At 41.5% G+C, this 57,671-nt stretch carries 57 protein-coding genes, 1 tRNA gene, 2 pseudogenes and 1 other annotated feature (1 of these 61 only partly in view); of the genes and pseudogenes, 52 read left to right on the forward strand and 8 right to left on the reverse strand.

The genetic code is table 11. The features are described from left to right. Positions 1–170: 170 nt before the first annotated feature. The 20 genes from IGJ28_RS05635 (at position 171) to IGJ28_RS05730 (ending at position 12,884) form a co-directional block, all read left to right on the forward strand. A complete protein-coding gene (locus IGJ28_RS05635; RefSeq protein ID WP_438845268.1) occupies positions 171–923 on the forward strand; it encodes a Cas9 inhibitor AcrIIA9 family protein in 753 nt (250 codons plus the stop codon). Further along, on the forward strand, positions 920–2,248 hold the full coding sequence (locus IGJ28_RS05640) for a PcfJ domain-containing protein (RefSeq protein ID WP_438845269.1): 1,329 nt from the start codon (positions 920–922) through the stop codon (positions 2,246–2,248). Before IGJ28_RS05635 ends, IGJ28_RS05640 begins: the two co-directional genes overlap by 4 nt. Then, a complete protein-coding gene (locus tag IGJ28_RS05645; RefSeq protein ID WP_438845270.1) occupies positions 2,241–2,702 on the forward strand; it encodes a hypothetical protein in 462 nt (153 codons plus the stop codon). Before IGJ28_RS05640 ends, IGJ28_RS05645 begins: the two co-directional genes overlap by 8 nt. A gap of 332 nt (positions 2,703–3,034) precedes the next feature. Next, the gene (locus tag IGJ28_RS05650) at positions 3,035–3,769 is read left to right on the forward strand and encodes a hypothetical protein (RefSeq protein ID WP_438845271.1); all 735 of its coding nucleotides are present in this window, start codon (positions 3,035–3,037) and stop codon (positions 3,767–3,769) included. Positions 3,770–3,838: 69 nt separating this feature from the next. Then, positions 3,839–4,162, forward strand: a complete 324-nt coding sequence (locus IGJ28_RS05655; RefSeq protein WP_438845272.1) for a hypothetical protein — start codon at positions 3,839–3,841, stop codon at positions 4,160–4,162. A gap of 167 nt (positions 4,163–4,329) precedes the next feature. Beyond that, on the forward strand, positions 4,330–4,758 hold the full coding sequence (ssb, locus tag IGJ28_RS05660) for a single-stranded DNA-binding protein (protein ID WP_413139213.1): 429 nt from the start codon (positions 4,330–4,332) through the stop codon (positions 4,756–4,758). A gap of 809 nt (positions 4,759–5,567) precedes the next feature. Further along, positions 5,568–5,852 (forward strand): hypothetical protein, encoded by a 285-nt coding sequence (locus tag IGJ28_RS05665; protein ID WP_438845273.1) that lies wholly within the window; start codon positions 5,568–5,570, stop codon positions 5,850–5,852. Between the two features lie 283 nt (positions 5,853–6,135). Next, complete coding sequence (locus IGJ28_RS05670) at positions 6,136–6,375, forward strand: hypothetical protein (RefSeq protein WP_438845274.1); 240 nt, start codon at positions 6,136–6,138, stop codon at positions 6,373–6,375. Between the two features lie 24 nt (positions 6,376–6,399). Beyond that, on the forward strand, positions 6,400–6,933 hold the full coding sequence (locus IGJ28_RS05675; protein ID WP_438845275.1) for a hypothetical protein: 534 nt from the start codon (positions 6,400–6,402) through the stop codon (positions 6,931–6,933). A 19-nt stretch (positions 6,934–6,952) separates the two neighbouring features. Continuing rightward, on the forward strand, positions 6,953–7,147 hold the full coding sequence (locus IGJ28_RS05680; protein ID WP_438845276.1) for a hypothetical protein: 195 nt from the start codon (positions 6,953–6,955) through the stop codon (positions 7,145–7,147). A gap of 103 nt (positions 7,148–7,250) precedes the next feature. Next, positions 7,251–7,421 (forward strand): hypothetical protein, encoded by a 171-nt coding sequence (locus IGJ28_RS05685; RefSeq protein WP_438845277.1) that lies wholly within the window; start codon positions 7,251–7,253, stop codon positions 7,419–7,421. After that, the gene (locus IGJ28_RS05690; protein WP_438845278.1) at positions 7,418–7,657 is read left to right on the forward strand and encodes a hypothetical protein; all 240 of its coding nucleotides are present in this window, start codon (positions 7,418–7,420) and stop codon (positions 7,655–7,657) included. Before IGJ28_RS05685 ends, IGJ28_RS05690 begins: the two co-directional genes overlap by 4 nt. Next, positions 7,654–8,322 carry a DUF2786 domain-containing protein gene (locus tag IGJ28_RS05695; RefSeq protein ID WP_438845279.1) on the forward strand — a complete coding sequence of 223 codons (669 nt, stop codon included), beginning with the start codon at positions 7,654–7,656 and terminating at the stop codon, positions 8,320–8,322. Before IGJ28_RS05690 ends, IGJ28_RS05695 begins: the two co-directional genes overlap by 4 nt. Positions 8,323–8,337: 15 nt before the next feature. Beyond that, a complete protein-coding gene (locus IGJ28_RS05700) occupies positions 8,338–9,132 on the forward strand; it encodes a ParA family protein (RefSeq protein WP_438845280.1) in 795 nt (264 codons plus the stop codon). Between the two features lie 204 nt (positions 9,133–9,336). Continuing rightward, positions 9,337–9,591 carry a hypothetical protein gene (locus IGJ28_RS05705; RefSeq protein WP_438845281.1) on the forward strand — a complete coding sequence of 85 codons (255 nt, stop codon included), beginning with the start codon at positions 9,337–9,339 and terminating at the stop codon, positions 9,589–9,591. A gap of 12 nt (positions 9,592–9,603) precedes the next feature. Continuing rightward, positions 9,604–9,903: a BRCT domain-containing protein gene (locus tag IGJ28_RS05710; protein WP_438845282.1), complete on the forward strand. Its 300-nt coding sequence runs from the start codon at positions 9,604–9,606 to the stop codon at positions 9,901–9,903. Further along, positions 9,893–10,078, forward strand: coding sequence for a hypothetical protein (locus tag IGJ28_RS05715; protein ID WP_438845283.1), 186 nt, complete (start codon positions 9,893–9,895; stop codon positions 10,076–10,078). Before IGJ28_RS05710 ends, IGJ28_RS05715 begins: the two co-directional genes overlap by 11 nt. A 67-nt stretch (positions 10,079–10,145) precedes the next feature. After that, positions 10,146–11,516 carry an ISLre2 family transposase gene (locus IGJ28_RS05720; RefSeq protein ID WP_438845284.1) on the forward strand — a complete coding sequence of 457 codons (1,371 nt, stop codon included), beginning with the start codon at positions 10,146–10,148 and terminating at the stop codon, positions 11,514–11,516. A 410-nt stretch (positions 11,517–11,926) separates the two neighbouring features. Next, a tRNA-Asn gene (locus IGJ28_RS05725) sits at positions 11,927–12,000 on the forward strand. Positions 12,001–12,323: 323 nt separating this feature from the next. After that, positions 12,324–12,884 (forward strand): YdeI/OmpD-associated family protein, encoded by a 561-nt coding sequence (locus tag IGJ28_RS05730; protein ID WP_003127314.1) that lies wholly within the window; start codon positions 12,324–12,326, stop codon positions 12,882–12,884. Between the two features lie 277 nt (positions 12,885–13,161). Here the strand turns inward: IGJ28_RS05730 and IGJ28_RS05735 are convergent, their stop codons facing one another. Next, complete coding sequence (locus tag IGJ28_RS05735) at positions 13,162–14,532, reverse strand: PH domain-containing protein (protein WP_252712076.1); 1,371 nt, start codon at positions 14,530–14,532, stop codon at positions 13,162–13,164. Then, positions 14,529–14,918 carry a GntR family transcriptional regulator gene (locus tag IGJ28_RS05740; RefSeq protein WP_003127317.1) on the reverse strand — a complete coding sequence of 130 codons (390 nt, stop codon included), beginning with the start codon at positions 14,916–14,918 and terminating at the stop codon, positions 14,529–14,531. Before IGJ28_RS05740 ends, IGJ28_RS05735 begins: the two co-directional genes overlap by 4 nt. Positions 14,919–15,123: 205 nt before the next feature. Here IGJ28_RS05740 and IGJ28_RS05745 point away from each other — a divergent pair, with 205 nt between their 5' ends. From IGJ28_RS05745 to IGJ28_RS05770, 6 genes are all read left to right on the forward strand, one after another. Next, positions 15,124–16,140, forward strand: a complete 1,017-nt coding sequence (locus IGJ28_RS05745) for an acyltransferase family protein (RefSeq protein WP_005471584.1) — start codon at positions 15,124–15,126, stop codon at positions 16,138–16,140. Between the two features lie 117 nt (positions 16,141–16,257). Beyond that, positions 16,258–17,586 carry an aminopeptidase C gene (locus IGJ28_RS05750; RefSeq protein ID WP_005471586.1) on the forward strand — a complete coding sequence of 443 codons (1,329 nt, stop codon included), beginning with the start codon at positions 16,258–16,260 and terminating at the stop codon, positions 17,584–17,586. A gap of 338 nt (positions 17,587–17,924) precedes the next feature. Beyond that, the gene (locus IGJ28_RS05755) at positions 17,925–19,313 is read left to right on the forward strand and encodes an L-cystine transporter (RefSeq protein WP_195957451.1); all 1,389 of its coding nucleotides are present in this window, start codon (positions 17,925–17,927) and stop codon (positions 19,311–19,313) included. Between the two features lie 236 nt (positions 19,314–19,549). Beyond that, entirely contained in the window at positions 19,550–20,326 is a 777-nt protein-coding gene (locus IGJ28_RS05760) for a tyrosine-protein phosphatase (RefSeq protein ID WP_005471589.1), read from the forward strand. A gap of 14 nt (positions 20,327–20,340) precedes the next feature. Further along, positions 20,341–21,171: a fructosamine kinase family protein gene (locus IGJ28_RS05765; RefSeq protein WP_103300551.1), complete on the forward strand. Its 831-nt coding sequence runs from the start codon at positions 20,341–20,343 to the stop codon at positions 21,169–21,171. A gap of 15 nt (positions 21,172–21,186) precedes the next feature. Beyond that, a complete protein-coding gene (locus tag IGJ28_RS05770; protein ID WP_003127324.1) occupies positions 21,187–21,945 on the forward strand; it encodes an acyl-ACP thioesterase domain-containing protein in 759 nt (252 codons plus the stop codon). A gap of 119 nt (positions 21,946–22,064) precedes the next feature. Here IGJ28_RS05770 and IGJ28_RS05775 read toward each other — a convergent pair whose 3' ends face one another. Then, complete coding sequence (locus tag IGJ28_RS05775; RefSeq protein ID WP_438845285.1) at positions 22,065–23,033, reverse strand: asparaginase; 969 nt, start codon at positions 23,031–23,033, stop codon at positions 22,065–22,067. A gap of 85 nt (positions 23,034–23,118) precedes the next feature. On the opposite strand from IGJ28_RS05775, the pseudogene IGJ28_RS05780 reads away from it, so the two are divergent. From IGJ28_RS05780 to IGJ28_RS05790, 3 genes and pseudogenes are all read left to right on the forward strand, one after another. Continuing rightward, positions 23,119–23,949: pseudogene (locus tag IGJ28_RS05780) on the forward strand (DUF72 domain-containing protein). An 8-nt stretch (positions 23,950–23,957) separates the two neighbouring features. Further along, positions 23,958–24,797: a Cof-type HAD-IIB family hydrolase gene (locus IGJ28_RS05785; protein ID WP_138371545.1), complete on the forward strand. Its 840-nt coding sequence runs from the start codon at positions 23,958–23,960 to the stop codon at positions 24,795–24,797. Between the two features lie 67 nt (positions 24,798–24,864). Then, positions 24,865–25,377, forward strand: a complete 513-nt coding sequence (locus IGJ28_RS05790) for an HAD family hydrolase (protein ID WP_252712078.1) — start codon at positions 24,865–24,867, stop codon at positions 25,375–25,377. A gap of 120 nt (positions 25,378–25,497) precedes the next feature. On the opposite strand, the gene IGJ28_RS05795 is transcribed toward IGJ28_RS05790, so the two are convergent. Next, positions 25,498–26,847 (reverse strand): aspartate kinase, encoded by a 1,350-nt coding sequence (locus IGJ28_RS05795; protein WP_103300554.1) that lies wholly within the window; start codon positions 26,845–26,847, stop codon positions 25,498–25,500. Positions 26,848–27,215: 368 nt separating this feature from the next. On the opposite strand from IGJ28_RS05795, the gene ezrA reads away from it, so the two are divergent. The 10 genes and pseudogenes from ezrA to IGJ28_RS05845 all read left to right on the forward strand — a co-directional run bounded on the left by ezrA (position 27,216) and on the right by IGJ28_RS05845 (position 39,274). Further along, entirely contained in the window at positions 27,216–28,937 is a 1,722-nt protein-coding gene (gene ezrA, locus IGJ28_RS05800; RefSeq protein ID WP_438845286.1) for a septation ring formation regulator EzrA, read from the forward strand. A gap of 150 nt (positions 28,938–29,087) precedes the next feature. Further along, positions 29,088–30,233, forward strand: a complete 1,146-nt coding sequence (locus IGJ28_RS05805; protein ID WP_081132094.1) for a cysteine desulfurase family protein — start codon at positions 29,088–29,090, stop codon at positions 30,231–30,233. Between the two features lie 45 nt (positions 30,234–30,278). Beyond that, a complete protein-coding gene (gene thiI / locus IGJ28_RS05810) occupies positions 30,279–31,478 on the forward strand; it encodes a tRNA uracil 4-sulfurtransferase ThiI (protein WP_195957454.1) in 1,200 nt (399 codons plus the stop codon). A gap of 257 nt (positions 31,479–31,735) precedes the next feature. After that, complete coding sequence (locus IGJ28_RS05815; RefSeq protein WP_003127334.1) at positions 31,736–32,383, forward strand: redox-sensing transcriptional repressor Rex; 648 nt, start codon at positions 31,736–31,738, stop codon at positions 32,381–32,383. A gap of 72 nt (positions 32,384–32,455) precedes the next feature. After that, on the forward strand, positions 32,456–32,950 hold the full coding sequence (gene tpx, locus IGJ28_RS05820) for a thiol peroxidase (protein ID WP_003127335.1): 495 nt from the start codon (positions 32,456–32,458) through the stop codon (positions 32,948–32,950). A gap of 41 nt (positions 32,951–32,991) precedes the next feature. Further along, positions 32,992–33,218: a binding site (T-box leader), on the forward strand. 84 nt (positions 33,219–33,302) lie between these two features. Further along, the gene (locus IGJ28_RS05825) at positions 33,303–35,942 is read left to right on the forward strand and encodes a valine--tRNA ligase (RefSeq protein WP_003127336.1); all 2,640 of its coding nucleotides are present in this window, start codon (positions 33,303–33,305) and stop codon (positions 35,940–35,942) included. A 255-nt stretch (positions 35,943–36,197) separates the two neighbouring features. Beyond that, positions 36,198–37,511: a bifunctional folylpolyglutamate synthase/dihydrofolate synthase gene (locus tag IGJ28_RS05830; protein ID WP_005471605.1), complete on the forward strand. Its 1,314-nt coding sequence runs from the start codon at positions 36,198–36,200 to the stop codon at positions 37,509–37,511. Continuing rightward, on the forward strand, positions 37,504–38,178 hold the full coding sequence (locus IGJ28_RS05835) for an HAD family hydrolase (protein ID WP_171917586.1): 675 nt from the start codon (positions 37,504–37,506) through the stop codon (positions 38,176–38,178). The genes IGJ28_RS05830 and IGJ28_RS05835 overlap by 8 nt, the downstream gene beginning before the upstream one ends. 65 nt (positions 38,179–38,243) lie before the next feature. Then, positions 38,244–38,924, forward strand: a pseudogene (radC, locus tag IGJ28_RS05840) (RadC family protein). A gap of 149 nt (positions 38,925–39,073) precedes the next feature. After that, on the forward strand, positions 39,074–39,274 hold the full coding sequence (locus tag IGJ28_RS05845; RefSeq protein WP_003127340.1) for a cold-shock protein: 201 nt from the start codon (positions 39,074–39,076) through the stop codon (positions 39,272–39,274). Positions 39,275–39,330: 56 nt separating this feature from the next. Here the strand turns inward: IGJ28_RS05845 and IGJ28_RS05850 are convergent, their stop codons facing one another. Beyond that, a complete protein-coding gene (locus tag IGJ28_RS05850) occupies positions 39,331–39,669 on the reverse strand; it encodes a helix-turn-helix domain-containing protein (protein WP_103300561.1) in 339 nt (112 codons plus the stop codon). A 158-nt stretch (positions 39,670–39,827) separates the two neighbouring features. Here IGJ28_RS05850 and IGJ28_RS05855 point away from each other — a divergent pair, with 158 nt between their 5' ends. The 6 genes from IGJ28_RS05855 to IGJ28_RS05880 all read left to right on the forward strand — a co-directional run bounded on the left by IGJ28_RS05855 (position 39,828) and on the right by IGJ28_RS05880 (position 47,251). Continuing rightward, a complete protein-coding gene (locus IGJ28_RS05855; RefSeq protein WP_003127343.1) occupies positions 39,828–40,052 on the forward strand; it encodes a helix-turn-helix transcriptional regulator in 225 nt (74 codons plus the stop codon). A 19-nt stretch (positions 40,053–40,071) separates the two neighbouring features. Next, entirely contained in the window at positions 40,072–41,034 is a 963-nt protein-coding gene (locus IGJ28_RS05860) for an ABC transporter permease (RefSeq protein ID WP_252712080.1), read from the forward strand. A gap of 11 nt (positions 41,035–41,045) precedes the next feature. Next, positions 41,046–41,939: a carbohydrate ABC transporter permease gene (locus IGJ28_RS05865; protein ID WP_003127345.1), complete on the forward strand. Its 894-nt coding sequence runs from the start codon at positions 41,046–41,048 to the stop codon at positions 41,937–41,939. Positions 41,940–41,951: 12 nt separating this feature from the next. Next, the gene (locus IGJ28_RS05870; RefSeq protein WP_252712081.1) at positions 41,952–42,554 is read left to right on the forward strand and encodes a DUF624 domain-containing protein; all 603 of its coding nucleotides are present in this window, start codon (positions 41,952–41,954) and stop codon (positions 42,552–42,554) included. Between the two features lie 63 nt (positions 42,555–42,617). After that, the gene (locus tag IGJ28_RS05875; protein ID WP_438845287.1) at positions 42,618–44,132 is read left to right on the forward strand and encodes an extracellular solute-binding protein; all 1,515 of its coding nucleotides are present in this window, start codon (positions 42,618–42,620) and stop codon (positions 44,130–44,132) included. A 56-nt stretch (positions 44,133–44,188) separates the two neighbouring features. After that, positions 44,189–47,251 carry an alpha-mannosidase gene (locus tag IGJ28_RS05880; protein WP_252712083.1) on the forward strand — a complete coding sequence of 1,021 codons (3,063 nt, stop codon included), beginning with the start codon at positions 44,189–44,191 and terminating at the stop codon, positions 47,249–47,251. Positions 47,252–47,492: 241 nt separating this feature from the next. Here the strand turns inward: IGJ28_RS05880 and rnjA are convergent, their stop codons facing one another. Next, positions 47,493–49,172 carry a ribonuclease J1 gene (gene rnjA, locus IGJ28_RS05885; RefSeq protein WP_195957462.1) on the reverse strand — a complete coding sequence of 560 codons (1,680 nt, stop codon included), beginning with the start codon at positions 49,170–49,172 and terminating at the stop codon, positions 47,493–47,495. A gap of 2 nt (positions 49,173–49,174) precedes the next feature. Further along, positions 49,175–49,387, reverse strand: coding sequence for a DNA-directed RNA polymerase subunit epsilon (locus tag IGJ28_RS05890; RefSeq protein ID WP_003127351.1), 213 nt, complete (start codon positions 49,385–49,387; stop codon positions 49,175–49,177). Between the two features lie 407 nt (positions 49,388–49,794). On the opposite strand from IGJ28_RS05890, the gene IGJ28_RS05895 reads away from it, so the two are divergent. The 3 genes from IGJ28_RS05895 to IGJ28_RS05905 all read left to right on the forward strand — a co-directional run bounded on the left by IGJ28_RS05895 (position 49,795) and on the right by IGJ28_RS05905 (position 54,091). After that, on the forward strand, positions 49,795–51,528 hold the full coding sequence (locus IGJ28_RS05895; RefSeq protein WP_103300569.1) for an ABC transporter ATP-binding protein: 1,734 nt from the start codon (positions 49,795–49,797) through the stop codon (positions 51,526–51,528). Then, a complete protein-coding gene (locus IGJ28_RS05900; protein WP_438845288.1) occupies positions 51,525–53,282 on the forward strand; it encodes an ABC transporter ATP-binding protein in 1,758 nt (585 codons plus the stop codon). The genes IGJ28_RS05895 and IGJ28_RS05900 overlap by 4 nt, the downstream gene beginning before the upstream one ends. A 266-nt stretch (positions 53,283–53,548) precedes the next feature. Next, positions 53,549–54,091 carry a gamma carbonic anhydrase family protein gene (locus IGJ28_RS05905; RefSeq protein ID WP_003127358.1) on the forward strand — a complete coding sequence of 181 codons (543 nt, stop codon included), beginning with the start codon at positions 53,549–53,551 and terminating at the stop codon, positions 54,089–54,091. Between the two features lie 83 nt (positions 54,092–54,174). On the opposite strand, the gene clpP is transcribed toward IGJ28_RS05905, so the two are convergent. After that, positions 54,175–54,765, reverse strand: coding sequence for an ATP-dependent Clp endopeptidase proteolytic subunit ClpP (gene clpP / locus IGJ28_RS05910; protein ID WP_003127359.1), 591 nt, complete (start codon positions 54,763–54,765; stop codon positions 54,175–54,177). Positions 54,766–54,944: 179 nt separating this feature from the next. Here clpP and IGJ28_RS05915 point away from each other — a divergent pair, with 179 nt between their 5' ends. The 4 genes from IGJ28_RS05915 to hflX form a co-directional block, all read left to right on the forward strand. After that, positions 54,945–55,463, forward strand: a complete 519-nt coding sequence (locus IGJ28_RS05915; protein ID WP_003127360.1) for a hypothetical protein — start codon at positions 54,945–54,947, stop codon at positions 55,461–55,463. 318 nt (positions 55,464–55,781) lie between these two features. Further along, on the forward strand, positions 55,782–56,525 hold the full coding sequence (locus IGJ28_RS05920) for a glycerophosphodiester phosphodiesterase (protein WP_081132083.1): 744 nt from the start codon (positions 55,782–55,784) through the stop codon (positions 56,523–56,525). After that, positions 56,525–57,445 carry a tRNA (adenosine(37)-N6)-dimethylallyltransferase MiaA gene (miaA, locus tag IGJ28_RS05925; RefSeq protein ID WP_081132082.1) on the forward strand — a complete coding sequence of 307 codons (921 nt, stop codon included), beginning with the start codon at positions 56,525–56,527 and terminating at the stop codon, positions 57,443–57,445. The genes IGJ28_RS05920 and miaA overlap by 1 nt, the downstream gene beginning before the upstream one ends. Further along, positions 57,442–57,671 carry the beginning of a GTPase HflX gene (gene hflX / locus IGJ28_RS05930; protein ID WP_081132081.1) on the forward strand. 1,009 nt of this gene lie beyond the right edge of the window, so 230 of the gene's 1,239 nt are visible here — the first part of the coding sequence; it begins with the start codon at positions 57,442–57,444; the stop codon falls past the right edge of the window. Before miaA ends, hflX begins: the two co-directional genes overlap by 4 nt.

The raw sequence follows: 57,671 nt of genomic DNA on the forward strand, positions 1-57,671 counted from the left end.
TCTCGTAAGAAGCTTCAAAAAAGGACAAGGGCAAGGCAAGTCGCTACGCGCCCCTTGTCCTTTTTTTGAGGAAATGGTAAAAGCTCCGCAACAAAACGCAAAAAATTCAGCCTTTTGGCTCACGTTAGGCGTAGCGTAAAACCAAAAAAAGAGAGAAAAGAGGGGCACGAATGTCGAAAGAAATAAAAACATTGAAAGATTTACAATCGCAACTAAAGAAGTATGATTCTCATTTGATGCTTTCTATTTTTGATGAAGAAAATGGCTATTCGGATATTGAATGGGTCAAAGAAAAAGGAACAAAACAAAGTGTCTGGTATCAATGGGTCAAACTAGGTGCCAATCATTCTGTACACTTAAATACGATTGAAACATTCATTCAAAAGATTGCACAATATCCAGAACAAATGATTGTCACGATGAGAAATCAAAAAGGACGTTACTCACGTTTGTTTTTAGTATTGGAAGAGCTCGAAGGGCAAGAATGGGTCATGATTGTCGATGATTTGACGTATCAAAACTATTATCAAAAAAGCGAAATCAATTGGAAACATCAAGCGCTAGAAAAAATGTTAGAAGAAATGAAGCAAAAACATTCAGATACGGAAGATTGTATCCATTCATGGTTGTGTCAACAACAAGAAGATGAATTGTTTCAAGGTGTTCTTAAGAAAGATCGAACAATCAAAGGAGCAGTGGCTTACTGTTTGTCGCAAGCTAGAAAGCAGGCAGGTAAAAACCATTCGGCAATGGTTTCTGATGAGGTAGTTTTTTCTTGGATAAGGGAATACTTTTTATTAGAAAAGGTAGAAGTGACACCTATTCAGGGCACAGTTAATACGAATAAACCTAAAGAGAGAAAGTCGAAAAGCAAAGAAGAAAAGGTGGTGGACGGGCAAGTTAGCTTGTTCGAGGAAGAATGAAAAACGATTTTACGAAAAAAATTGGAAAACCGTTAACACCACCAAAAGCTTTTTTCAATTGGTGTCACGCTCAACTACCTATTTATGAATGGAAGAACAAGCAAGAAACACTTCGTTCGTCGAATCGAACGAATGGTTTCTTGATAAAAAAACGATTGACGAAACGTTCTAGGTTGACGTTTCCAACTAGTTTTTACTCGTTTGCGATTATTTTAGTTTCCTCTACCAGAATAGAAATACAGTCTCATGACTTTTGGCTAGAAATTGTCAATGGGAAAGAAGAACTACATTATGAAATGACTAATTTTGAACGGTTTTCTAAAGGAGAACATGTGAAGGCGCATTGCTTAGAAGGAATATGGTATGAAGGACTTTTAAACAATTATGGCATGATGAGTGGAGCGTATACCAACACCATTTTTTATCCAAACAATTGGAATGAGAAACTACAAAAAAAGTCTGAATTACGCTATTTAAAATTGCCATTATTAAATTTTAGAGAAATTGCCAATGTTTATAAATATCGGTTACAAATTGAATTTTGTCAAAAAATCAATGCACCTGTACTAGCACGAGAAATCATGTTTCCCTCGTATCGATTTATTGGTGGTAACTATAGAAAAAGCGTGGATATGCGTTTATTGACAGTGAAGTGGCTAAAACAAAATAAATGGAGAATTAAAAATACAAGGAAGACTTTTGCACAATTAAAAATGGAAGAAGAGGCACAAAAAAGAAGGAGTGAGATTGTATCAGGTATAGAAGACTATCTTGATTATCGAGATTTTGCAAAAATTCCTTTAGAAGTTGGATTCAAGAAATTTCAACGATGGATAATCGAAAATAAAATTAATTTCAATTATTATTTAGACTACCTTTCTATATTGAAAAAGTTAAATACTCCTTTATCGAATAGTCTAGTTACTATGCCGAGAGATTTAGAAAAAAAGCATGATGAAGCGGTAGTCACTTTTAATCAGCTGAAAATTGAACTAGAAGAAAAAACTTATAAAGAACGATTAGAAAAAATCAAGAAATTGGAACAAGAGATTGAGGAATATGCGTTTCTTGTTCCCAAAAAACTCGAAGATATAGTGGAGGAAGGTAAAAACTTAAATCATTGTGTAGGTAGTTATGTAGAAACCCATTTGAAAGGAGAAACAACGATACTCTTTATGCGGAAAAAAGAGGAAAAAGAACAATCTCTTTATACCATTGAATATAAAAATAAGCGAATTATACAAATTCAAGGATATGGGAATCAAGAAGTCATTCCTCAACATGTACGAAAAGTTACAGAAAAGTGGTTGAAGAAGATTGGTTAAAAAGATATTTCTAAAAGACGGTCAATGGATCGTCTTTTTTTGTAGTCAGAAAGAACAAAAGAGGTATTTCACAGGCGGTGCAGTTGCCCTTGGTTCAGCCCATACCTCTTTTTCGTTTGATGGGGTAATGTCCATTAAATTCTTGATGACTCCGTTCCTTCGTCAGTCGAATTTGCCTTTATTTGCGCCGTTCCTCTGCAAAGTCGGCATATGGACATTTCCCCATTTTTGTGTAAAAACACAAAAAAACAAACGAGGGATTGAAAGTCGTTCGCTAAAGCTCACTCACAAAAAAAGGAAGAGAATAAATGTGCCATTTATTCTGATTGGTTTCGTCGTCGAGGACGACGAGGATTTTGGCCGCCCAAGCGTCCAAAAAATGGTTTTTCACGCACACAACGCCTTTCGTAAGAAATCTGTTTTTCAAGGAACAAGAAAGCCAAACATTTCCTAATCGCCTAGCAGTCATTCGGCGAGTATAACCTAAAACATAACCTGCCAATTGCCAAGGGTAAAATGCACGCTTCGCGCCCTTGGCAACCGTCAGAACATGTTTTCGAGACGGTTATGCCGAACGACCGCTAGACGAAAAGGAAATGTAACCTGCATTTCTTAATGATCCTTGAAAACTGAATCGATTTCTCAAGAAAGGAAAGGAGTTGTGTAAAAACCACTCATTTTTAAGACCTTAGGGGCTGCCGCCCCAAACCCCCGCGCCACCGACGCACTACCGAAAAGGTGGTAGGGAAAATACCAATCAAGAAAATTTTGTAGGAGCTGAGTAAGATGTCAAAAAATAAATCTATGGAAAGAACAATAGAAATTGCTAAAGGTAAACTTGAACGAATCCGCAATGAGCAGGAAGCTGTACAAAAAGAAATTCGATTTCAACATGACCATATACCATTTGGACAGCCGAATATCATTGGACGTCCCGATATTTACAAAAAAGTAAAAGGTCATTATGAAAAATCGAGACGATTGCTTAAAGAAGAGGAAAAGCAAGAAAAGCGTATTGAAATGCTTGAAAAGGTTGCGTCCTTCAAAGAAAAAAATAAATTACTTAAAGATGTTCATGTTGTTGGAAAAAGTGGTTATGCAACGGTAGGAGCCAAAACAAGCGTTAACAATCTTGAGTTTTTTAGAGAACAGTTAAAAGAGCTAGAAAGATTAAACGAGGAAGCTAAAGCTTATAACAAAACGAAACCTGCTATTAAGCATCGAACTTATGGAGATAAGATAACTAAACTTAAACGAAAAATCGTCCAACTCGAATTGATGCAAGAAAGAGACCGAACCAAAATAGTTTCCGAAAAAACACAGAAGTTGATTGATAGTGGAGCAGTGATTCAATGGAAGAAAAAACCAATTTTCTATTTTGTAAAGGGATTGAAGAAAGTAGCTCTTGAAATTGATCAAAATGGAGAATTTTACATTTCATCATTTTATCCAGCGTACACCGAAAGTGATAAACAATTTGTTCACGAACTTTTAAATGATGACATGGCAACACTAAAATAAAACAATAGCTTTCATAGAAGGGGGATTTTCCCCCTTTCAGAAATAAAAAGGGAACGGAGAACATAACATATGATAATGACAGAGGAACAAGCAATCACATGGGATATTCGAGCAATCTATACTCCTGAAATTTTTGAACAATGGTTAAATGCAATCACAAAAAGGAAGGCAGTTTTTGTGGAACTCATGCACATAAAAGAATATGACGGAAAAAGCAATTTAGTATTAAGCGTTTATTGTGCAGAAACGCAAGAGGAACTAGAAGAAAGTGATCCAGAATTTTGGTTTAGTCATAACGTACTTGAAAATGAATTTTGGAGTTTTGTTTCCGCTGCGGCAAGCAGTCAGGCTGCGTTTGATACAGAGTTCTTTTTTGAACAACTTTATCATTAAGAGGCGAGCGAAGCAACGCCTCTTAAAAGACCTATGTAAAAGACCTATGTAAAAGACCTATGTAAAAGACCTATGTAAAAGACCTATGTAAAAGACCTATGTAAAAGACCTATGTAAAAGACCTATGTAAATAAAAATAATGGAAATAGTAGTAGGAGGAAAAAATTATGTTAAACACAGTACATTTAATTGGAAGGCTAACAGAAACAGTAGATTTGAGTTATACACCGTCAGGAAATGCGGTAGGAAAATTCTTACTTGCGGTAAATCGCAACTACAAAAAGCAAAATGGTGAACGTGAAGCCGATTTTCTTCGTTGTGTCATATGGAAAAAAGGCGCTGAATTATTAGCAGATATGGCGGTTAAAGGAAGTCTAGTGCGAATAAGCGGACGGTTACAAACACGAAACTACGAAAATAAAGAAGGGCAAAAAGTATACGTGACTGAAATTCTTGTCACAGAATTTGAGTTATTGGAATCAAAAGAAGCAACCGAGAATCGGAAAAAGAATCAAGAAAACGGTGTGAAAGAAGAACCGTCAATCAATTATCCAGATAGAAAAGAAGATGAAGGAGAAGAAGATTTGCCATTCTAAATCAAACAAAGAAGTAGCGAAACAAAAAATTAGCTACTTCTTTACAAGGTGAAATGGAACAAAAGAGGGATTTCACCGGCGGTGCAGTTGCCCTTGGTTCAGCCCATCCCTCTTTTTCGTTTGTTGGGGCAGTGTCCATTAAATTCTTGGTGACTCCGTTCCTCCGTCAGTCGAATTTACCTTTGTTTGCGCCGTTCCTCTGCAAAGTCGGCACATGGACACTGCCCCATTTTTGTGTAAAACACAAAAACCCAAACGAGGGATTGAATGCCGTTCGCTAACGCTCACGCTCGAAAAGGAACCACTGTTCTATTTCTGTGTAGAACACAAAAATAGAACAGTGATCGATTTCGTCGTCGAAACGACGAACATTTTGGACGCCCAAGCGTCCGGATTGGCGGGACGTTCCAGCCGTGAACAAATCAAGAGATTCTGTTGTCAAAGAAGCGAAAAATCAGAAGATTTTCTAATTCATGCATCAGTCATTTGGCTAGTATAACCTAAAACATAACCTGACAATTGCCAAGGGTAAAATGCACGCTTCGCGCCCTTGGCAACTGCCAGAACATGTTTTCGAGACGGTTATGCCAAACGACCGATGCACGAAAAGAAAATCTAATCTAAATTTTCACTTTTGTTCTTTGACAACTGAATCCAGTTTCTTGATTTTACGGCTAACTATGAACGTCCCGCCAATCAAGACCTTGGGGGTTGCACCCCCAAAACCCCTGCGCCCCGACGCAATACCGAAAAGGTGAGGGGGGCAGGTCCAATCCCAAAAAATCAAAACATTTTCAGGAGGAAAAAAGATGAAGGTAATAGATATTTATCACGAATTTACTTATATTGGTTCTTTTGAGAAAACAGATGAAAATATTATCAATTATGTTGCAAGTATTCCACCTTACAAAAATATTTTACTTGTTGATTTTGCAACAGATGACACAGTGCTTACAACGATCGGCAATTTCCTAGATTATGTGCCGGATCAAGAATGGTTAAAAACAATCTTGCCCCAACTGATCGAAAAACAAACTGGAAACCTGCCGATTGAAAAAGTCAGCATTTTCAATCGCTATGAAGAAATGAGGTAGACAACCAATGAAGAAACTAAAAAGAGGTTTATGGGCGTTTTCGCCTTGATAGGCTTGGTCGTGGTTGGTTCTGAATGGAACCACTCACCAGCAGACCTAAGCGCAGATTTAAGCCAAACATTTCATGATGTAACACAGTTTTTTGGCCGATAAGCCAAACCAATAACAAGAAGCTACAGTCAACTATGAACAAGGACAAGTTGTATATCCACAATATGCAAGAAGGCTCTACTATCGATTATTTGACCGGTTCGTCAAGAGTAAGTAACAAGGAGTGAAGAGCATGTATCAATTTTCAAACCATGAATGCTTTGACGGAAGATATTTGATTCCAGTCAATCAGTTCAATCAGCACCATCATTGGCCACCAAGCCATATAAAATGTGATTGTTCCGAGTTAGCAGAACACCAAATAAAACGAAACCAAGGGCATTTCTATCCGACCTATATTTGGGAATGTCCTAGCTGTAAAAGTAAGTATCGATTAATACGAGGCACAAGGCAGTTTGAACGCCTTTCTTAGAAAAAGTCTTTATTTAGAGGTGAAATGATGGAATTGCAGGAGTACGTTGATCGTTATATTGAAATCATTAAAACAGGTGTGACTCGTCTATATCCTGAATGTGATTTAACGAGTCAACGCTCTTTGGATCTCTTACACAATGAGTATTTGCTTGCGATACAAGAATACGAGTGCTATGTCTCTACTTATAAGCGCAAACCCGATTATACTGTTTTGATGGACCGCTTCGAGGAATGGGGAATCAACCGTTCTGATTTATTTCAGGAAAATGAGCGCTGGATCTCAGAAGATGATTTTGTCAATCACTACTTAGCGTTTGTAAATAGCGGAAAAGCGTTGAAAGCAACCGAGTACATGAAAGAAGATTATCGATTCATTTTACAGCGCGAAGCATATTTAGCACGCAAAATGTTTCAACAAAATTGTTCGGGCATAGTTGGCTACCACGACTTAAATATTCGTCAGTCGAAAAAAAGACAAGAATATTGTCTGAAGGTGTTAAAAAGACGATTTGAGATAGACTGTGCTGGTTTTTATGCTGGAATGAAGGCGAAATAATCAAAGGAGGGGAAAATTAATGGAAAAGAAATATCGAGCGAAATTATCGCCGCGTTTGTCGAAACGAAAAGATGACCGCTATGTCATGGTAGACACAGAAACAGGTGAAATTGTCGATGACTGCCGAGGATTCGGGTTTAAAAGTAAGCAAGCGGCTTATGCGTGTTTTGGCTATAAATACACACGCATGAAACGAGGAGAAGTTTTTTCATAAGCAATTTTTAGAAAAAAAGACAGTCCTTGCTAAAAAACAAGAACTGAAAGAGAAAAATTTTACTGGTAAGTTCATTTTAAACAAAAAGGAGCGGAATTTTAAGATGAATAAGCGACTAATTGTTGCACTGATTTTGGTAGGTATGATTACAGGATTATTGCCTGGCATGATTCAACTAGGACTATTTTCAAGTTTATTCATTTATTTGTTTATGTCCTGGGACGAATATATGTATCAACAAAGTATGGAAAAAAGAAGGGAGTTATTTAAATGAAAAAAGATTGTTCAAGTCCACATGTGAATCCAATAGTTCCACATGTGGAGCTAAAAACAAGAATCGACTGTCTTGTATCACAGGAAGTCAGGGAAATGTGGGAGGAGATTGTCGCAAGAGATCGAGCAGAAAGCAACGTTCGGTATTTTCCAGCTCATACGCTTGAACGAATGATTCGAGCGGAGTATCAGATAATGAAAACTTTTGGTGTTTCAGGAAGAAGGAAAAAGAAGTGAAAGAAAAACGTTTTATGAAGATCCAGAAATTGTTAGCTTTAGCGAATGATGCGAATGACGAAGAATCGATGAGTGCATTAGCGAAGGCTCAAGAATTAATGTTGAGTTATGGAATCTCTGAAGAGGAAGTCTTTGAATACAAGCAAGCTTCTTTTGAAGAAAAAGTGGTTGATTTTGTAGTTTATCAGGGAAAGCCACAAAAATGGTTATATCGATTAGCAGGAGTTATTTCTTGGAATTTTCGAGTGAAATACTATTATGTAGCAGGTACCCCCGTTGAGTTGCATTTTTTAGGAACAAAATCAGATGTAGAAATTGCGGATATTACGTTTCATTATGCAAAGGGAAGCATTGCGTATTGTGCAAGGAGATTCATGCAGCAGCCAGAAATCAAGCGAAAAAGAAAGCGGAAATGGCAGTTAAAACAAGATTATATTCAAGGATATCTTGTTGGATTGCGGGAACAATTTTGGGAGCAAGTAACAACAAACGGATACGAACTGGCATTACAAGTACCAGGGCACGTGCAAAAAGAGTTTGATCGATTATCGCTAGTACCAGGGAAAGACACGTCTCACAAAACAAAAAATATTGAAGCATTTCAGGAAGGCGTACGAGAAGGGAAACAATTTAGAAAAAAAGAAAGCCTAGAATACCAACAATAAAGAGAGGGAAAAACGATGACAAAATTTATTACAGTAAATAACAAAAAAGGCGGCACAGGGAAAACAAGCGTATCTTGTATGTTAGCAGTGTATCTCTCACGATTTGGTCGGACATGCTTGATTGATTCCGATGAAAGTGGGAATGCGACAAAACGATTTACAGAAGAAATCAAGGAACAAGCAGAATTGACCCGATTATTTCGGCGGCAAGAAGTCGTACCAATGTCAGTGAGAGAGCAGTTAGATTTGGTTGCAGGTACATCAGAATTAGAGCTAGTGAATACGGAATTGGTCCAGCGAATAAATAATACATTGATTTTTAGTAGCTATTTACGCCAATTTGATACATTCAAGAAGTATAAGTATGTTGTGATTGATACGCGAAACGATAGCAATATTATCACGAATAATATGTTAGCAGCTTCTGATCTCGTTTTAGGTGTATCCGATCCAAGTGCAGACGGCTTTGAAGCACTCCTAAACTTAAATGGACATATCGAGTATCTAGCGAACGAATTAACAGATGTGTTTACTGGAAAAAGCTATGTCCATGCGAAGGTACGTTATGTAGGAAATCAAATTGCGCATAATACCGACGTTTCTCGACAATTCAAACAAATCATTGCAGGAAATGATACGTTTTTAGGTTATTTTCAGGATCGCACCGCATTCAATGAAGCTAGTTTACAGCGTATTTCTTTGTTAGACTTGTTTGAACAAGAAAAGTATCAACAAAAACAATACCAGGATTTCAAGAAGCAAACGTATGAACTATTAGAGAAGATCAAAGCTTGCATTGATCGTGATTAGGAGGCGAGCGAAGCAACGCCTCCTAAATACCTATGGAAAATACCTATGGAAAATACCTATGGAAAATACCTATGGAAAATACCTATGGAAAATACCTATGGAAAATACCTATGGAAAATACCTATGGAAAATACCTATGTAAAATACCTATGTAAAAAAATGACCATATAGATTAAAATTATTATAAAAAAAGGAGTATGGATAATGAATCATTTTGAGGCGATACAGCGAAAGGTTTCCAAACAAGAACAAGTTAAAACAAAAAACATTCTTCAACCATCAAAGGCGATTCAAAAAATGGCTAAGCGAGAAAAAGAGCGGAAAGAGGATTATATATTTACGCTTTATCCAAGTGATCGAGAAAAATTAAATGACTTAGCAAAACAAGCAGGCTATGTGACCCCAAAAGGGCGTCCAAATGCTTCCGGATTTTTAACTGCATTGATTCGGCAATTGTAAGAGGTAGGAGAAATGCATGAGGTTTTTGTGTTTACCGGAACGTTGGACTGTTTTACACGCAAACAAGCACAACACCTAGTAATTGCCTTAGGTGGTCGTGTTCAGCAGTCGGTCACGAAAGAAACGACTTACTTAGTTGCTGGCAAACATCCAGTAACGCTGTTTGATTCTGGCGAATCATTGAAAAGAAAACAAGCTCTCGAAAAACATGTGAAAATCATATCAGAAGAGACGTTTTTGCGTTTATGTATCGAACAGTTGGCGAAGTATCAAAAAACGAAGCAGAAGGGAAAAACGAGTTATGACAAATGAAACTTTTTTAGCACATATCAACGAAGCATTGGCACAGTCTGAATTATCACAAATAGAACGTAAACAACTAAAAGACTTACTAAAAAGTTTGCTTGAGAATCATACGCCGGAAGAACTCTCGCAATTACTGCTTGAAATGATTGAACCAGTGCACAAAACAACCTACCAGGTCTAAGTTTTACCTGGTACATACATAATCATGGATACAGAAAGGACACGAAATAGACATGTTTGCCGCTTTTTTGACAGACTTGCATGAAATTTTACGCACCGACAACGATGGGTTAGAGAAAGAGAAACAATTAATGAATTATTCTTCGAATCTAATGAATCGTGTTTTCCAATCATGGATCAATTGGCAAGAGCCGCAATTGATTCAAAGTTATCAAGTGAAAGGATATACCGTTGGAAAAGCTGTCGAGCGTAGTGTGCAGTTCTTATTTGGCGTGCTTACGTATACAAGAAAATCTGTCGAAAGAAACGGACACATCATTTATCCAATCGATGAATTGCTTGGTTTAGAGAGATATGATCGTTATTCCTTACGAACAAAATACGCATTGGCAGAATTAAGCATGGTGACTTCCTACCGGAAAGCGTCAGAATTGATTGAGGTGGTTGGTAATGTTCAAGCCTCAAAAGATACTGTCATGAAAGTCGTTCATGAATACGGAGAGAAATACAAAGAGCATGAAGCCTATCTTGAAGAATATGGTACAGAAGGCGAGCGTACAGTGGACTATCTCTATATCGAAGGGGATGGTGTATTTGTGGGTGGCAAAGATGGAAAAAGCAAGGAATTGGCCCATTTTATCGTTCACGAAGGAATAGAAACCAACGGTCAACGGAAAATGACGAAAAATCTCAAACAATTTGTCGGTTTAGGGCATAAGAAAACGTTGGATCATGTAGAAAACTATTTGTATCGTACCTATGACTTAAAAAACACCGTGATTGTGACCAATTCAGATGGTGGAAAAGGGTATAGCCAAAAGACGTTTAAAAGTCTTTTGCCAGTAGTAAAAGGACATGAACACTTTTTAGATCGTTACCATATCACATTGAAACTAGAGCAGCGTGTCTTTGTACCAGAACTGATCCCTGTCTTTCAGAAGGCGATCAATAATTATTCTACTAAAGACCTACAATGTGCTTTAGATACATTAGAATCACATGCAGAAACCAAAGAACAAGAAACTCATGTCAAAAAGTTACGGGCGTATTTGCGGCGAAATTGGAAAATTATCAAGCCGTATTACTTACGCAAGTTATCTGGTGAAAAGCAAGGAATTGGTATTATGGAAAGTCTGCACCGAATCTTGACTTTCCGTATGAAACGCAATAGTAAGTATTGGGGAAGAGGTTTAGAGGCAATGGCTTGGTTATTGACCACGAAACGCAACGGTACACTAAAGGAAATCTTTTTAGAGAAGTGGAAAGAATCCTTTGCGTTAGATGATCGCATAGTGTCGGAATTAGGAGATTATCCAAATCATTTTTTCGATGATGAGCGACAAAAAGTAGACAGCGTAAAAACCTATGCAATCAACTATCAAAATCCGTCACAACGAACTCGAGAGCGAATAGATTGGTACAAAGGCAACAAAAATTAAAAAAAGACCCTTTGCGAGAAAGCAAAGAGCCATTTAGATTGGTTATGCACTGTGACCAATCTAAATCAATCTCTAATTTTTACAGCTTAAATTCTACCTTGTTTTTGTGTTATTTACAAGAACAAATATCAATTATTTTGTTCATAAAATAAATCGTTTAGAGAATTTTTTCTAACTTCTCTCTTGCAAAAAGAGTAAAATATGTTAAAGTGAAAGGGAAGAAAGCAACAAGAAATAAATAGAAAAGCAAATAAAATAACGATAAACACAAAATGCGTATGCGGTAGTGTTTTAATCGTTCTCTAATTTTTACAGGAGAAAAGAGCTTCTGGGAAAATTACAGACACATACAAATTTCTTTTTTCACTTGCCAACTTATCTGAATATTTGCTATATTACAGGTAGATTCTTCCGGCATAGCTCAGTTGGTAGTAGCGCATGACTGTTAATCATGATGTCGTAGGTTCGAGTCCTACTGCCGGAGTCATAAATAAAACGTCCCCATTGATGAAAAGATGATGGATGGGTAAAGCAAACCCCCCTGAATTTCAGGGGGGTTTGCTTTATAGATAGATTCAACAGTTTATCTCCTTGCGGCTACTTGTTTTTTGGATAAGCAAAGCAGTCGACATAGGGAAGTCACTTTATTTCAGAGACTCGATAGTTGTCTGCTGCTTTACGATGCTTATATGTTGACCTACCCCACAGTGATTTATTGGAAAATGACTCATTCGACTATTGCGCAAGTCAAGACCCAGTTTCCTTAAAAAGGTGTCCAAAGTGGATAAAGAAGATGAGAGGGATTCTATGGACAATAGCATCACATTTACAAATAGAAATGAATTTCGTGACTGGCTTCAAGAGTATGGTGTATCAAGTGAAGGGGTTTGGCTTTTGATCGGAAAAGCTGGCGGTCCTAAGACGATAAAGGCTCACGAGGCACTTGAAGAAGCGCTTTGTTTTGGCTGGATCGATGGCGTCATGCAAAAGATTGATGATAAAACATACAAGAAATACTTTGCGAGGCGCAGAAAGAACAGCAAGTGGTCAGAAAAAAACAAAGCACTAGCTGAAACATTGGAAAGCCAAGGACTAATGACTGATTATGGTCGAAGAAAAATAGAAGAGGCCAAGAAAAACGGTCAATGGGATGCGGTTCAGTCTCCAAAGATTTCGGAGGAACAAATCTATACCGTAGCAAGCTTATTAAAGAAACATGAGGCAGCTTATACAAATTTCCAAGCAATGTCTCTCTCTGTCAAAAAGACCTACACGCGGGCATACTATGATGCAAAAACCGACACTGGACGCGAAAAGCGTTTGTCTTGGATGATTGAACGGCTAGCGAAGAATCTGAAACCAATGTAGCGATTTTTGGGACTGTGCCATAAGTCTCCTACAAGTAACACTATCCGAGCATTAATGATTATTGCTCCTGCGGTGCAGGGACTCCTCGTCGCAAAAGTCAGAGGAATCTATCCTAGCAACAGACTATTATTCGGTTTAACTTGTTGGATGATGACTTATGGCACAGTCCTGATAGCTAAGAAGCATGAAAAATCAAGCGAAGCGACTCGGGCAATTTTTACTAATTGCAGGGGTCGCTTCGCTTGTTTGTCTTGCTTGCTAAATATCTTCTTATTGCCTACTGAAGCTTTTGCTCCAGAGTCTCATACAGTTTGACGGTCTCAGAGGCGTCTTTGTTCGTGTAGTAGATCGTGATATCGGCTGTCGAGAGCCGGAGAATGGGTTGCGATCGTTTGTCCATGAATAGTTTCGCAGATTGACCAGCAACATTAAAGTTGCCTGTCAGGTAATGATCTGTCGCCATCCCCATTGTGCGAACCGTTGGCTCTGGAAGTGTATCAACAAGCGTGACTGTTCTGATTTCATCCAACGGAATCGTTTTTCGGCTAGCTAATGGGGCATCAAACTGTACGGATTGATCTGTCATCTCTCCACTTATTGCATCAGGATTAAAATCTAATTGATACAAAGGAACGATAGTGACAACCATGATCGCGATCATCAGAATGCCGGTGCCGATTGCGAAACCTTTTCCGGTCTTTTTGCCTAAATTGATACCGATATTCAACCCCACGCGGTCAGGGACAAATAATCGAGGATCTGTTGGATTAATGTACACGCCATAACGCCAATAACGGTCTTCATCATAATACCGTTGTTCCGTAGAAGCCAACAATTGATCTTGTTTTTTTCGTAATCGCAGCAATAGCCCAAAAGGAACGACCATCAAGAAGACCAGTAACAAGACGAAAAGAACAGCGGATAACTCTCCAACTACCCCCGTCAACTGGGTCGAGAGCAGTGGAACAAAAAACAATAGCAGTGTGCCCGTGCTCATTAAGACGACCAGAAGGGACCAATAGAATTTCGTTAAATCATTGAACTGTTGATTGATTTGAAAATCCTTCGTCAATGGACGTACCGGTAAGCGGCGAATCACTTGCCATAAATAGAGGAAAAGCAAAAAGATCAAGCAGTTGATGAGGCTGAATAGCCAATCGGGTCCGTTCTCCACGGTAGGGAAATAAATTACACCAGCAATGACTAATAACAATGATGGAAGAAAACTGACTAATGGCAACAGTTTTCTATTTTTTTGCTGGATCAATTTGGTGTCTACTAAAACAGGATCGATAGGGAGTCCCCAGTTCTTATGCTCAATTAGTTCGTGCATTTTTCCAATATAATGAATTTGTAAGACGTAGCTTGCCCCCAGAAGCAAAAACAAGAGCAGCCAGAAAAAGGTCATGAGGATAGAGTCATATAAATTGAACAAAAAAATCAGACTTGCTACACTTAAGATACCGACAAACTGCATAATACGGCGGCGGTATTCAGCAACTAACGCCAAAACGTCCGGATGCTGCAAGTGATCAGGAGATAATGTATTTTCCAATAATACGTTTTTGTGGGGCTTACTGAGCAGATTCATTGTAAAAGCGATAGAAAAAATGACGATCAGATTTATGCCAAAGAAAATGTAATTCATTTCAATTCGGTCCTTTCAGAAAACTGTTCTAAACATTGCTGAATATCGGCAATGATCGCTGCTTCGCTTTTTCCGTGAATCAATGCAGAGGCTACTTGCAGCTGCAGCTGTTGTTGATAATATTCCTCTTCGGAGAAGGTAAAGCTGCGAGGCGCTGCGACAGCAGTTCCTTTGCGCCGATCGGTAATCAGCAGCCCGTCTTCTTTCAGTGAATTATAGGCTTTAGAAATAGTCATCGTGTTGATGCCAATCTCTTCTGCAAGTTGACGGACAGAGGGAAGTAGTTCGCCGACAGCTAATTCGCCTGTTGCGATCCCAAGAATGATTTGATCGCGTAATTGTTGATAGATGGGTGTATTGCTTTGAGGTTTAATTTCGAATTGCACTGGCGCTCTCTCCTTTGTATTATCTATATTAATACAAATAGATGGAACATGCAATCAATAATCATCCTCTCTATAAGGAACTCACTTCGCAGCATTAGGAGTAATAAACTGAAATTTTTCGTTGCTGTTTTGCAATCACTTTGTTATCGCAGTGACTGAATTTTACGGTATGCTTTTAGTTAGAAAAAATAAAGGAGGAGACATTATGAGCCATTCCCCGAGGACGGCTTACTTCGATAATGCAAAATTTTTATTAATGATTTTAGTGGTTTTCAGCCACTTATTGCAACCATTCATTGGTGATCACAAGTTTTATCATGATCTGTACTATTTTATTTTTACCTTTCATATGCCAGCCTTTGTTTTTTTAGCAGGTTATTTTGCCAAACCGCTCACAAAAGGTTCAAAAGTTCGAGATCTGGTCAAAAAGTTTCTACTTCCTTATGTGTTTTTTCAACTTTTTTATACAGTTTATTACTGGGTGATTGGACTTGACGCGTCGTTGAATATTCAGCTGCTCAACCCTCAATGGGCATTGTGGTTCTTACTCAGCATGTTCTTTTGGCAGCTTTCCCTCGTCTTTTTTCAGAAAATGACTGCCAGAAAAGCCATCTTGCTTAGTGTGCTGCTGAGCATTTTTGCTGGTTACCTCCCTTTTATTAATCAAGTTCTGACACTGCAGCGGACATTTGTCTTTCTACCATTTTTTATCATCGGTTTTTATTTTCCTAAAAATGAGATGCAGTTTTTACAAGGAACACGAATAAAAAAAATCAGTCTGGTTTTCTTGCCGATTATCTACTTGTTTATTGCGCTTTTCCATGGGATGAATAAGTACATGGTCTTTGGCTCGAAACCTTATGAAGACTATCTGAGCTATCCATTGTTCGGAGGACCATTACGTGGGGTGTTCTTTGTGATTGGATTGCTGGGGATCATTGGTTTTCTGCGACTCGTCCCACGGCAACAGCTGTTTTTTACCAAATGGGGCAAGAACACACTGTTAGTCTATTTGCTGCAAGGGATCTTTATTAAAGGATTGAGAGCACTGGCAATCACTGAACTAAACTTGTCACTGCTCGGGTTTATGGCGTTGATCGTCGTCAGTGTTTTACTGACGATCTTATTAGCCAGCAGACCTGTTCGGCAGTTCTACGCCCGTTTTGAAGAAGGGATTTCTTTTGTCCTATTGGGCTTGGGTATCTTCATGATTGCGAACTGAATCTAAATGGAAACACCGCCTTCGCAAGTTTGGATCTGCCAGACTTTTGCTCAGGCGGTTGTTATTTGATTTGGACAAGAGTAAAATGAAGAGAATAAAGTGAAAGGATGGAGAAATATGTCAGAAATTTCCAAAAATACTACTGAAAAATTTGCTGAAGCGTATCAGCAAAATAACAAGCAAAATGCACTGCAAAGAGGCGTGGTCAAAAACGGGATCACTGCTTCAGCAGAAACGATTCAAGGTCATGTCAACAATGTACCAGTCTTTTCAGTTGATGTGACGACTGGCAAAGTGTCAAACCAAAAACAATCAGGTCGCTGCTGGATGTTTGCAGCATTGAACACATTCCGTCACAAAATGTTGAATGCCTTTAATTTGAAGGACTTTGAATTGTCACAGAACCATACTTTTTTCTGGGATAAATATGAAAAAGCCAACTATTTTTATGAAAATGTCTTGGCAACAGCACAAGAGCCTTTATCTAGCCGCAAGGTTGCTTTCTTGCTGCAAACACCCCAACAAGATGGCGGACAATGGGATATGATCGTGTCGATCTTTCAAAAATATGGTGTCGTGCCAAAAGCAGTGATGCCAGAAAGCAGTAATTCATCGAATTCCCGTGACTTGAACAACTACTTGAACAAAAAATTGCGCAAAGATGCTGGGACATTGCGCCAATTAGTGGCGGATGGACAATCCGAAGCAGCTATTCAAGAAGCAAAAGAAGGGATGCTACAAGAAATCTACAATTTCTTAGCGACTTCTTTGGGGACTCCACCAGAAACGTTTGACTTTGAATACCGTGATGAAGAGAAAAATTATCATATTGATCGCGGACTGACGCCGCAAACATTTTATGACAAATATGTAGGGGTAGATCTGGATGATTATGTAAGCATCATCAACGCCCCTACTGCTGACAAACCTTATAACAAGTCCTATACAGTGGAAATGTTGGGGAACGTTGTTGGAGGTAAAGAAGTGAAATATTTGAATGTGGATATGGAAACATTCAAAAAATTGGCGATTGCCCAATTAGAACAAGGAGAATCTGTCTGGTTTGGCTGTGATGTTGGGCAATCTTCTACCCGTGATTCTGGAATCATGGCATTGGATGCGTATGATATGAACGACTTATTCGATATCGATTTCACGATGACGAAAGCTCAACGTTTAGATTATGGTGAAAGTCTGATGACCCATGCGATGGTCTTGACTGGTGTGGACATCGTTGATGGCAAATCAACAAAATGGAAAGTCGAAAACAGCTGGGGAGAAAAAGTCGGTACCAATGGATTTTTTGTAATGAGTGATGAATGGATGGATGAGTACACCTATCAAATCGTTGTTCGCAAGGAATTTTTGACGGCCGAACAACTCGCTGCTTTTGAAGCAGAGCCGCAAGTCTTAGCTCCTTGGGACCCTATGGGAGCTTTAGCATAATGAAGAAATGAAAAGCTGTGGGCGTATGTTAAGAGACGATCGAACAAATTTTACGAGAACTGAGATAGAAACGGTTCATTTTCTATCAGGTAGACCAATTTGTTTGATGGACCGTTTATTAGCTGCGCTGTCACAGCTTTTTTTGTCCATTTTTATGATCTTTAGCAGAAAAATGTGAAACTTATTAATTGTAAGATCGCTATTCTTTCTATAAAATAGAACAGTCACTAATGATGCCACACGTCTCATTAGAGTGAACTGTTGAAGAATGGTCACTGGGAACCTTTACTTCCACTGACAGACTTTGTCATTTTACTTAATGTTAAAGGAGGAGACTAATGACAAATCTGTTTATAGTTATTGTTGTACTTATTTTTGCTGCCCTTATTTATGGGTTCTACCTGATGCAAAAGCGTCATCTGAAATTCTCTACACGAGTGTTTACAGCGTTGTTTGTCGGGATACTTTTTGGTGGTATCTTACAGGCGATCTTTGGAACTGGCTCGGAAGTGATCACCCAAGCACTAGAGTGGATCACAATGGTGGGGAACGGCTATGTAGCACTGCTGCAAATGTTGATCATGCCATTGGTTTTTGTTTCGATCGTCGGGGCATTTACCAAGATGAAAGAAAGCGAAAAAATCAAAAAAATCAGCTTTACTGTGTTGGCTACTTTGTTGGGCACGACAGCAATCGCTGCACTGATCGGAATCGTGATGGTTATGTTGTTTGGTTTAGACGGTGCGAGTTTTACTGAAGGCGCAGCGGAGACCGCACGGATCGCTGAGTTGGCAGAACGTTCTACCCAAGTCCAAGACTTGTCAATTCCTCAACAGATCGTATCCTTTATTCCGAATAATGTTTTTGCCGATCTAGCTGGGACACGTTCAACGAGTACGATTGGAGTGGTGATTTTTTCTGCTTTTGTAGGGATTGCCTACTTAGGGGTGAAGAAAAAAGCCCCGAAAGAGGCGCAAACGTTTGCTGATCTAATGGACAGCTTGTACAAGATCGTGATGCGAATCGTCACACTTGTGTTACGGTTGACTCCTTATGGTGTATTAGCGTTGATGACAAATGTTCTAGCATCAAGTGATTTCGAAGCGATCCTAAATCTTGGGAAATTTATTTTAGCTTCTTATGCAGCATTGATCATTGTCTTGCTCGTTCATTCCTTGTTGTTAGCGAGTGTAAAAGTCAATCCAATTACTTATTTCAAGAAAGCTTTTCCAGTGTTAAGTTTTGCCTTTACTTCACGCTCAAGTGCCGGTGCGTTGCCATTGAATATCGAAACGCAAACAAAAGCGCTAGGTGTCGACGAAGCAACCGCCAATTTTGCTGGCAGCTTTGGCTTGTCAATTGGACAAAATGGCTGTGCTGGTGTGTATCCGGCGATGTTAGCCACGATCGTAGCGCCTACGGTAGGAATCAATGTCTTTGATTGGCAGTTTATCCTGCTTTTGGTGGCGGTCGTAACCATCAGTTCTTTTGGTGTTGCTGGTGTCGGTGGTGGGGCAACCTTTGCTTCATTGATCGTTTTAGGATCAATGAACTTGCCGATCGCAATCGTTGGTCTAGTCATTTCTGTTGAACCACTGATCGATATGGCTCGAACACTGGTTAATGTCAGTGACAGCATGGTTGCCGGTGTGGTGACTAGCAGTCGTATCCATGAACTAGATCGTGCAACACTTGAAAGTCAAACAGCTGTGATTGATGCCGATTGATTCAAGTAGAAGCCGCTACTAAATCAAGTGATAACAAAAGAGTGTTTATTAAGAAAGACTGCGTGTGGTCTTTCTTTTTTTGTGACCAAAAATCAGAGTCACTATTGTTATTATGTGTCATTATGGCCTACTCTGACCGCTATCTTTAGTAGATGAGAGAATAATAAAGAAATATTCACCGCTTTTTTTATGGGTTTCTGCTATACTTTTTGTATACAGGCGCAGGAGGGATCAAGATGACACAACTGATTCAGTTAGAAAATGCAGCAAATGTCAGAGAATTAGGCGGTTATAAAACGACATCAGGGAAGACCATTAAGCGGAAAAAACTGATTCGTAGTGCCGCGATCAATGAGCTGTCTGAGACAGATCAAGCAACATTGAGCAACTATGGCATCAATCAAATCATTGATTTTCGTTCCTATGAAGAAGCCAAAGCACAGCCAGATCAGCCAATCCGTTATGCCCAGCAGTTCTTTTTGCCGATTTTTAGCGAAGATGAAACGATGGTTTCCTTATCACCAGAGACATTGAAGCAAAAGCTGGCAGATGGGGATGATGCAGAAGATCAGATGAAGAAGGTATATCGCCACTTTGTCGAAAGTCCGCATGCTCGAAAGCAATACCGTCATTTTTTTGACTTGGTATTAGAAAATGCGGAAGCAGGAGCAACCTTATTTCATTGTACAGCAGGGAAAGATCGAACAGGCTTCGGGGCATTTCTGCTCTTATCTTTATTAGAGGTGGATCAATCAACTATCAAACAAGACTATCTGGCAACGAATCGCTATCTGGGGCCTTTTTTAAAAGAAAAATTTGCTCCTATGGCGCAGCAAATGCCGCCTGAAGTTCTTGAAGCCATCACCACATTGATGAGTGCAAAAGAAAGTTTTCTTGATGAAAGTTTAGCAGCGATCAAAAAAGAATTTGGCACGGTGGATCAGTATTTAAAAGAAGGACTGGCAATCACAAAAGACGAAAAAGAGTATTTTCACGCCCACTTTACCGAGTAAAGGATGTGTCCAACATGAATCAGGAATTGCTTGCCCAGTTTGGGTTATCCGGAACATTAACGCCGATCAGCGGGGGTGACGTGAATCAGACGTTCCGGTTGCGGTCAGAAGAAAGACAGTATTTCTTGAAGTATCATCCAGGAGTATCCCAGCAGTTTTTTCAAGCAGAAGCAGCAGGACTGGCACAATTACGTCCCTATGTTCGCGTACCCGCCGTTTATCAATATGGAGATAACGAACATGGCGCCTACCTTTTGCTAGAATGGATCGATGTTGGTGAAGGTGATCAAGAGTCGATCGCCACTGCTTTAGCTGAGATCCATCGGCAAACAAGCCCAACGTTTGGATTTGAACAGGACAACTTTATTGGCTTATTGCCGCAGGTGAATCCCGCGGCAGAGGATTGGGTGAGTTTTTATACCACGTGCCGCTTAGACGTTCAGGTGGAATTGGCCAAGTTAGGAAATCATTGGAATCCTCGCCGAGAAGATAAGTACCTAAATCTGAAAGAAACGCTGTATCAAGAGTGGTCAGGTCGACAGGTTCAACCGTCTTTACTGCATGGTGACTTTTGGCGCGGCAATGTGCTGTTTGATCAGAAGGGTGATCCAGTTTTCATTGATCCGGCTGTATCCTTTGGTGATCGCGAACTTGATCTGGCGATGGCGCAATTATTCGGCGGATTTCGTCCGGAATTTTTCCAACGCTATCAGCAAGTCTTCCCGCTGGAAAAAGATTGGCAAGAGCGGGTTCCTGTGTATCAGTTGTACTATTTATTGGTTCATTTGAATCTATTCGGTGAAAGTTACGGCAATAATGTAGATGAGATTTTGAGTAGATATTAGGAGGCATTTGGCAAGATGGTAGCAAAGTATCAAAAAGAACATGAAGTCGCTTATTATGAGTGCGATATCAATCAGACAATGACGTTTCCAGCAATGTTGGGAGTGGCAATCAAAGTATCCGAAGAGCAAAGTGCAGTATTGGAGCGTGGGCCAGAATACATTCGCTCTTTTGGACTGACATGGATCATTACTACTTACCATATCACGGTCAATCGGTTGCCGATGGTCGGGGAACAGATCATGGTCTCAACACAAGCAAAAGAATACAATAAATATTTTTGCTACCGCTATTTCTGGCTGCACGACGCCCAAGGAAATGAATTAGTGAAGATCGAGTCGGTTTTTGCATTGATGGATTTGGCAACACGCAAAGTCAGCAGTGTTCCAGATGAGATCGTCGCTCCTTTTGAAAGTGAGAAAATCAAGCGCATCAAGCGCTATCCTAAAATCAATTCCCCAGAAAAAGGACATTTTTTACCTTATCGGGTTCGGTTTTATGATATCGACAGCAATCAGCACGTCAACAATGCAATGTATTTTAATTGGTTGCTGGATGTTTTAGGCTATGAATTTTTGACGACGCATCAGGTGAAGGAAATAACGATTCGTTTTGACCGAGAAGTTGAGTACGGGAACTTGGTAGAAAGTCATTTTGAAACGATTCGGGACGAGAACCATTTGGAAACATTACATGAGATCAGAATCGGAGAGACGACGTACTGCGAAGCCGCAATGAAGTGGCATGAACGAACAAAAAATAATGAAAACAACTAACCGCACTGACAATCGTCTGTTCTTAGCGATTGACCTTCTCTTAAAAAAGAAAAGGTCAGTTGCTAAGAACAAGCGAAGGTGCGGTTTTTTGTCAGTTTAGTTTCTAAAAAAGTCAACAATCAGTTTTCCATAAAGTCGTGTAATTCAACTAATGGCAGCCGACGATTTTTGGCGATCAGCAATTTGATTCGGGCTTTTTGACTGTTGATGCTATTGCAAAAGATGACTCCCATCTCCTGCAGTTCTTTTCCGCCTCCAGAATAACCATAGACAGGTTCGGCAATACCGTTGAAACAGCGGGAGACTAGTACGACTGGGATTTGTTTCGCCAGTAATTTTTTTAGCGGCGGTAATGTTTGGGGTGGTAGATTGCCAGCTCCGAGGGCTTCAATGACCAATCCATCGATATTGGATTCTGCTAAGGCCTCAAAAAGTTCTCCATGCATGCCGGCATAGGCTTTAACGATCGGAATCAAGCCATCGACCCGATCAACATCCAATTGGCGACTCTCTAATAGTTCCTGCATGAATAATATTCGATTTTTTGTGACCAGCCCAATGGGACCTAGTGTTGGCGTGCGAAAAGTTGCAACATTCGTTGTATGCGTCTTTGTGACATAACGAGCAGAGTGGATTTCGTCATTCATAACGACTAGAACACCCTTTTTTTGAGCATCATCACATTTTGCTACGCGAATGGCACTTTCAAAATTATATAAACCGTCACTACCGACTTCATTACTGGAGCGCATGGCACCTGTAATGACGATAGGCAGCCGATTGCCGATCGTTGTATCTAGAAAAAAGGCAGTTTCTTCTAATGTATCTGTTCCGTGAGTGACAACTACGCCATCGATTCCACTTAAATGAGCCAACTGGATGCGTTCTTTGATTTGCAGCATTTGCTCAGGTGCAATGTGAGGACTAGGTAGATTAAAGATATCTTCAACGATCAGTTCAACATCGTCATCGATATGGATAGGGGCGTCCATCAATGGGTTTGTGACGTCTGGACTGACACCACCGGTCAACACATCTTCTTTCATGGCAATGGTGCCACCTGTATGCAAAACGAGGATTTTTTTCATTTTTGTCACCTCAAAGATTATTTTACTCATAACTCCAAAACTATTGTATACTAATCAAATAAGAAAACAAGCAAGGTGAGGAAAAATGATTCGAATTGGTTGTACGACATTTAGTGAACATGGTTCTCTTGTTCAGAGAAAAACATCAAAACTTTTTTAATATGCCAGTGTCTTTCCTGTGGTTGAACTGGATACGTCTTATCATTATTTACCCAAAGAGAAGGATGTGCGGAATTGGTTGACGCAGGTACCGGATAATTTCCGTTTTATTCTTAAAGTGCATCAAAGCGTAACGACACAAGGTGATTTGCCGGAAGGTATGTCTATGGCAGAAGCACTAACAGCTTTCAAGCAGGCGATTCAACCTATGGTGGATGCTGGCCGGCTTTATTGTTTGCTGGCACAATTTCCCAACCGGTTTAAGTGTACGAAAGAAAGTGTGGCGTATTTAGATGAAGTACGTCAGTGGTTTGCAGCGTATCCGGTAGCAATCGAGCTGCGGGACAATAGTTGGTATCAGCCAGAGTTCCGCTCTTCGATGCAAGCCTATATGCGCAAGCAAAAGTTCTCGTTGGTTATTGTTGATGAGCCCAAGAAACTCTCCACTACGGTTCCTTTAGAACCGCTAGTGACTAACCCGGCATTTGCCGTATGTCGTTTTCATGGCAGAAATGATGTTGGTTGGACAGCTACCGGACCTGACGCCAAAAAGAATCGGACGCTCTATCGCTACAATGAGAAAGAATTAAGTGAACTACGTCAAGCAGTCGAAGAAACAGCGGCTCACGCACAAGAAGTTGCTGTTATTTTTAACAATAATGCTGGCGGTGATGCGGCGGACAATGCCCGCGCGTTGATCGAAGCCATGCAAATCGATTACCAACAACTGAATCCTAGCCAATTGGAGCTATTTTGAGGAGTTATATGATTAAAGCAATTTTTTTTGACATCGATGGTACATTGATCGCAGATAACGGGAAAGCGATGGCAAGTACCCGAGCAGCGATCAAAGAAGCCAGAAAACAAGGTGTTTTATGTGGCGTGGCGACAGGCCGCGGACCTGTAGAATTAGAGAAAGTCATCGATTATTTAGATTTGGATATGTTCATCACCTATAATGGGCAGTTTGTCTACACCAAACAAAATTTGATTTATGCCAAACCTTTCTCGAAGAACATCCTTGAAGAAATTGTTGCATATGCAGATGAAAATTATCGGCAGGTAATGTTTGGCGGAGAAACCAAAGTGGCTGGCAGTTTGACGATTCGCTTGAGTCAATCACCAGTGATGCAACGTTATTTACGATTCGTCCCAAAGAAGTTTCCCGTTGGGGTGCTAAAAAAATTGCTGCAGCGATTCAGTCCAAATCGAAATGCCAAACGGTATCAGTCTCTGGATATTTTGCGGGAACCAATTTATCAGTGCATTATGCTGAGTCCCGAATCAGAGAAAGAAAAGCTAAAGCAAAAACTGCCTTCCTGTGATTTCAAACGCTCCAATGCCTATTCAGTGGATATCGTCCCCAAGAAAGGCTCGAAAATGAAGGGAATCCATGAGTTTTTGGCTTATGAAGGGATCGCGATCGAGGAAGCCATGGCTTTTGGGGATCACGAAAATGATATCGAGATGTTGAAAGGTGTTGGTATTGGGGTGGCTATGGGGAATGCGCAGCAAGCGGCAAAGACAGCGGCCAAATATGTAACAGCATCTAATAATGAAGATGGTATCGCTCAGGCTCTGAGACACTATGGCATCATCGAATAACACATAACTAGAGGAATAAATGGAATACACGAATTGATTGAGTGAGATCAACGGAGGAGGAAAGAAGATGAGTCCTTTTGAAATGACAGAAGAATTTCATCAAACCTTTGACCCGACACGTCCGGAGCAACCACGGCCATTCACACCAGAAAAGGCCAGTTTCCGTGCAGGGTTCAAAGTAGAAGAATTAGTTGAGTTTTTGTATGCAGCGGCCAACAATGATCCCGAGCAGTTCGCACAGTCAGTGGCGGATCTGCATCAGGGAATCGAGCAAGCAAAAGAAAAGATCACTAGCAAACAAAAACCAGTGACGGATACGTTAGTCGAGCAAGTCGATGCCTTATGCGATCTTTTGTATTTCACCTATGGCTCTTTTTCACTATTGGGTGTCGATCCGGCACCAATTTTGAAAATCGTTCATGAAGCCAATATGGGCAAACTTTTTCCAGATGGCATGCCCCATTACCATCCTGTGACTCATAAAGTCATGAAACCTGCAGATTGGGAAGAACGTTTTGCTCCAGAGCCCCGCATCAAAGCTGAAATTGAACATCAGATCGCAGCAAAAATGAAGAGTTGACTTGAAACGAGTGAACAACCATAAAAATAAGATGACCTTTGCAAAATCATTCGCAAGGGTCATCTTTTTTTGTTCTAAGTGTATTTGAGGAGCGGCTTTGTTGGGAAAGGCCACTGACTATCAATCAAAAAAGGTATAATACAAAGTTCGAACAGCGGCTTTCTCTTGTTCTTTATGGATACCAAACATAATACTGACCTCGGAAGAACCTTGGTTGATCATTTCCAAGTTGATGTTCTTGCGGGCCAATGCAGCTGTGCTGTCTGCAGTGATCCCCACTCGTTGGCGCATCCCTTCTCCAACGACTACGACCATGGATAAGTCGTGGGTCATTCGTAATTCATCTGGATCGATCTCATAAGCAATCTTGCGCAGCAATTCTTCTTCCAACACCGGATTTAATTGATTGGCTCTCATAATGATCGAGATATCATCGATTCCGGACGGCATATGCTCATAGTTTAAATCAAATTCTTTGAAAATCTCAAGGACGCGTAAAGTAAAACCAACTTCTCGGTTCATCAAGTATTTACGGATGTAGATCATACAGAAGCCTTCATCACTAGCAACACCGACAACTGGTTGTGTCAAGTTGTTCCGTTGGTTGGTAATCATGGTTCCTGGATGTGTGGGATTATTCGTATTTTTGATAACGACGGGAATCTTTGCCCGATAAGAAGGCATCAACGCTTCATCGTGCAGCACCGTGAATCCGGCATACGAAAGTTCCCGCATTTCTCGATAAGTCAGTTCTTTGATAGGTTCTGGGTGATGGACATAACCTGGATGAGCCGAAAAAATACCATCGACGTCTGTAAAGTTCTCATAAAGCGCCGCGTTGACACCAGCAGCTACCAATGCACCAGAAATATCTGATCCGCCTCGAGAGAAAGTACAGATTTCTCCATCCTCCGTATACCCAAAAAATCCTGGGATCACTAAAATTTCTTCTGTTTCTGCCCAGGCATTGATTTTTGTGTAAGATGCTGGCAAGATCCGGGCGTTTTGGGGTTCATCAGTGACTAAGATCCCTAGCTCCTCTGGGTTTAAGTAACGTGCTGCTAGACCGGATGCTTGTAAAATTCCGGCAATCAAACGAGCGTTATTGTCTTCTCCACTAGCTAAGATCTTGTCATGAAAATGTGGGTCATCATTAGGCGACAATGTCAGAAACTGCTGTAAAGCACTTTGGATCTCTGCCAATAATTCAGGCGCCACTTGAAAAGGGGCAGCGATGGCAGCATAACGCGCATAAATTTCTGTTAATAAGGGACGGACATCTTTTGATGCAGCTAGTCCTTCACAAGTGGCTAATAAAAGATCAGTCACTTTGGTATCGTCTGCATGGCGTTTACCGGGGGCAGAAACAACAACAAAACGGCGTTGTGGATCTGCTTGGATAATATCAACTACTTTTTGCACTTGCTCGGCTGAAGCGAGCGAACTACCACCAAATTTTGCTACTTTCATCTTGCATTACTCCTGTTCAAGCTTTTTTCTAGAGTACAGTGTCAAAAGTGAGAAATCAAGGCATTTCTTAAAAAAGGCACCAAAAAACAGGAAAAAGCTTTTTTGATTTCGGCTTTTCCAAGGAAATTTGGAGAGAGCTTGTTAAAAAAAGAATGAAAAATTGGAGGAAGTCGCAAAAAAGTCAATCTTTTTTGCCGCAATTTAATGCTTGATTTTTTTCTTTATGCTATAATCTAGCGTAGATGCTTTTTTTGAAAAGGGACAAGTGGGTCCTTTTATTTGAGATACCTTACATACCCAAAAACGGATCTGTGAAAACGCGGATTTCATACGAAAAGTGTAGATTTGAAAATTGGAGGAACCATAAAATGGGAACTAATATCATCTTTGGAATCGTTATTGCCATTGTCGTCATCGCGGCGATCTTATATGCGATCGGTTACTTTATGCGAAAGAAAAATCAGGAGAAACTGGATGTCTTAGAGAAACGTAAAGAAAACCTGTTTGATCTGCCGGTCATTGAAGAAGTCGATGAAGTGAAAAAAATGCATTTGGTGGGTCAAAGCCAAAACACATTCCGAGAATGGAACCAGCAATGGACAGATATTTCCACCTCCTCATTTGCGGAACTGGAAAGCCAAATCTTTGAAGTCGAAGAGTTGAATGAACGGATTCGCTTTTTCAAAGCTAAAACAGCGATCGAACAAGCGGAAGCAACCATGGATGATATGGAACGTCAAGTCGAAGAGATTCGTGCCGGCTTGAAAGAACTTCGTGAAAGTGAAGAACGCAATTCCCTAGAAGTCCAAAAAGCATTGGATGTTTATGAAGATTTGAAGAAAAACTTGCGGGAGCATGGAGAGGAATTTGGTCCAGCTTATAACGAACTGCAAAAGCAAATCAAAAATATCGAGATTGAATTCACTCAATTTGTTAAGCTGAATACTTCCGGTGATCCGGTCGAAGCTCGGGAAGTTTTAGAACAAGCAGAGCAACACACCTATGAAGTCGAAGATTTGATGAAACGAATCCCAACTGCTTATGAAGAGCTGAATCGTACGTTCCCTGATCAATTAAAAGAAATCCAAGATGGATACAAAAAATTATTGGATCAAAAATACGTCTTTCCTGAAGCTAACTTCCAAGAAGATATCAACCGCGTGAAAAAACGGGTTGAAAATTCTATGAATGATTTAGCCAAAACAGAAGTTGCTTCTGTGGAGGTAGCTAATCGGGATACAGCTAGTGACATCGATGCGTTGTATACGGTAATGGAACGTGAAATCAATGCGAAGAAATATGTTCTTAAAAATCGTCAAGTGATTGTTGACTACATCGATCATGCGACGAAAAACAATCGTCAATTATTGATTGAGTTGGATCATACTGCTCAAAGCTATACATTGAATCATAATGAATTAGGTCGGGTTCGTGGCTTCCAAACAGAAGTCGATGAATTGGCTCGCCGCAACAATGAATACTTGCCGCAGTTGGAAAACCATGAGATCCCTTATTCAGAAGTACAAAGTTTTTATAAAGATGCTTACAAAATTTTAGATGATGTCGAAGCGCAACAAGTTGAAATCGATGAAGCGCTAAGTGATCTACGCCGTGGTGAAAAGGTCGCACAAGAGAAAGTAGAGAACTTCGAATTTCGTTTACGTAACCTCAAACGTTTTGTTGAGAAACAGCGTTTGCCAGGCTTACCAGGGGAATACTTAGAATTCTTCTTTGTCGCAACTGACCGAGTGGAAGAATTAGGCAAAGAATTGAATAAAATTCGGATCAACATGCAAGAAATCAATAAATTGGTTTCAGTTTGTGAAGAAGATTTAGACATGCTTGATGAACAAACGAAAGATTTAGTGGATGCAGCTGCATTGACAGAACAAATGATGCAATATGCAAACCGTTACCGTCATTCACATGCCGACATCAAAGCAGCGATTGATAAGAGTTTGTATCTGTTTACGAAAGAGTATCGTTATCAAGATGCATTAGATGAGATCGGGACAGCTTTGGAACGCGTCGAACCAGGTGCTTTCAAGCGGATCGAGAACTTCTATTTCAAGAATCGTGATTTAGTATAAAGCAAAAGCCAGCAGTGAAAAACTGTCTGGCTTTTTTAGTGAATTGGCGGATTCTCTACCGACAAATCGATCCAAGAAGAGGAACTTCTTGAAAGAGCAGGAAAGAGCAGTTATAATGGGAAAGAATTTTTCAAAGAAAGGGTCCTAGCATTGATTTATTTTGATAACAGCGCCACAACCGCAATTTATCCGCAAGCATTAGATACATATGTAAAAGTTAGTCAGCGTATTATCGGCAACCCTTCAAGTCTTCACGATCTTGGCAGTCAAGCCAGCCGTCTTTTGGAACAGTCTCGGGCGCAAATTGCTGAGCTGCTGCAAGTTTCTGCTTCAGAGATTTGGTTTACCAGTGGGGGGACGGAAGGAGACAATTGGGTCTTAAAAGGCACCGCGATCGCCAAAAAAGCTTATGGCAATCACTTGATTATTTCTGGCATCGAACATCCAGCGGTCAGTGAGACCGCAGAACAGTTGAAGGAACTAGGGTTTGACGTGAGTATCGCACCCGTTACTTCTACTGGATTTGTAGATGTCGCTGCTTTGCAGCAACTGATCCGAAAGGAAACGATTCTTGTTTCTGTGATGGCAGTCAACAACGAAATTGGTTCGATCCAGCCAATCAATCAAATCGCTGAAATTCTAGAAGCTCATCCTCGCATCCACTTCCATGTGGATGCTGTTCAAGCAATTGCGAAGGTTGATCAGCAGCAATGGTTGCCACAACGGGTAGACTTTGCCACATTTTCTGCCCACAAGTTTCATGGACCTAGGGGCGTCGGTTTTATTTATTGGAAAAAAGGCCGTAAGCTAGCACCATTAATGACCGGTGGCGGGCAAGAACAAAATCAGCGCAGCGGGACTGAGAATTTACCGGCAATTGTTGCAATGGCTAAAGCGTTGCGACTAGCACTTGAACAAAAAGCTGCCCGGCCTAACCATGTGGGCTTATTGAAAAGTTACCTTTCAGAAGCATTATCTGAGTATGAGAAAGTGACGGTGTTTTCTGGAGCCGAACATTTTGCGCCGCATATTCTTTGTTTCTCATTGGAAGGGATCAGAGGAGAAGTGCTTGTCCATGCCTTTGAAGAAAAACAGATTTATCTCTCAACGACCAGTGCCTGCTCTTCCCGCAAGAAAATGGCTAGCAGCACATTGCATGCGATGCATGTCCCTAGTCGCTTAGCTACTTCAGCAGTTCGGGTCAGCTTGGATGAAAGTAATACGATGGCCGAAGTAGAACAATTTTTGATTGTATTTAATCAGCTTTATCAAAAGTTCTCAAAATTAAGCCAATAAGAGCATGTTGCGAACATACCAACGACAAACAAAGGAGTTTTACTCGTGAATTATACAGAGATCATGGTTCGCTACGGCGAATTATCAACCAAAGGAAAAAACCGCCGCAGTTTCATTATGCAGTTGGCGGAGAATGTGAAGCGAACACTTGCCGACTTTCCTAAAGTCAAAGTTCATGCAGAACGTGATCGGATGCATTTACTTCTGAATGGGGAAGACAGTCAGGCAATTATATTGAAATTGCAAAAAGTGTTTGGGATTCAAAATTTTTCTCCCAGCATTCGGGTAGAAAAAGACGTCGAAGTGTTAAAAGAGGCCGTACAAACAGTGATGAGTGAAATCTATACAGGGACTGAGACCTTCAAAATCACTGCCAAACGCAGTGACCATCAATTCATCCAAGACAGTAATCAGTTGAATTTGACGTTAGGAAATGCTGTAATTGATCGCTTTCCAGAAATCAAAGTTCAAATGAAAAAGCCAGATATCAATCTACGGGTAGAGATCCGTATGGATGGAGCCTACCTTTCTTACGAGACGATCCAAGGAGCTGGTGGGTTACCGGTTGGAACGAGTGGGAAAGGGATGCTGATGCTTTCAGGCGGGATCGATTCCCCCGTTGCCGGTTATTTTGCGATGAAACGCGGGGTAGAGATCGAAGCGGTCCATTTTGCCAGCCCGCCTTATACTAGCGAACAGGCACTACAAAAAGCCAAAGATCTGACAAAGAAACTAACCCCTTATGTTGGCGGTATTCAGTTTATTGAAGTCCCATTCACTGAAGTTCAAGAAGAAATCAAGAAGCATGTGCCTCAAGGCTATTGGATGACGATCACTCGCCGGATGATGCTGCGACTCACAGATGCGATCCGTGAAGCTCGTCATGGATTGATTATTTTGAACGGAGAATCACTAGGCCAAGTGGCTTCACAAACATTGCAAAGTATGGTGGCGATCAATGAAGTAACGAATACGCCAATCATTCGTCCGGTGGCAACGATGGATAAATTAGAAATCATTGATGTAGCTCAAGAGATCGATACGTTTGAACTGGCGATCCAGCCATTTGAAGACTGCTGCACGATTTTTGCTCCGCCACAGCCTAAGACAAGACCGAAGTTGGAGAAAGTGCATTTATATGAAGAGCGCTTAGATATAACAGGCATGATGAAGCGGGCAATAGCTGGGTTGAAAATCGAAGAGATCCAAGCTTCCGAAAAAGCAGAATTCGCTGATTTTCTTTGATCTTCACATCAGAAAAAATTTTGATATCAGGGGATAAAAACCAGCTGTTGACTGTTGGCAATTAAAGAAAAAAGATGGTTACAAAGGGTGTGCCCAAGTAGCCGTCTTTTTTCGTTTATGCTGGACCTGTGAGAGATTTCTCACAGTCGTTTGACTGGAATCTAGGAAGCATTAAAAGTTTGTGAAAATTGCTTGCTATTCAATGACGAGCATGCTAAACTCGATATGTGAACTATTTAACAAGGAGGACGGAAACCATGGAAGCATTAAGAGAAAAAAAACTTCCTAAAGCAACAGCGAAACGTCTGCCTGCTTATTTAAGGCATTTAAAATTTTTGGATGCATCAGGTGTCCATCGAATCAAATCAAAAGAGTTTGCTGAGATCACACAAGTTCCTTCCGCAACGATTCGTCGGGACTTTTCCCACTTAGGGGAATTAGGACGAAGCGGGTATGGTTATGAAGTTCCTTACTTGATTGAAGTTTTTAGCCATATATTAGAAACGAACGAAGCAAAGAACATTGCATTAGTGGGCTTTGGCAATCTAGGTAAAGCTCTTGCAAACAACAACTTTCGCCGCAATGAGAATCTTTCGATCGTTGCTGTATTTGATAATGATCCGCAATTGATCGGTAAGACCATCGACGGTCACTATGTTTATGGAATGGATCAGCTAGCTGAGATCGTTCAGGAGAAAGGAATCACTGTAGCTATCTCGACAGTACCTAGTCAATATTCTCAGGCGGCAATCGATACGATCGTAGAATCTGGCATTACAGCGATTTTAAATTTTGCCCCTGATCGCGTCAATGTACCTAAAAATGTTCATATCCAATACATCGATCTGACGACAGAATTACAGACGTTGATCTTTTTTGACAATACCTATTCTCAGAAATCGTAGGTTTTGAGCAAAATCTTTTGGCTTTCGCGGGTTCTCTCCTATACTGGAGAAAACTGTAATAGGAGAGATGACATGCAAGTAACACGTAAAGGAACCATTTTTGAAGTACCAGGCATTCAGCCAAAAGTAGGGGATCAAGCCAAAGAATTTGAACTGAAAAGTTTAGATGACAAAGTTTATCGCTTGGCTGATTTCTTAGGTAAACCGACGATCTTAAGCATTGTTCCCGACATTGACACGCGGGTCTGTGCATTGCAGACGAAGCGCTTCAATGAAGAAGCAAGTAAGATTGATGAGGTTAATTTTGTGACAATCTCGAACAATACGAAAGAAGAACAAGCAAATTGGTGTGGACAAGAAGGGATCGATATGCTGATGCTGCATGATCCAGAAAATACGTTTGGAGAAACCTATCAAATTATGATCCCAGAGTTTGGACATTTTGCCCGCGCGATTTTTGTCTTAGATGAAAAAGGGGTGATCCGCTACGAAGAGATCGTGCCTGAAATCTCTCAAGAACCGGACTATCAATCGGCTTTGGCCGCTGCCAGATCAATCGCTGTTTGACTTTCAAAAAAGTTCATTGTAGAATGAACAAGATCAATTGAAAGAAGACGAGGATCAAGAGGAGTATCAGACGGACTGTTTTTACAGAGAGAAGACCAATTGGTGCAAGGTTTTCAGCAGGAATCTGAGAAGGTAGCTTGTGAGTCTTTGATTGGAACAGCAAGGAACACCTTGTTCAGTAGAATCAAACGCTTCGTGACCGTTAACTCACGCCCAAGAGGTAGAGAAATCTACAATTTAGGTGGTACCGCGTATTTGCGTCCTAAAATGCTTCGGCATTTTAGGACTTTTTTTATTCCCAAAAGCCGAGCGGTCTTGAAGGAACTGATCAAAAAAAGTAGGAGGTAAAACAATGTCCGATAACTTATCAACAAAGTACAACCCGCAAGAAGTCGAAGCGGGACGCTACCAGGAATGGTTAGCCAAAGATCTATTCAAACCAAGTGGTGATCAAAAAGCCAAGCCTTATTCAATCGTTATTCCTCCGCCAAATGTTACTGGTAAACTACATTTAGGCCATGCGTGGGATACAACCCTTCAAGATATCATCATTCGCCAAAAACGGATGCAAGGGTTTGATACATTGTGGTTACCAGGTATGGATCACGCTGGAATTGCGACACAAGCAAAAGTCGAAGAAAAACTAAGAGAACAAGGGATCTCCCGCTATGACCTTGGTCGGGAAAAATTTGTCGACCAAGTGTGGGAATGGAAAGAAGAATATGCAGGCCATATTCGTGAGCAATGGGCAAAACTAGGATTGTCTCTTGACTATAGTCGAGAACGATTCACATTAGACGAGGGTCTGTCAGATGCTGTCCGTAAAGTCTTCGTAACTCTTTACGAAAAAGACTTGATCTATCGCGGCGAATATATCATCAACTGGGATCCGCAAGCACGTACGGCCTTATCTGATATCGAAGTCATCCATAAAGAGATCGAAGGAGCTTTTTACCACATGACTTATGAACTGGCAGATGGTTCTGGTACCGTAGAGATTGCCACCACTCGTCCAGAAACGATGCTAGGAGACACTGCGATCGCTGTCCATCCAGAGGATGAACGCTACCAAGAATTGATCGGCAAAAAGGTTATTTTGCCATTAGTTAATAAAGAGATCCCAATCATTGCGGATACTTACGTGGATCAAGAATTTGGAACCGGCGTAGTAAAAATCACCCCTGCCCATGATCCGAATGACTTTGAAGTCGGTAACCGCCATAACTTGCCACGGGTCAATGTTATGAACGATGACGGAACCATGAATGATTTAGCCGGTAAATATGCTGGCATGGATCGTTTTGCAGCTCGTAAAGCGATCGTCAAAGATTTGGAAGATATCGGACGTTTGTTAAAGATTGAAAAAATGATTCACAGTGTTGGCCATTCAGAACGAACCGGTGTCGTTGTTGAACCTCGTTTATCTACGCAATGGTTTGTCAAAATGGGGCCATTGGCTAAAGAAGCGATCGACAACCAATCGACGGATCAGGCAGTCGAGTTTTTCCCACCGCGCTTCAATCAAACTTTCTTGCGCTGGATGGAAAATATTCACGACTGGGTTATTTCCCGACAATTGTGGTGGGGACATCAAATTCCTGCTTGGTACCACAATGAAACTGGTGAAATGTATGTGGGCTTAGAAGCACCGGCAGATGCCGAAAACTGGACACAGGATCCTGATGTACTGGATACTTGGTTCAGCTCCGCATTATGGCCATTTTCAACCATGGGCTGGCCAGATGAAAATAGTGCTGATTATCAGCGTTATTTCCCAACCAACACGCTAGTCACAGGCTACGACATCATTGCTTTCTGGGTAAGCCGCATGATTTTCCAAAGCTTGGAATTCACAGGCAAACGTCCTTTTGAAAATGTGCTGATCCATGGACTGATTCGTGATGAACAGGGACGTAAAATGAGTAAGTCATTAGGGAACGGGATCGATCCGATGGAAGTCATCGAAAAATATGGCGCCGATGCATTGCGCTGGTTCTTATCAAATGGCTCTGCACCAGGACAAGATGTTCGCTTCAGCTATGAAAAAATGGATGCTGCTTGGAACTTCATCAACAAGATTTGGAATGCGTCCCGTTTTGTCTTGATGAATGTTGAAGGAATGACGGTGACAGATATTGATTTTTCTGGCGAGAAATCCGTAGCGGACCGTTGGATCTTAACTCGTTTAAATGAAACGATCGAGAAAGTGACTGAGTTGTTTGATCGTTTTGAATTCGGTGAAGCAGGTCGCCAGTTATACAACTTTATTTGGGATGACTTTTGTGACTGGTATATCGAAATGAGCAAAGAAACCTTATATGGTGAAAATGAAGCAGCTAAACAAGTCAATAAGAGCATTTTGGTTCATGTGTTGGATCAAATATTACGCTTGCTGCACCCAATCATGCCGTTTGTCACAGAAGAAATTTGGAGTAAACTGCCTCATACAGGCGATTCGCTTGTAGTAGCTGCTTATCCAGAAGTTCAGCCAGAGTGGTCGGATGAGAAAGCAGCACAAGGAATGGAAGTGTTAAAAGAGTTGATTCGTTCTGTCCGCAACATTCGGGCGGAAGTCAACACGCCGCTTTCTAAGCCAATTACATTGCTGATCCAAACCAACGATGTTGAGATCGAGAGCTTCCTGATCACCAACAAAAACTATATCGAACGATTCTGCAATCCAGAAGAGCTAGTGATCTCCAATACACTGGAAGCACCGGAACTGGCGATGTCAGCTATCTTATCCGGAGCAACGATCTATTTGCCATTAGCCGGCTTGATCAATATCGAAGAAGAAATCAGCCGTTTAGAAAAAGAATTGGCGAAATTCAATCAAGAGGTCAAACGCGTGCAAGGGAAATTAGCAAACGAACGTTTCGTTGCCAATGCCCCTGAAGAAGTTGTGGCGCAAGAGCGAGCGAAAGAAGCCGATTATTTGGATAAACAAAAAGCAGTTCAAGAACGGATCGAGCAATTGCGTACGATTCAATAATCTATTTATTGAATCGAGGCAGCAAGCTAATCATCGATATTCCTATGGAACACTAGCTGTTGCAAACTACCGATCTAACTATTTACTCTCTAACTACCCGATCTCTAGCTACCCGATCTATAGAGGAAAGAATTCCTAACCGCTATAGATCGGGTAGTTTTCCTATCGATTTTTGTTGGGAACGCTCTGAGAGAAAGAGCAGTAGAATTAGGAAAAAAAGGGAAGATTTGCTAAAATGATTTTGAGGTGAAGAACATGACAAGTGAAGAAGCAATTGCATGGATCCACGGAAGAAAGACCTTCGGGATGCGTCCAGGATTGATGCGAGTAGAAGCATTGCTACAACGATTAGGCAATCCAGAAAAAAATCTGACATTGATCCATGTTGCCGGAACGAACGGCAAGGGTTCGACTGTCAGCTATTTACGAAGTCTTCTAGAAGAAAGTGGGCTGCAAGTTGGAACGTTCACATCGCCCCATATCGAGTCTTTCAATGAACGGATCGAGATTGATGGGCGTTTTATACCAGATGACTCGCTGATTGAATGGGTCGAAACACTTCAACCACTCGTCATGCAACTGGATCAGGAAGAAGAATTGACCGGAATCACCCAATTTGAGATTTTGACTGCACTGGCATTCGGCTACTTTGCCCAGCAACAAGTCGATGTGGCTATCATAGAAGTTGGCTTAGGCGGCCGTTTGGATAGTACAAATGTGATCACACCAATCTTGACGGCCATCACGACTATTGGAATGGACCATATGGATATGCTTGGTGACACGATTGAGGCCATTGCTGCCCATAAAGCCGGGATCATCAAACCCAAGGTGCCACTAGTGACTGGGAAGATCCCTGAAAGTGCGCTATCCGTAATCGACCTTGAAGCTGCAGAATCTGAGGCTCCTGTATCCCACTTGGGAGAAGACTATCGAGTCACGTATCATCGTCCGGATGAAATCTGGGGAGAGTGGTTTGATTTTGAGAATGACCGCGGAAAAATCAAAGGACTGAAAACGCCGATGATTGGTCGACACCAACCAGAAAACGCCGGTGTCGCTATTCAATTATATTATTTATTCTGTGAGTTAAAAAAACTGCCATTTTCGGAAAAAGTAGTCCGCAATGGCTTAAAGAAAGCTTATTGGCCCGCGCGAATGGAGAAAATCAGCAATGAACCGCTGATCATTATAGATGGTGCGCATAACACGCACGCCATGGAACGCTTGGTTGAAACAGTTAGAGAAGAATTCACCAACTATCGCATTCATATCTTGTTTTCGGCATTGGAGACAAAAAATGTCGATGAGATGCTGCAACAGCTGTTAACGATCCCGAAAGCTGAAATCTATTTGACCACATTTGATTTTCCAAAAGCGATCCATTTAAGTGATGATTACCAGCAATTGAATGAAGCGCGCATCTCGATCGTTTCACTATGGCAGTTTGGCTTAGCAGAATTATTAGAAAAAATGACCAATGAAGACTTGCTTCTGATCACTGGTTCGCTTTATTTTGTATCAGAAGTTCGGGAACTTTTGTTGGGAATGGGAGGAAGAAATGGCTGAATTAAATGGTGTGATTTTTGATATGGACGGACTGATTTTTGATACGGAGCTTCTTTACTATCAGGCAACACAGATCGTGGCCGATCAGATGGCGATCCCTTATACAAAAGATGTCTATCTAGCATACGTTGGTGTTTCAGATGAAGAAGTCTGGGCGGCTTATCATGAACGATATGATGCTGCCTTCGGTCCAGAGATTGTTGATCGTTTCATCCAAGCCGCTTTTGATCAAACTCTGCTGCTCTTTGAGCAAGGTCAAGCAGCACTAAAACCGGGCGTCCATGACTTGCTGCGCTATTTGGATGAAAAAGGGATTCCGCGGATCCTTGCTTCTAGCAACCAACGACGAGTCATCGATACATTGCTGGATTCCGCAGGTCTGACGCAAGAATTTCCAGAAATCGTTTGTTTCGATGATGTTGTGCGGGCGAAACCGGATCCTGAAATTTTCGAAAAAGCCCATAATCGCTTAGGGGTTCCGAAAAATCAATTAGTCATTCTTGAAGATTCCGCTAACGGTATTCATGCTGCGCATGCAGCTGGCATTCCGGTGATCATGGTACCTGATCTGGTTGCTCCGACGTCAGTGATCGAAGAAAAAGTGCTGCATATCTTGCCTTCACTGGTAGAAGTGCCGGATTATTTTGAGCAGGCCTATACTTGGTAGTGTCGCATCAACCATGAACTCTTTTGCGTAGTTTTATTTTAGACTAACGCAAAGGAGTTTTTTTTATGAAAGACAATGGAATTCCTCAAAGTTCCTATCCTCGGGAACGACTATTGCATTATGGCGCTGAAGCTTTATCCAATCAAGAATTGTTAGCGATTCTTTTACGAACGGGTTCTCATCCTTTCAATGTCATCGAACTAGCTGGTCAGATCCTCAACGAGTTTAAAGACTTGTATGAGCTAAAGCACGTGACAGTGGACGAACTGCAGGCCATTCGTGGGGTAGGCCAGATCAAAGCGATCGAACTCAAAGCTACCGTAGAACTTGGCGCCCGTATCCAACGAGCAGCACAGCCGAAATACGGCAGAGTTCATTCCAGTGTGGATATTGCCAATCAGATGATGGAGGAATTAAAAGATTATCAGCAAGAACATTTGCTGTGTCTCTACCTAAATACCAAAAATGAGATCATCTAAAAAAAGACGTTATTCATCGGCAGTCTCAATCAGTCGATTGCTCATCCAAGAGAAATTTATCACGGAGCAGTTCGTTGCTGTGCCGCCCGAGTGATCTGCGTGCACAATCATCCCAGCGGCAGTCCCCAACCTTCGCAGGCGGATATTACCTTTACCAAACGATTGATGAAGTGTGGGGAATTGATGGGTATCGACTTGCTGGACCACTTGATTATTGGTAATAATTCATATATCAGCTTGCGAGAAGAAGGACTCTGGGAAGGCTGATCGTCTACCTTGCAAAAAAATAGTAGCAAGTGTAAAATATTAGTGTAATTTTGTTTGCTGAATAGATGTTGAAACGCTTGTTACACCTCTATCGGACACGAGCAATGTTACACATAATTAAGTGCTTATGCACGAGGAGGTTTTTTATAATGGAACAAGGTACAGTTAAATGGTTCAATGCTGAAAAAGGATTTGGCTTCATTTCACGTGAAGACGGTACAGACGTATTTGTACATTTCTCAGCAATCCAAGGTGAAGGCTTCAAGACTTTAGAAGAAGGCCAAGCAGTGACTTTTGATGTTGAAGAATCAGATCGTGGACCTCAAGCAGTAAACGTAAACAAAGCGTAAGCTTATTTACAAGACTGCATTCATGGGATTAGTGAAGGCACAGTCAAAAAAGACCATCATTCAGATGGTCTTTTTTTTTGCTCGCGTTCTTTGACAAAATCAATGAACGTGAGGATTTCTTTGATTCCTTCTTCTGAGATTGATTCATCGACATGGGAACTGATCAAGTCACTTTCTACTTTAGGATAGAGGTGTCTCTTATCAGATCGGCCTAAGAGATAGTCGGTCGACACACCAAATAGATCGGCTAACACTTGCAGCATGCTAAAGTCGGGCTCTCTTTTTCCTGATTCATAGGCAGTATAAGCTGGACGTGTGATCCCGATTTTGTCTGCCACTTCTTGCTGAGTTAACTTCTTTTCCAGACGTAATTTTTTTATGATTTGCGGAAACATAATGACACCTGCCTCTCTCGTGATAGTAACACACCGTTACTTAGAAAAAAAGAGTCGGTTAGTGTCTATTTGTTACTAAATGTCGTTGACAAGTGTCATAAGGAAACATATAATGAGTGTGTGTCGGAACGTTACATTCCGAAGAAGGAGGGAACTGTATGCGGGAGTGGCTCATTAGGCAACGTGAAAAAAATGGACTCACTCAGGATCAAGTAGCTAAGGAATCCGAAATTGAGCGAACATATTACAATATGATTGAACGAGGAAAGCGACGACCAAGTGTTGAAGTAGCGAAGCGGATCGGTAAAGTGCTCCAATTTGATTGGACGTATTTTTTTAGCATCGAAGGTAACATAACGACACAAAAAGACAAACCTAGTTAAATGGAGGAGGGGACTCAAGATGCCTGTAAAAGGTACAGTTGCAAAAAGCGACTATTTGGGTAAAAACAAAAGAAATTTCCAGGATCTAAAAAAAGATTTAAAGAAACACAAGTGGCTCTACGTCATGCTGATCATTCCAGTTATTTTTGTCGTGATCTGGAATTATTGGCCAATGTATGGCGTGATCATCGCATTCAAAGATTATTCTCCCGCATTTGGGATCTTAGGTAGCCCTTGGGTGGGATTGAAGCACTTTGAGCGGTTTTTTGCTTCCTATTTTTTTCTCGAGATCATTGTTAATACCTTGCGCTTGAGTCTTTACAGTTTGTTGGTCAGTGTACCATTACCGATCATTTTGGCGCTATTATTCAATGAATTGAATCGGAAATGGTTCAAATCAACCGTTCAGACGATTTCATACATCCCAAATTTTATTTCGGTGGTTGTCGTGATCGGGATGGTTCAATTCTTTTTTTCAAGTCAAGATGGCATGATTAATATGTTGCTGAATACATTTGGTTTTCCATCGATCGATTTTCTCGGAAGTCCTAAATGGTTCCCGCATATCTATGTGTGGTCGGGTGTCTGGCAAGGTGTGGGGTGGGGAACGTTGATTTATACGGCAGCGATGTCCGGGATCTCTCCCGATCAATATGAAGCCGCTTACTTGGATGGTGCCTCTCGCTTGCAATGTATTCGTCATATCACGATTCCTTCCATCATGCCGACCATCGTGATCTCCACGATATTGGCGACAGGAAGCATTTTATCCGTGGGCTTTGAGAAGACTTTTCTCTTACAGAACGCTGCGAATCTCGCTTCCTCTGAGGTGCTTTCGACATATACCTACAAGATGGGGATCATTAATGGGGAATATAGTTTTTCTGCTGCAGTCGGTCTTTTTAATAATGTGATCAATTTTATTGTTTTATTTATCGTGAATAAACTAGCACAAAAGACAAGTGAATCGAGTCTTTGGTAGGAGGAAAACGAATGAAAGTATCAGCAACGAAAGGGGATAAACTGTTTAATACTATCAATATCTTACTGGTCAGTCTGATTGCCCTGATTATCTTATATCCGCTTATCTTTGTGGTCAATGCTTCCTTCAGTGATCCCACTAGGATCTATGAGGTCCCGTTGCTTTTGTATCCCCGTGGATTAAATGTTGAAGGGTACAAGGAAGTGCTCAAGAGCAGTGATATCTGGACGGGTTTTCGCAACGCAGTGATCTACACGGGTTTAGGGACAGTGATCAACTTAATCGTCACGACGATTGCTGCCTACCCATTGTCTCGTTCCGGCTTACGAGGCAAGCGTTTCTTTACTTTATTTTTTACGATTACGATGTTTTTTAGCGGAGGGTTGATCCCCACTTATTTAGTCAATCAGCAGTTAGGGATCGTTAACACACTTTGGGTCATGATCTTACCTGGAGCGTTGGGTGTTTATAATATGATTTTGATGCGTACGTATTTCAGTCAAAATATTCCTAATGATTTGATTGAAAGCGCTTATATCGATGGTGCCAACGATTTATGGTTATTATGGAAAGTCGTCTTGCCTCTGGCTACCCCGATTATCGCAGTGATGGCAATGTTCTATGGTGTCGGTCGCTGGAATGCCTACTTTGACGCGTTGATTTATTTACAGGATCGTGCCAAGTATCCTCTGCAGATTATTCTGCGAGAAATACTGGTTCAGGGACAGTTTGGCCAAGATATGAACCAAATCATTGCCGGTAGTGCGGAATCTGAATTGCTTATGCTGAAAATGACCCTCAAATACAGCGTAGTGATCGTTTCAAGTCTGCCTGTGCTCCTATTTTATCCTGTGGTAGCCAAATACTTTGAAAAAGGCATTCTAGTAGGATCCATCAAGGGATGAGGAGGTGTTTCGATGCTAAAAGCGATCGTTGCATTTTGTGAATTAGTGTACGATATGATGCTTTTGAATGTGTATTGGTGGCGCTATACACTTATGGGCGGTGTGTTATTTAGTCTGATACCGGCAACGATTACTGTCTACGATTGCATTCGAAAAAGGATTCTGCAGAAAAATGAAGCTCCTCTCAAAGAAATTTTTTCAGATCAATATCGGCACAACAAACAAAAAAATCGCTGGTTCCATGTTGCGGCTATTGTTCTGACTGGTTTCGTTATTGGGGTTCATCACACATTAGCGAGTGATTACCCCACCAATTTCTTGTTTGAGTTTACGATGCGGACGAATCTCCTGATTATTTTATTGCTGGCGATCACATTTTTCCCTGTGCATGCTTATTTTTCATTAGACAAAGTCCATCGTTGGTTACAGCCGTTACTGTTTGTGTTTATTTGTCCCGTTCAGCTGTTAATAAGTATGGGACTTCTTGGATTGGTTAGTTTTCTTTATCGTTACTATCCATTTTTAGGGATCTGTTTAGGGATCGGATTGCCTGCTTATGGGATTGGATATTTGTATTTCAACAAATTCAACAAAATGAAAGGAGTCTATTTTTGATGTCGCCCGTTGTTCGAATGTATAAAAAGGAGAGAACTGTATGAAAAAGTGCTATTGTTTTTGTTGTCCTTCGTCTGGCTGTTGTCGGCTTGCCAATCTAGTCCAAGTGAAAAAGTAGCAGATGACGTAAAGTCGATTCATTTAATGAGGAATGATTTTACAGACGTGAGGCCGAAAAGCGAAGACCTGTGGATGTGGCAAGAGTACGAGAAGAAGTCTGGAGTCAAAGTACAGTGGGAAGAAGTAAAAGAGTTTGGGGAAAAGAAGAATTTGATTCTATCAGGAAAGCTGCCTGATGCCTTTTATCAGACCGGCTGGAGCAATGATGAGATCGTGAAATACGGACAGCAAGGATTGTTCATTCCATTAGAAGATCTGATTGCCGAACATGCGCCGAATCTGCAAAAAATCTTAGATGAAAATCCGATTGTCAAAAAGACGTTAACAGCACCGGATGGTCATATGTACTCGCTGCCGTATATGTCTTTGGATCCAATGAGCGGCGGGCGAACGGTTCGACTGTATATCAATCAAAATTGGCTGGATGAATTGTCCTTGGATGTGCCTCGTACAACAGATGAACTGAAAGAGGTTCTAGCTGCTTTTGTAGCGAGCGGGGAAGGACGAGAAGGGTATTATATGCCAAGTGGCTGGTTAGCCGGCGGACTGGAAAAGGTCTTGATGGCTTCCTATGGATTGGGGACAGGCGGCAGACAGGCGATGGGGAATATGCTGTTTGTGGATGAAGCGGGGCAATTACAGTTGACCATCAACCATGAACGGATGCGGGAAGTCTGGATGTACCTAAGAGAGTTGTATGCAGAAGGATTAGTTGCAAAACAATCCTTTGCCGGCGTGGATGATGACAAATGGCGAGCGGATGCTGCCCAAGACAAAGTTGGTCTCTTCCAGTGGGTCGATCCTGATTTCATTGGCCCATTTGGACCAGAAACGTATACACCGATCAATGTCATTGAAGGACCTTATGGCGACAAGACACTTTATACGGAACCGCCTGTTTCTGGTACTTCCGCATTTATCATTACGAAGGATGCAGCAGATCCAGGATTACTTCTTGAGTGGGTGGATTACTTCTATAGTCCTGAAGGGCAGATTTTTGCTTATTTAGGAGAAGAAGGAGTGACCTATGAAGTTGACGAAGATGGGCACATGGTCTATATTGACGAAATCTTAAACTATCAAAACGGGCCGCAACTCGGTGCTTTCCAGTGGGTCGATAATGTGTATGGAGGCTATTTCCCTTATGCGGAATTGGATCAAGAAATCAGAGATCGAGCGTTTGGCAAAGAACCGGCTGTCTATGATGATGTCAAAGAAGAATATATGCCGGAATACATGCTGCCGACATTTATGGCAACGGAAGAAGAAGCAGCGGAATTGTCAACGATCGTTACAGATATCTCAACCCATGTGGAACAATCGCGGGTAAAGTTCATTACAGGTGAATGGAATTTTGAAAAGGATTGGACCAACTATGTGCAGCAATTGGATCGTATCGGTGCCCAACGCTTATTGGAGATCCGTCGGCAACAATTTGAACGCTTTAATCAAGACTAACTTAAGGGCGAATAAGCAGTAGGAAAACCTAGTGAATGCCAAAGGAGCAGAACAAAATGGATTATTTTATGCAAGAAGCAAAAATCAAGCGCCGCATTCAAGAAATCGAGGCATTGAGGTATCGAAACAAGCGTCAGATCCAGCAATGGTTTGTCACAGAGGATCAGACAAAGTGTCAGAAATATCCGCCACTCTTTTCGACTGAACAAGTCATGCACATAGGGGAAACGTGGCAAGGAAGGGATCGCTATTTATGGCTTCAAGCGAAAGTCACCATTCCCCCGAAGATGAATATATTGTTTTTTGATTTTGGAAAAACTGGTGGCGGCAATAACTCTGGTTTTGAATCACTTTTATTTATTGATGGTGTCCCTGTTCAGGGAATCGACGCCAACCACAAAGAATTTCTATTAGAACCTGCACATTTAGGAAAAGAAGTGATCGTTGCACTGAAGTTATGGTCTGGACTAGAAGGCGGTGGCGAAGAACGGCAGCTGACCCATGAACTGAAAGTTGCATTTATCGGTTATTTGGATGAAGAAGCCAACAATTATTTTTATCTTTCTAAAATGATTTTAGAAACGATCCAGCAATTAGCAGAGGACCATGACCGCAAATATCGGCTGCTCAAGATGTTGAATGGTTCGTTTCAACGGATCGATTGGCGAGAAAAAGGATCACCGCAGTTTTATGATAGTTTGCGGGAAGCACATCTTTTTCTAAAAGAGGCGCTGCAAGCACTTCCCAAAAGTGACTTGGTTCAAGTCACAGCGATTGGACACACCCACATTGATCTTGCGTGGCTTTGGCAGTTGAAGCACACGCGTGAAAAGGCGGCCCGCAGCTTTTCTACAGTCTTGAAATTGATGAAAGAATACCCAGAATATGTGTTCCTTCAAACTCAGCCGCAAATTTACCAATATATCAAAGAGGACTATCCTGAATTGTATGTGCAAATCAAACAACGAATCGCAGAAGGCCGCTGGGAAGTTGATGGCGCCATGTGGGTCGAAGCAGATTGTAATCTGCCTAGTGGCGAATCCCTTATTCGCCAGATTCTCTACGGAAAAAAGTTTATTCGCGAGGAATTCGGGCGAGAAAGCACCTATCTCTGGCTGCCGGATGTTTTTGGGTATTCATGGGCGTTGCCGCAGATTCTGAAAAAAAGTGGAATCAATACCTTTATGACGACGAAAATAAGTTGGAATCAATACAATCGCATGCCAAACGACACCTTTCTATGGAAGGGGATCGATGGCTCTGAAATTTTGACGCATTTCATCACGACACCCGTTCCAGGTGGTGGCAGCTGGACAGAAAAATCCAATTGGTTTTACACGTATAATGGGTTGCTGACCCCGGAGACGGTTTTAGGAGTATATCGCAGCTATCAGAATAAAGCATTGAATCAACATCTATTGATTTCCTATGGACATGGAGATGGCGGCGGTGGTGTCACCCGAGAAATGTTGGAAAACCGCAGAAAGATGGCTGAAATTCCGGGATTACCGATGCTTAAAACGGGTCGGGCTGCTGACTTTTTTGAAGAGTTACATGAAACTGTCGACCAAAATTCGAACGATCTACCAATCTGGGATGGGGAACTGTATTTGGAGTACCATCGCGGTACCTATACTTCGCAGGCCTTTATCAAGAAAATGAATCGCTGGTTTGAAATACGCTTGCGGGAACTTGAATGTTTGTACAGTCTTCAGTCTATGACAGCAGGAACGGCTTATCCTGCTGCAGTATTCGAAAAGCTTTGGAAAAGCGTCTTGAAGAATCAATTTCATGACATTATCCCGGGCTCTTCCATCAAAGAAGTCTATCAAGATTATCGGAACGAAGCACTTGCTTGTCAAAAGCAGCTTCATGCTCTGACAACTGCTCTTGAGACAGAAGAACAACAATTACGTATCATCAATACAGCCGCTTGGCAGCGAACAAGCATCATTGCAGTAGCACCGGGCACGGTACCTGAACAGCAGCAAGTTTTCTTCGACGGTTCTTGTTACGCTCTGGTACATTTGCCAGCATTCCAAGCGAGTCTTTTGCCGGATTGTATCTGTGCGTTGCCATTGGAAGCAGTGTCCGTTAGTGAAAAAGACCGACTCGAGACTCCGTTTTATCAAGTCCGATGGAATGAGGCGGGGCATTTGACCCAGATCTATGACAAAACCGCACAACGAGAAGTGCTTGCTGGGACAGGGAATGTCTTTCAATTATTTGAAGACAAACCATTGAATTTCGATGCGTGGGATATCGATCTTTTTTATCAAGAAAAAGGCACGGAGTTAAGCAGTGCAGGCATTCAAGTCATCGCGAACAATCCTTTGTTTACTGTCTTAGAACAGCAAGTCACTTTTGGGCAGTCAACTATTTTACAAAAAATCTATTTCTATGCTCATACGAAGCGAATTGATTTTGTTACCACGGTGGATTGGCAAGAACGCCAGCAATTGTTGAAAGTGAAATTTGATGTCAATATTCGCGCGACAGAAGCTATTTTTGATATTCAGCATGGGAATGTGAAGCGTCCAACTCACTGGAACACGAGCTGGGATATCGCCAAATTTGAGACAGTAGGTCATCAGTGGGCGGATGTTGCACAAATGGATTACGGGGTGGCCCTTTTGAACGACTGCAAATACGGCTACGATATCAAAGGCAATCAGCTGCGATTATCTTTATTAAAAGGAGCAACATACCCGGATCCTCAGGCAGATCTTGGTTCCCACACGCTTACCTACAGCCTATTTCCGCATCAAGGAGATTTTGCAACTGGTCAGGTGATGGAAGAAGCTTGGGAGATCAATGCACCATTGAGTCAACTTCAAATAGAGATGGCAAGTATTCCTCTTGAAATCGAGGCTGATGAAAGTGTGATAATCGACGCATTGAAGTTAGCGGAAGATCAAAGCGGGTGGATTTTGCGTTGCTATGACCATTTAGGGAGCGATCGCGACGTTACCATTCACTGTCATGGAACTGGCAAAATTCGCTGGCAAGAGACGAACATGATGGAAGAAGCTAGCGAAGAGTTAAAAGCGGAGCCGATCGCATTTTCATTGCATCCATATGAAGTTAAAACCATTAAACTGGTGCTTAGCGAAAAGTAGATAGTTCTCCTGAAGAGATGTATCGGTGAGATCACTTCTTAGATCGTTTTTAAGACAGTTTTTAATATAGCCTCCAATATAGCTAAGTTTCCAAAGTAGTTTTAAATAGCTGTGGCAAGAGACAATATCGATAATCCTGCGTCCAATTTCGAAAGAAGAGAGTCTTAAACCTGAGGAAGTCAGTAGGATGAAAAATAAAAAACTCGACCAATTCCATTGAGGGTTTGGTCGAGTTTTTTTGTTAGAGGTCGTCAGGTGTCATGATCATCGAAAGAATCATTGGGTGACGTTCTGTTTTTTCAAATAAGAAGGGTTGCAAAGCAGCTGACATGGCTTCTCGCATTTTATGTTCGCTAGGATCTGGCTGGTTCAAGACTTCTCTGAGGGCACGGAACAGGATCTGTTGTGCTTCATTGATCATCTCGCCAGATTCCCGCATATAGACGAATCCGCGGGAAAGAATGTCTGGTCCTGCTAAGACTTCTTTTTTCGCCAAGTCGACGGTGGCTACGGCTAGCACTAAGCCTTCTTCTGATAAGATACGACGGTCTCGTAAGACAACGTTACCGATGTCGCCAATTCCACTACCATCAACATAGACATCACCCGCATTGAAATGACCTGCTCGACGAGCAGAATCTGCAGTTAACGCCAGCATATCACCGTTTTCCATAATAAAACAGTTCTCTTTTGGAACGCCGACATCTTGTGCCAGTTGGGTATGGATATTCAACATTCTGAACTCTCCATGGACCGGCATAAAGAACTTAGGCTTCATCAAACGAAGCATCAATTTTTGTTCTTCTTGACCACCATGTCCCGAGGTATGGATATTATTCAATTTCCCGTGGATCACATGTGCACCTGCTTCTAACAGCAAGTTGATCAAGTGGTTGACACTAGTCGTATTTCCAGGGATCGGTGAACTAGAGAAAATGACCGTATCGTCTGGATGGATCTGAATTTGTCGATGAGTACCATTGGCGATCCGACTAAGGGCTGCCATTGGTTCCCCTTGAGAGCCAGTACATAGGATCATGGTTTCATTAGCTGGTAAGCGATTGATCTCATGAGATTCGACAAATGTACCGTCAGGGACTTTGATATAACCTAAGCGCTGCCCATTAACGATCGCATTTTCCATACTTCGACCGAAGACAGCGATCTTACGACCTGTGGCAACCGCAGCATCTGCTGCTTGTTGCAAACGGAAAATATTGGAAGCGAAGCTGGCAAAGATGATCCGGCCTTCGATTTTTTCGAAAATCTTGCGGATCGAACTACCAATCGTTTTTTCTGACTTGGTAAAGGTCGGAATCTCAGCATTGGTACTGTCAGAAAGGAGGCATAGCACACCTTCTTCTCCGATTTTGGCCATTTTGTGTAGGTTTGCTGGTTCGCCCACGGGTGTGAAATCGAACTTAAAGTCACCAGTTGCTACGATATTTCCCGAAGGTGTTTTCACCACAACGCCTAGCGCATCAGGAATACTGTGGGTCGTTCGGAAAAAGCTGACCGATGTTTTGCGGAAGCGAATCACGGTATCTTCATTGATCTCATGTAATGTAGCATCTCGCAGTAACCCGTGTTCATCCAACTTGTTGGTAATCAAAGCCAATGCTAATGGACCAGCATAGATTGGGATATTTGCTTCACGCAGAAGGTAAGGAATACCACCAATATGATCTTCATGACCATGAGTGATGACTAAGCCTTTGACTTTCGTGATGTTTTGGACAATGTAGCTATAATCGGAAATCACATAGTCGATCCCAAGCAGTTCATCTTCCGGGAATTTGATCCCGGCATCAATCAAGATGATCTCGTCTTGGAATTGAACCCCATAACAGTTTTTTCCGATCTCGCCTAGTCCGCCGACGCCGAATACGCCAGTTTCATTATTTTTTAGAGAAACTTTCATTATTAAAACTCCGCTAATTTGAAATCAGCGTTCTCTTTTTCATACGCAAGATGTTTTTCATCAAGTTCTTGAATAAACTCGATGTTATATGGGGTGTTTTGTTCGACTGTACGGCGTGCAGCAACCGCGCTTTCTGCGTCAATGTACAGGGAATGGGTTTGTTCTCTTTTTGGGTTGCGGTCTTTTGTTTCTTGATAGTAAACTTTGTAAATCATACAAATTCTCCTTTATCTGCTAATGCAGTAGTTTATCGTTTTGTTCGATTCGGTGCATCACAAAATCAAGGCCCTAGATAAGTGACCTGAAAAGTGGGGGTCGTCAGTGGACCGCTACATGCTTTTTCCAGACAATCGTTGTGAGAAAAAAGAGAAAGCCTCGTCTTTGCTTTCCAAATGTTGTCATAAAAAATTCACCGGTTTTTGTAAATCGTTCCATTACAAGTAGTATTAGTTTATCATAGAAAAGTAAATAAGTATAGAAACTAGTTGGTTTGAAAGGGCTTCCCTTGGTCATCCTTAAAAAAATACTTTAAAATATCTCCTTTTTTTCTTCGGGAAGTGGGTTACTTGAAATTGGGACTATGATATAGTAAAAGTAATGTGTAAAAAAAGGAGGGGCTTTTTTGAAATTAATGTGGCATTACACAATGCGCAATAAAAAACTGTTGGTTTTTAATTTCATCTGTGTGTTTGGATTTATTTTGATTGAACTAGGATTACCCACATTGCTGGCTCGAATGATCGATGTCGGTATTCGAAATGGTGACCGAGAGTATATCTGGAAGATGGGAATGGCAATGATTGCTATTACTTTGACAGGGATCGCAATGAATATTATGTTAGGGTACTTTACCTCAAGAATCACAACGAATATCGTAGCAGATGTTCGAGATGATCTTTTTGAAAAGGTGCAAGGTTATTCACATACGGAATATGAAAAAATCGGTGTTTCATCCTTGATTACTCGGGTGACCAATGATGCATATCAAATCATGTTGTTCTTGCAGAATATTCTGCGGATCGGATTGATGACGCCGATGATGTTTGCGGTCAGTTTGTATATGGTCATGCGGACAAGTACAAAATTAGGGATGTATGTGTTAGGGGCACTGCCGATCTTGTTGATTGCTGTGATAGCCATCGCAAAGATTTCCGAGCCGTTGTCTAACAAGCAGCAAGCCAATTTGGATAAGATCAATGGTATTTTGCGGGAAAACTTGTCTGGTTTACGGGTCATCCGTGCGTTCGTAAATGAGAAATTTGAAGAGAAACGCTTTAGCAAAGTCAATCAAGCGTATGCATCCAGCTCTCGCAGCTTGTTCCGTTTGATGGCGACAGCACAGCCGGGCTTTTTCTTCTTATTCAATATCGTGATGGTACTGATCATTTGGTCAGGAAGTATTCAAATCGAAAATGGGCAACTGCAAGTCGGTGACTTGATTGCTTTTATCGAATACATCTTCCATGCTCTATTCTCATTCATGTTGTTTGCGACTGTCTTTACGATGTATCCACGTGCAGCGGTCTCAGCCCGACGGATTCAGGAGGCATTGGATATGACTTCAGAAATCGTGGAAGCCGAACAGCCAGTGACAGAAGGCAAGACCAAAGGATATGTGGAATTTAAGAATGTGACATTTGCCTATCCGGGACATGCTGAGAGTCCTGTGATCCGCAATGTTAGTTTTACTGCTTCTCCTGGTGAAACAGTTGCTTTCATCGGCAGTACTGGAAGCGGGAAATCAACATTGATCCAATTGATCCCTCGTTTTTATGATGTCACAAAAGGACAGGTTTTGATTGATGGGATCGATGTTCGCGAGTACAGCTTGTCCGCTTTGAGAAATAAGATCGGATTTATTCCCCAAAAAGCGTTGCTGTTCACTGGAACGATCGCAGAAAATCTGCGCTATGGGAAAGAAGATGCGACACAAGCGGACTTAGAACGTGCGGTTGAGATCGCACAAGCAGCTGATTTTATTGCTAAAACACCGGATGGCTTTGATGCACGTCTAGCAGAAGGAGGCACGAACTTTTCTGGTGGTCAGAAACAACGGCTGGCGATCGCTCGTGCGGTGATCCGTCGTCCCGAGATCTATATTTTTGATGATAGTTTTTCTGCACTGGATTATCAAACCGATGCCAAATTACGGGCGCGTTTGAAAAAAGAAACGACCGAATCAACTGTTTTGATCGTGGCGCAACGTGTGGGGACGATCATGCACGCGGATAAAATCATTGTGTTGAATGAAGGCGATGTAGTTGGTATCGGCACCCACAAAGAACTGTTGGAAAACTGCTCGGTTTATTACGACATTGCAGCATCACAATTATCAGAGGAGGAGTTGGCACAATGAAAGCATTCTCTTCTTTAAAACGTTTAGGGCGCTACATCAAACCCTACAAAGTCTCCTTTATTTTAGTCTTACTTTTTACTGTCGCTACAGTTGGCTTTAACGCGGCATTGCCGTATGTGTCCGGATTGCCTACAACAGAGATCAGTCGGAATATTGCAGCGGGAGAGCCGCTGAATTTTGATTACATCATCGTTTGTTTGATCTGGATCACCGTTGTCGGTGTAGGGTATTGTTTCTCACAATTAATGTCAGGGCTTTTGATCACAAATGTCGTTCAATCTGCGATGCGTGATTTACGTCAAGACATTGAAGAAAAGATCAACCGCTTGCCTGTTTCATATTTTGACAAAAATCAGCAAGGAAATATCTTGTCACGGGTAACGAACGATGTGGATGCAGTCAGTGGTGCGATGCAGCAAGCCTTGATCGGGATCGTCAATGCCTTTCTAGGAATCATCATGGCGATAGCGATGATGTTTTATATCAATTCGTTTATGGCGTTGATCGCATTGATCATGATTCCAACGTCATTGATCATTTCAAGAACGATCGTTAAGAAATCGCAAAAAGACTTCCAAGGCATGCAAAATGCATTAGGAGACTTGAACGGTTATGTTCAGGAAAATATGACTGGTTTCAGTGTATTGAAAGTCTATGGACGAGAAAAACAAACACTTGACGGCTTTAAAAAAGTCAATCACCAACTGCGCTATTACGGCTTCCGTTCGGCCTTCGTCTCGGGATTGATGATGCCGTTAGTTCAAATGACTGCCTACTTTACGTATATTGCTATGGCAGTTATGGGAAGTTTCTATGTAATTGGCGGTGTGATCGTGGTAGGGCAACTGCAAGCCTTTATCCAATACATTTGGCAAGTGAGTCAGCCAATGGGGAATATTACCCAGCTTTCCTCTGTCTTACAAAGTGCTTCGGCAGCTGCAAAACGGGTTTTTGAAATTTTGGATGAACCGGAAGAACCAGTCAACCAAACAGATATTCCATTGCCAGCGGAATTTCATGGGGATGTTCAATTTGAACATGTCGGTTTTGCCTATGATCCGAAGAAACCGCTGATCAAAGATTTGAACTTTGAAGTGAAAGCTGGTCAGACGGTAGCGATCGTCGGACCAACTGGAGCCGGAAAGACCACATTGATCAATTTGTTGATGCGTTTCTACGATGTCAACGAAGGGGCGATCAAGATTGATGGTATTGATACGAAGAAAATGGCCCGCAGCGATGTCCGTTCGTTATTCGGCATGGTTCTGCAAGATGCTTGGTTGTATGAAGGAACGATCGGAGACAATATTCGTTTTGGTAAGTTAGATGCGACCGATTATGAAGTGGTAGATGCAGCTAAAACAGCCAATGTGGATCATTTCATCCGGACGATGCCGGACGGTTATGAGATGTTTATCAATTCCGAAGGGGATAATATCTCGCTTGGTCAAAAACAACTCTTGACGATTGCTCGAGCAGTCATTTCTAATCCGAAAATCTTGATCTTAGATGAAGCAACAAGCTCTGTGGACACACGGCTCGAAGCGTTGATCCAAAAAGCGATGGACAAAGTGATGGAAGGACGAACCAGTTTCGTCATTGCTCACCGGTTGTCTACGATTCGGGAAGCCGATTTGATCTTAGTCATGGATCAAGGAGCAATCATAGAAAAAGGCAATCATGAAACACTACTGGCAGCTGGCGGATTTTACAGTCAGCTTTATCAGAGTCAGTTTTCAGAAGAAGCAGAATAGGTCAAAAGAGTGTGGTGTCAGCCGCACTCTTTTTTTGTATGAAGTGTAAAGATATCCGCATATAGTCGCTGTTCTCTTACGGACTGATTCATGGTTTTCATAGTTATTCGTGGTATCCTGAGTACAGGAATAGAGTAGTATAGTAGTAAAGTATAGTAGTAAAGTGTAGTAGTAAAGTATAGTAGTAAAGTGTAGTAGTAAAGTATAGTAGTAAAGTGTAGTAGTAAAGTATAGTGGAGAAAGAAAAATCCTAAAGGAGTTTAACAATGGATCGGAAAAAAGAGACAAATAGCCAAAAACGAAATCAACTAAACGCAGAAACTGCTAGTACGCAAAACTTTATCGCGCCAAATGCGACTGTCGTCGGAGATGTCACCATCGGCAGTGAGGCGACTGTCTGGTTCCAAGCAGTTTTGCGGGGAGATGCAAATTATATTCGAGTAGGTGAGCGGACCAATATTCAAGATGGGACGATCATTCATGTGGATCATGATGCACCCACGATCATTGCAGAAGATGTGACTGTCGGTCATCAGTGCATGCTTCATGGCTGTAAGATTGAAAAAGGGGCCTTAATCGGCATGAGTTCCATTGTTTTGAACCATGCAGTTATCGGTGAAAACAGTTTGATTGGTGCCGGTTCTTTAGTTACTCAAGGAACGATCATTCCGCCCAATGTGCTGGCTTTTGGACGTCCTGCTAAAGTGATTCGTCCGTTGACAGAGGAAGAAATTGCCAAAAACAAAGCCAATATCGCCCATTATGTTTCCTTGGGAAAAGACTACTTGCAAGGGAAATATGTTTATTAATGGCAAGCGAAGTCAATCGGATCTCGTTTAATGGCGCAAAAAAACCAGCGTGCTTCAGCACAGCTGGTTTTTTGATGGATGAATTATTTTAAGCTGTTTGATTCCATGATCTCGTCGATCAAGCCGTAATCTTTTGCTTCTTGAGCAGTCATGAAGTTATCACGGTCTGTGTCTTTTTCGATGACTTCGATCGGTTGACCTGTTCGCTCAGACAAGATTTTGTTTAAGCGTTCGCGAGTTTGCAAAATGTGACGGGCTGCGATTTCGATCTCTGTTGCTTGTCCTTGTGCGCCACCTAATGGTTGGTGGATCATGATTTCAGCATTTGGCAAAGCAAAGCGTTTGCCTTTTTCACCAGCTGTCAATAAGAATGAACCCATTGAGGCAGCCATCCCCATAACGATCGTTTGCACGTCTGCTTTGATGAAGTTCATGGTATCAAAGATTGCTAGTCCGGCTGTTACGCTTCCGCCTGGTGAGTTGATGTACAAGTAGATATCTTTTTCAGAATCTTGTGCATCCAAGAATAAAAGTTGGGCGATGATCGAATTGGCTAAATCATCTGTTACTTGACCACTTAACATAATGATGCGGTCTTTTAATAGACGAGAATAGATATCATAGGCTCTTTCGCCACGAGATGATTGTTCAATGACTGTAGGAATTAAATTCATTTTTTAGTCCTCCTAAAAATCGATATAGATATAGTTTAGCACAAAGTTTTTGCAATATCTAAAAGTAAGTATACCCATTAGGTCAATAAAGGTCAAATAAAAAGTTCGTTATCTTTTTTGCCTCTCTTTTAAATTATGATACAATAAAAAGAAAGTAAGCATGAAAGGGTCAGAAGAAAATGGCAGTAGCGATTGCAGGTTTTATCGGCGTATTAGTAGGCGCCTTATTAGTAACGATCATCTTCAATCTTAGAATTCGTTACGATGAACAAAAAGAAAAACGGCGACGGCTGTTGGAGCATAAAGTCAAAGAAATCGAGACACTTCTCCAATTGAACCGGAAAATCAGCGAAATTTTACAAAAACGGGTGATCCTGATGGACGAATATGTCAGTTTCGATGCTTTCGATGACTGTTATATAACGATCGATGATTTTGCTTATTTACAGTCTTTTGCCGCACAGAATAACTTTTATTTGCCGAATTATTTTTTAGAAGAATTTTTCAAGAAAATCGGTACCCGCAGAGTGATCCTTTCACCAGAAGAAACGGTGAAGATCGGCGGTTATACGTATAAAGGCGGTCGTGTCATCATGGAGAATTTCTTGGATACACTGACTGAAATGGTCAATGAGCGCAAAACGCAAATGAAAAATTTGACCAATGAACCATTAACTTATTTTTCTAAACCATTATAGTCGAGTCAATCGAGAATGGGGCTATAACATTGAGTCTGTGACAGAAGTTGCAACGAGATGATCCAAAGGACGTGAACGGAATTGCGCTCTCCATCGTGTATTTGATGAAGACCTGCTGCAGAGTCAGAGTAGGAGCAATTTCATGATTGTTGGGAGGATCATTTTGTGGAAAAACTTCTGTCATAGCCTCTTTTTTTGTCGATTCTCTGATATATACAAATCCTAGCGATGCCTTTAGAAAATGAGGATGGCACAAGGAGTAGGAGTTTGGTTCTATGGGGTTCCGTGGTAAAATAGAAAAAGATTGGAGTGAAACAAATGGTACAAATCGTTGCCCATCGTGGCAGTAGTGGAGACCGTCCAGAGAACACGTTACCAGCCTTTGCAGAAGCAGTTCGGGTCAAAGCCGATATCATTGAACTAGATGTTCATCTATCAAAGGATGGTCACCTGATCGTAATGCATGATGAAACAGTCGATCGCACCACGAACGGCAAAGGCCGAATTTGTGATAAAACGCTGACAGAACTAAAAGAATTGAATGCCGGCAGCTGGTTCTCAGAAGATTATGCCGCCACAAAAGTGCCGACGTTGAAGGAAGTCCTCGATCTTTTAGCAGCAAAGAATTATCGTGGTATTTTAACGATTGAATTGAAAACAGACCATTACGAGTATCAAGGGATCGAAAAGAAAGTATCTGAATTGTTAGCCAGTCAAAGCTGGCCCTTTACTCATTGGTATTGTTCATTCAATGTTGACACATTGGATCGATTGTATGCGATTGAACCGCAAGCAACCTTTGACTTTATTATGGGAAAATCGGAGGAGAAACCTCCGTTAGCATTGTCGCGCCCTTACATTGAAGGGATTCATCCTGCCTATGAGTGGGTCAAGAAACATGAGGAACAGATCGCGGATTATCCGATTGCCATTCGTCCTTGGACAGTCGATACAGAAGCGGAAATTCGTCACTGTCTTGCAGTAGGGGTCACGGGAATTATTACCAATTTTCCTGAGCGAGTCCGGGAAGTCCAAAGGAAGGTTCAGGAGGAAGCTCATTGATGGAAAAAGTGATTGTGGTAGTCGGACCGACTGCGGTTGGAAAAACGGCCTTAAGCATCGAACTGGCGAAAAAGTATCAGGGAGAAGTGATCAGCGGCGACTCCATGCAGATCTATCGTGGCTTAGATATTGGGACAGCCAAGGTAACAGCTGCAGAAATGCAAGGAATCCCTCATCATCTGATCGATATTCGCGACAGCCATGAATCCTATTCTGTGGCAGAATTTCAAAAAGAAGCCCGCGAGTTGATCACGGCCATCCATCAACGAGGCCATCTGCCTATCGTAGCAGGGGGAACCGGATTGTATATCCAAGCTTTGCTCTATGACTATCAATTAGGAGCCGCTGAGGAAAGTGATCCTTCCGTTCGGCAGCGCTACCAGCAAGAAGCAGCAAGAATTGGCAAAGAAGCGCTATGGCAAAAGTTGCAGGCATTAGATCCTTTAGCCGCAGCAAAGATCCATTACAACAATGAACGTAAAGTGATCCGCGCGTTGGAAGTCTTGGAAACAACGGGAACAAGCATTGCAGCTCCGACTACTGCACCGGAAGCGGTATACGATTATTTTATGATTGGGCTTTCCACAGACCGACAGTTGTTGTATCAGCGTATTGATCAGCGAGTCGATCAAATGGTGGCAGCAGGTTTGGTTGCGGAAGCACAACAGGTGCTGATCCATCCTGAGACCCAAGCAGCAAAAGGAATCGGGTACAAAGAATTTGCCCCTTATTTTGCCGGTACATGTTCATTAGAAGAAACGGTCGCACAAATCAAACAACAGTCTCGCAGGTACGCCAAACGGCAACTGACTTGGTTCAAGAATCGACTCGCTCCTAGATGGGTCGATCTTGTCCAGCATCCTGAGGACGTATCTTCGATCGAAAAAGCGATCGACCAATGGTTGGAGGAGAAGGAATGACACAAGAACGCGTAATCCTTGTTGGCGTAGAAACAGAACGAAATTATTCGACCTTTGCGTCCTCAATGAATGAATTGAAAAGTTTGACTAAAACAGCAAACGGAGAGGTGATTTTTTCACTGATCCAAAAACGGCCGCAAGTTGATCGGCAAACAGTGATCGGAAAAGGAAAATTGGCTGAACTGCAACAGTTAGTGGATGCCCATGAAGCTGATTTGGTGATTTT

This window comes from Enterococcus sp. AZ091, assembly GCF_051714805.1.
Taxonomy (GTDB): domain Bacteria; phylum Bacillota; class Bacilli; order Lactobacillales; family Enterococcaceae; genus Enterococcus_D; species Enterococcus_D gallinarum.

Excerpts from the sequence above, each read along its gene's own strand:
- IGJ28_RS05635 (WP_438845268.1), top strand. The coding sequence starts at position 171 with ATGTCGAAAGAAATAAAAACATTGAAAGATTTACAATCGCAACTAAAG.
- IGJ28_RS05640 (WP_438845269.1), top strand. The coding sequence starts at position 920 with ATGAAAAACGATTTTACGAAAAAAATTGGAAAACCGTTAACACCACCA.
- IGJ28_RS05650 (WP_438845271.1), top strand. The coding sequence starts at position 3,035 with ATGTCAAAAAATAAATCTATGGAAAGAACAATAGAAATTGCTAAAGGT.
- IGJ28_RS05655 (WP_438845272.1), top strand. The coding sequence starts at position 3,839 with ATGATAATGACAGAGGAACAAGCAATCACATGGGATATTCGAGCAATC.
- ssb (WP_413139213.1), top strand. The coding sequence starts at position 4,330 with ATGTTAAACACAGTACATTTAATTGGAAGGCTAACAGAAACAGTAGAT.
- IGJ28_RS05665 (WP_438845273.1), top strand. The coding sequence starts at position 5,568 with ATGAAGGTAATAGATATTTATCACGAATTTACTTATATTGGTTCTTTT.
- IGJ28_RS05670 (WP_438845274.1), top strand. The coding sequence starts at position 6,136 with ATGTATCAATTTTCAAACCATGAATGCTTTGACGGAAGATATTTGATT.
- IGJ28_RS05675 (WP_438845275.1), top strand. The coding sequence starts at position 6,400 with ATGATGGAATTGCAGGAGTACGTTGATCGTTATATTGAAATCATTAAA.
- IGJ28_RS05680 (WP_438845276.1), top strand. The coding sequence starts at position 6,953 with ATGGAAAAGAAATATCGAGCGAAATTATCGCCGCGTTTGTCGAAACGA.
- IGJ28_RS05685 (WP_438845277.1), top strand. The coding sequence starts at position 7,251 with ATGAATAAGCGACTAATTGTTGCACTGATTTTGGTAGGTATGATTACA.
- IGJ28_RS05690 (WP_438845278.1), top strand. The coding sequence starts at position 7,418 with ATGAAAAAAGATTGTTCAAGTCCACATGTGAATCCAATAGTTCCACAT.
- IGJ28_RS05700 (WP_438845280.1), top strand. The coding sequence starts at position 8,338 with ATGACAAAATTTATTACAGTAAATAACAAAAAAGGCGGCACAGGGAAA.
- IGJ28_RS05705 (WP_438845281.1), top strand. The coding sequence starts at position 9,337 with ATGAATCATTTTGAGGCGATACAGCGAAAGGTTTCCAAACAAGAACAA.
- IGJ28_RS05710 (WP_438845282.1), top strand. The coding sequence starts at position 9,604 with ATGCATGAGGTTTTTGTGTTTACCGGAACGTTGGACTGTTTTACACGC.
- IGJ28_RS05715 (WP_438845283.1), top strand. The coding sequence starts at position 9,893 with ATGACAAATGAAACTTTTTTAGCACATATCAACGAAGCATTGGCACAG.
- IGJ28_RS05730 (WP_003127314.1), top strand. The coding sequence starts at position 12,324 with ATGGACAATAGCATCACATTTACAAATAGAAATGAATTTCGTGACTGG.
- IGJ28_RS05735 (WP_252712076.1), bottom strand. The coding sequence starts at position 14,532 with ATGAATTACATTTTCTTTGGCATAAATCTGATCGTCATTTTTTCTATC.
- IGJ28_RS05745 (WP_005471584.1), top strand. The coding sequence starts at position 15,124 with ATGAGCCATTCCCCGAGGACGGCTTACTTCGATAATGCAAAATTTTTA.
- IGJ28_RS05750 (WP_005471586.1), top strand. The coding sequence starts at position 16,258 with ATGTCAGAAATTTCCAAAAATACTACTGAAAAATTTGCTGAAGCGTAT.
- IGJ28_RS05755 (WP_195957451.1), top strand. The coding sequence starts at position 17,925 with ATGACAAATCTGTTTATAGTTATTGTTGTACTTATTTTTGCTGCCCTT.
- IGJ28_RS05760 (WP_005471589.1), top strand. The coding sequence starts at position 19,550 with ATGACACAACTGATTCAGTTAGAAAATGCAGCAAATGTCAGAGAATTA.
- IGJ28_RS05765 (WP_103300551.1), top strand. The coding sequence starts at position 20,341 with ATGAATCAGGAATTGCTTGCCCAGTTTGGGTTATCCGGAACATTAACG.
- IGJ28_RS05770 (WP_003127324.1), top strand. The coding sequence starts at position 21,187 with ATGGTAGCAAAGTATCAAAAAGAACATGAAGTCGCTTATTATGAGTGC.
- IGJ28_RS05775 (WP_438845285.1), bottom strand. The coding sequence starts at position 23,033 with ATGAAAAAAATCCTCGTTTTGCATACAGGTGGCACCATTGCCATGAAA.
- IGJ28_RS05785 (WP_138371545.1), top strand. The coding sequence starts at position 23,958 with ATGATTAAAGCAATTTTTTTTGACATCGATGGTACATTGATCGCAGAT.
- IGJ28_RS05790 (WP_252712078.1), top strand. The coding sequence starts at position 24,865 with ATGAGTCCTTTTGAAATGACAGAAGAATTTCATCAAACCTTTGACCCG.
- IGJ28_RS05795 (WP_103300554.1), bottom strand. The coding sequence starts at position 26,847 with ATGAAAGTAGCAAAATTTGGTGGTAGTTCGCTCGCTTCAGCCGAGCAA.
- ezrA (WP_438845286.1), top strand. The coding sequence starts at position 27,216 with ATGGGAACTAATATCATCTTTGGAATCGTTATTGCCATTGTCGTCATC.
- IGJ28_RS05815 (WP_003127334.1), top strand. The coding sequence starts at position 31,736 with ATGGAAGCATTAAGAGAAAAAAAACTTCCTAAAGCAACAGCGAAACGT.
- tpx (WP_003127335.1), top strand. The coding sequence starts at position 32,456 with ATGCAAGTAACACGTAAAGGAACCATTTTTGAAGTACCAGGCATTCAG.
- IGJ28_RS05825 (WP_003127336.1), top strand. The coding sequence starts at position 33,303 with ATGTCCGATAACTTATCAACAAAGTACAACCCGCAAGAAGTCGAAGCG.
- IGJ28_RS05830 (WP_005471605.1), top strand. The coding sequence starts at position 36,198 with ATGACAAGTGAAGAAGCAATTGCATGGATCCACGGAAGAAAGACCTTC.
- IGJ28_RS05835 (WP_171917586.1), top strand. The coding sequence starts at position 37,504 with ATGGCTGAATTAAATGGTGTGATTTTTGATATGGACGGACTGATTTTT.
- IGJ28_RS05845 (WP_003127340.1), top strand. The coding sequence starts at position 39,074 with ATGGAACAAGGTACAGTTAAATGGTTCAATGCTGAAAAAGGATTTGGC.
- IGJ28_RS05850 (WP_103300561.1), bottom strand. The coding sequence starts at position 39,669 with ATGTTTCCGCAAATCATAAAAAAATTACGTCTGGAAAAGAAGTTAACT.
- IGJ28_RS05855 (WP_003127343.1), top strand. The coding sequence starts at position 39,828 with ATGCGGGAGTGGCTCATTAGGCAACGTGAAAAAAATGGACTCACTCAG.
- IGJ28_RS05860 (WP_252712080.1), top strand. The coding sequence starts at position 40,072 with ATGCCTGTAAAAGGTACAGTTGCAAAAAGCGACTATTTGGGTAAAAAC.
- IGJ28_RS05865 (WP_003127345.1), top strand. The coding sequence starts at position 41,046 with ATGAAAGTATCAGCAACGAAAGGGGATAAACTGTTTAATACTATCAAT.
- IGJ28_RS05870 (WP_252712081.1), top strand. The coding sequence starts at position 41,952 with ATGCTAAAAGCGATCGTTGCATTTTGTGAATTAGTGTACGATATGATG.
- IGJ28_RS05880 (WP_252712083.1), top strand. The coding sequence starts at position 44,189 with ATGGATTATTTTATGCAAGAAGCAAAAATCAAGCGCCGCATTCAAGAA.
- rnjA (WP_195957462.1), bottom strand. The coding sequence starts at position 49,172 with ATGAAAGTTTCTCTAAAAAATAATGAAACTGGCGTATTCGGCGTCGGC.
- IGJ28_RS05890 (WP_003127351.1), bottom strand. The coding sequence starts at position 49,387 with ATGATTTACAAAGTTTACTATCAAGAAACAAAAGACCGCAACCCAAAA.
- IGJ28_RS05900 (WP_438845288.1), top strand. The coding sequence starts at position 51,525 with ATGAAAGCATTCTCTTCTTTAAAACGTTTAGGGCGCTACATCAAACCC.
- IGJ28_RS05905 (WP_003127358.1), top strand. The coding sequence starts at position 53,549 with ATGGATCGGAAAAAAGAGACAAATAGCCAAAAACGAAATCAACTAAAC.
- clpP (WP_003127359.1), bottom strand. The coding sequence starts at position 54,765 with ATGAATTTAATTCCTACAGTCATTGAACAATCATCTCGTGGCGAAAGA.
- IGJ28_RS05915 (WP_003127360.1), top strand. The coding sequence starts at position 54,945 with ATGGCAGTAGCGATTGCAGGTTTTATCGGCGTATTAGTAGGCGCCTTA.
- IGJ28_RS05920 (WP_081132083.1), top strand. The coding sequence starts at position 55,782 with ATGGTACAAATCGTTGCCCATCGTGGCAGTAGTGGAGACCGTCCAGAG.
- miaA (WP_081132082.1), top strand. The coding sequence starts at position 56,525 with ATGGAAAAAGTGATTGTGGTAGTCGGACCGACTGCGGTTGGAAAAACG.